At 68.9% G+C, this 57,145-nt stretch carries 46 protein-coding genes; 31 read left to right on the top strand and 15 right to left on the bottom strand.

Annotated features, from left to right (window positions below; genetic code table 11):
• Positions 1 to 48: 48 nt before the first annotated feature.
• Positions 49 to 1,602 (bottom strand): galactarate dehydratase, encoded by a 1,554-nt coding sequence (gene garD / locus ACAH41_RS28765; protein WP_325655534.1) that lies wholly within the window; start codon positions 1,600 to 1,602, stop codon positions 49 to 51.
• A gap of 298 nt (positions 1,603 to 1,900) precedes the next feature.
• Here garD and ACAH41_RS28760 point away from each other — a divergent pair, with 298 nt between their 5' ends.
• The gene (locus ACAH41_RS28760; protein ID WP_325655410.1) at positions 1,901 to 2,650 is read left to right on the top strand and encodes a FadR/GntR family transcriptional regulator; all 750 of its coding nucleotides are present in this window, start codon (positions 1,901 to 1,903) and stop codon (positions 2,648 to 2,650) included.
• A gap of 83 nt (positions 2,651 to 2,733) precedes the next feature.
• Here ACAH41_RS28760 and ACAH41_RS28755 read toward each other — a convergent pair whose 3' ends face one another.
• Positions 2,734 to 3,471 carry a TetR/AcrR family transcriptional regulator gene (locus ACAH41_RS28755; RefSeq protein WP_325655409.1) on the bottom strand — a complete coding sequence of 246 codons (738 nt, stop codon included), beginning with the start codon at positions 3,469 to 3,471 and terminating at the stop codon, positions 2,734 to 2,736.
• A gap of 81 nt (positions 3,472 to 3,552) precedes the next feature.
• Here ACAH41_RS28755 and ACAH41_RS28750 point away from each other — a divergent pair, with 81 nt between their 5' ends.
• The 14 genes from ACAH41_RS28750 (at position 3,553) to ACAH41_RS28685 (ending at position 17,990) form a co-directional block, all read left to right on the top strand.
• Positions 3,553 to 4,179 (top strand): hypothetical protein, encoded by a 627-nt coding sequence (locus tag ACAH41_RS28750; RefSeq protein ID WP_325655408.1) that lies wholly within the window; start codon positions 3,553 to 3,555, stop codon positions 4,177 to 4,179.
• A gap of 26 nt (positions 4,180 to 4,205) precedes the next feature.
• The gene (locus ACAH41_RS28745; protein WP_325655407.1) at positions 4,206 to 4,793 is read left to right on the top strand and encodes an alpha-ketoglutarate-dependent dioxygenase AlkB; all 588 of its coding nucleotides are present in this window, start codon (positions 4,206 to 4,208) and stop codon (positions 4,791 to 4,793) included.
• 336 nt (positions 4,794 to 5,129) lie between these two features.
• Positions 5,130 to 6,041: a 5-dehydro-4-deoxyglucarate dehydratase gene (gene kdgD, locus ACAH41_RS28740; RefSeq protein ID WP_325655406.1), complete on the top strand. Its 912-nt coding sequence runs from the start codon at positions 5,130 to 5,132 to the stop codon at positions 6,039 to 6,041.
• A 115-nt stretch (positions 6,042 to 6,156) separates the two neighbouring features.
• Entirely contained in the window at positions 6,157 to 6,636 is a 480-nt protein-coding gene (locus tag ACAH41_RS28735; RefSeq protein ID WP_325655405.1) for a nuclear transport factor 2 family protein, read from the top strand.
• 32 nt (positions 6,637 to 6,668) lie between these two features.
• The gene (gudD, locus tag ACAH41_RS28730; RefSeq protein WP_325655404.1) at positions 6,669 to 8,000 is read left to right on the top strand and encodes a glucarate dehydratase; all 1,332 of its coding nucleotides are present in this window, start codon (positions 6,669 to 6,671) and stop codon (positions 7,998 to 8,000) included.
• A 52-nt stretch (positions 8,001 to 8,052) separates the two neighbouring features.
• Positions 8,053 to 9,039 (top strand): tripartite tricarboxylate transporter substrate binding protein, encoded by a 987-nt coding sequence (locus tag ACAH41_RS28725; RefSeq protein ID WP_325655403.1) that lies wholly within the window; start codon positions 8,053 to 8,055, stop codon positions 9,037 to 9,039.
• A gap of 5 nt (positions 9,040 to 9,044) precedes the next feature.
• Positions 9,045 to 10,319: an alpha-hydroxy acid oxidase gene (locus tag ACAH41_RS28720; protein ID WP_325655402.1), complete on the top strand. Its 1,275-nt coding sequence runs from the start codon at positions 9,045 to 9,047 to the stop codon at positions 10,317 to 10,319.
• The gene (locus ACAH41_RS28715; protein ID WP_325655401.1) at positions 10,316 to 11,284 is read left to right on the top strand and encodes a tripartite tricarboxylate transporter substrate binding protein; all 969 of its coding nucleotides are present in this window, start codon (positions 10,316 to 10,318) and stop codon (positions 11,282 to 11,284) included. Before ACAH41_RS28720 ends, ACAH41_RS28715 begins: the two co-directional genes overlap by 4 nt.
• 47 nt (positions 11,285 to 11,331) lie before the next feature.
• Positions 11,332 to 12,345, top strand: coding sequence for a tripartite tricarboxylate transporter substrate binding protein (locus tag ACAH41_RS28710; RefSeq protein ID WP_325655400.1), 1,014 nt, complete (start codon positions 11,332 to 11,334; stop codon positions 12,343 to 12,345).
• A gap of 16 nt (positions 12,346 to 12,361) precedes the next feature.
• The gene (locus ACAH41_RS28705) at positions 12,362 to 13,318 is read left to right on the top strand and encodes a 2-hydroxyacid dehydrogenase (protein WP_325655399.1); all 957 of its coding nucleotides are present in this window, start codon (positions 12,362 to 12,364) and stop codon (positions 13,316 to 13,318) included.
• A 55-nt stretch (positions 13,319 to 13,373) separates the two neighbouring features.
• Positions 13,374 to 14,813, top strand: coding sequence for an aldehyde dehydrogenase family protein (locus tag ACAH41_RS28700; RefSeq protein ID WP_325655398.1), 1,440 nt, complete (start codon positions 13,374 to 13,376; stop codon positions 14,811 to 14,813).
• A gap of 363 nt (positions 14,814 to 15,176) precedes the next feature.
• Entirely contained in the window at positions 15,177 to 15,596 is a 420-nt protein-coding gene (locus ACAH41_RS28695) for a hypothetical protein (protein WP_325655397.1), read from the top strand.
• Positions 15,593 to 17,044 carry a PA domain-containing protein gene (locus ACAH41_RS28690; RefSeq protein ID WP_325655396.1) on the top strand — a complete coding sequence of 484 codons (1,452 nt, stop codon included), beginning with the start codon at positions 15,593 to 15,595 and terminating at the stop codon, positions 17,042 to 17,044. The genes ACAH41_RS28695 and ACAH41_RS28690 overlap by 4 nt, the downstream gene beginning before the upstream one ends.
• Positions 17,045 to 17,192: 148 nt before the next feature.
• Positions 17,193 to 17,990, top strand: a complete 798-nt coding sequence (locus tag ACAH41_RS28685; RefSeq protein ID WP_325655395.1) for an NPP1 family protein — start codon at positions 17,193 to 17,195, stop codon at positions 17,988 to 17,990.
• A 3-nt stretch (positions 17,991 to 17,993) separates the two neighbouring features.
• On the opposite strand, the gene ACAH41_RS28680 is transcribed toward ACAH41_RS28685, so the two are convergent.
• A complete protein-coding gene (locus ACAH41_RS28680) occupies positions 17,994 to 18,878 on the bottom strand; it encodes a transcriptional regulator (protein WP_370538746.1) in 885 nt (294 codons plus the stop codon).
• Between the two features lie 423 nt (positions 18,879 to 19,301).
• Between ACAH41_RS28680 and ACAH41_RS28675 the strand changes: the two genes are divergently transcribed.
• Positions 19,302 to 19,985 carry a hypothetical protein gene (locus ACAH41_RS28675; RefSeq protein ID WP_325655393.1) on the top strand — a complete coding sequence of 228 codons (684 nt, stop codon included), beginning with the start codon at positions 19,302 to 19,304 and terminating at the stop codon, positions 19,983 to 19,985.
• Positions 19,986 to 20,044: 59 nt separating this feature from the next.
• On the top strand, positions 20,045 to 20,734 hold the full coding sequence (locus tag ACAH41_RS28670; protein ID WP_325655392.1) for a hypothetical protein: 690 nt from the start codon (positions 20,045 to 20,047) through the stop codon (positions 20,732 to 20,734).
• An 18-nt stretch (positions 20,735 to 20,752) separates the two neighbouring features.
• Here ACAH41_RS28670 and ACAH41_RS28665 read toward each other — a convergent pair whose 3' ends face one another.
• Together ACAH41_RS28665 and ACAH41_RS28660 are read right to left on the bottom strand one after the other, a co-directional pair.
• Positions 20,753 to 21,538 (bottom strand): aldolase, encoded by a 786-nt coding sequence (locus tag ACAH41_RS28665; protein ID WP_325655391.1) that lies wholly within the window; start codon positions 21,536 to 21,538, stop codon positions 20,753 to 20,755.
• Between the two features lie 17 nt (positions 21,539 to 21,555).
• A complete protein-coding gene (locus tag ACAH41_RS28660) occupies positions 21,556 to 22,257 on the bottom strand; it encodes a haloacid dehalogenase type II (protein WP_325655390.1) in 702 nt (233 codons plus the stop codon).
• Positions 22,258 to 22,392: 135 nt separating this feature from the next.
• Between ACAH41_RS28660 and ACAH41_RS28655 the strand changes: the two genes are divergently transcribed.
• A complete protein-coding gene (locus tag ACAH41_RS28655; protein ID WP_325655389.1) occupies positions 22,393 to 23,238 on the top strand; it encodes a LysR family transcriptional regulator in 846 nt (281 codons plus the stop codon).
• A 7-nt stretch (positions 23,239 to 23,245) separates the two neighbouring features.
• Here ACAH41_RS28655 and ACAH41_RS28650 read toward each other — a convergent pair whose 3' ends face one another.
• Positions 23,246 to 26,701, bottom strand: coding sequence for a DUF748 domain-containing protein (locus tag ACAH41_RS28650; RefSeq protein ID WP_325655388.1), 3,456 nt, complete (start codon positions 26,699 to 26,701; stop codon positions 23,246 to 23,248).
• A 60-nt stretch (positions 26,702 to 26,761) separates the two neighbouring features.
• Positions 26,762 to 27,817 (bottom strand): hypothetical protein, encoded by a 1,056-nt coding sequence (locus ACAH41_RS28645; protein WP_325655387.1) that lies wholly within the window; start codon positions 27,815 to 27,817, stop codon positions 26,762 to 26,764.
• A gap of 247 nt (positions 27,818 to 28,064) precedes the next feature.
• Between ACAH41_RS28645 and ACAH41_RS28640 the strand changes: the two genes are divergently transcribed.
• Complete coding sequence (locus ACAH41_RS28640; protein WP_325655386.1) at positions 28,065 to 31,370, top strand: carboxypeptidase regulatory-like domain-containing protein; 3,306 nt, start codon at positions 28,065 to 28,067, stop codon at positions 31,368 to 31,370.
• A 96-nt stretch (positions 31,371 to 31,466) separates the two neighbouring features.
• Here ACAH41_RS28640 and ACAH41_RS28635 read toward each other — a convergent pair whose 3' ends face one another.
• Entirely contained in the window at positions 31,467 to 32,702 is a 1,236-nt protein-coding gene (locus ACAH41_RS28635; protein WP_370538745.1) for an MFS transporter, read from the bottom strand.
• 78 nt (positions 32,703 to 32,780) lie between these two features.
• Between ACAH41_RS28635 and ACAH41_RS28630 the strand changes: the two genes are divergently transcribed.
• The 3 genes from ACAH41_RS28630 (at position 32,781) to ACAH41_RS28620 (ending at position 35,491) form a co-directional block, all read left to right on the top strand.
• Entirely contained in the window at positions 32,781 to 33,773 is a 993-nt protein-coding gene (locus ACAH41_RS28630; protein WP_325655385.1) for an AraC family transcriptional regulator, read from the top strand.
• Positions 33,774 to 33,899: 126 nt separating this feature from the next.
• Positions 33,900 to 35,015, top strand: a complete 1,116-nt coding sequence (locus ACAH41_RS28625) for an SMP-30/gluconolactonase/LRE family protein (protein WP_325655384.1) — start codon at positions 33,900 to 33,902, stop codon at positions 35,013 to 35,015.
• Between the two features lie 101 nt (positions 35,016 to 35,116).
• Complete coding sequence (locus ACAH41_RS28620; RefSeq protein ID WP_325655383.1) at positions 35,117 to 35,491, top strand: GFA family protein; 375 nt, start codon at positions 35,117 to 35,119, stop codon at positions 35,489 to 35,491.
• Positions 35,492 to 35,545: 54 nt separating this feature from the next.
• On the opposite strand, the gene ACAH41_RS28615 is transcribed toward ACAH41_RS28620, so the two are convergent.
• Both ACAH41_RS28615 and ACAH41_RS28610 read right to left on the bottom strand, forming a co-directional pair.
• Positions 35,546 to 37,048, bottom strand: a complete 1,503-nt coding sequence (locus ACAH41_RS28615; RefSeq protein ID WP_325655382.1) for a C13 family peptidase — start codon at positions 37,046 to 37,048, stop codon at positions 35,546 to 35,548.
• A gap of 45 nt (positions 37,049 to 37,093) precedes the next feature.
• Positions 37,094 to 38,254, bottom strand: a complete 1,161-nt coding sequence (locus ACAH41_RS28610) for a hypothetical protein (protein WP_325655381.1) — start codon at positions 38,252 to 38,254, stop codon at positions 37,094 to 37,096.
• Positions 38,255 to 38,342: 88 nt separating this feature from the next.
• Here ACAH41_RS28610 and ACAH41_RS28605 point away from each other — a divergent pair, with 88 nt between their 5' ends.
• Positions 38,343 to 41,027: an excinuclease ABC subunit A gene (locus ACAH41_RS28605; protein ID WP_370538744.1), complete on the top strand. Its 2,685-nt coding sequence runs from the start codon at positions 38,343 to 38,345 to the stop codon at positions 41,025 to 41,027.
• Here ACAH41_RS28605 and ACAH41_RS28600 read toward each other — a convergent pair.
• A complete protein-coding gene (locus ACAH41_RS28600) occupies positions 40,994 to 41,512 on the bottom strand; it encodes a hypothetical protein (RefSeq protein WP_325655379.1) in 519 nt (172 codons plus the stop codon). The two genes, ACAH41_RS28605 and ACAH41_RS28600, sit on opposite strands and share 34 nt — an antisense overlap.
• 244 nt (positions 41,513 to 41,756) lie before the next feature.
• Here ACAH41_RS28600 and ACAH41_RS28595 point away from each other — a divergent pair, with 244 nt between their 5' ends.
• On the top strand, positions 41,757 to 46,076 hold the full coding sequence (locus tag ACAH41_RS28595; RefSeq protein WP_325655378.1) for a response regulator: 4,320 nt from the start codon (positions 41,757 to 41,759) through the stop codon (positions 46,074 to 46,076).
• Positions 46,077 to 46,112: 36 nt separating this feature from the next.
• Here ACAH41_RS28595 and ACAH41_RS28590 read toward each other — a convergent pair whose 3' ends face one another.
• Both ACAH41_RS28590 and ACAH41_RS28585 read right to left on the bottom strand, forming a co-directional pair.
• A complete protein-coding gene (locus ACAH41_RS28590; RefSeq protein ID WP_325655377.1) occupies positions 46,113 to 46,715 on the bottom strand; it encodes an ATP-binding cassette domain-containing protein in 603 nt (200 codons plus the stop codon).
• A 1-nt stretch (position 46,716) separates the two neighbouring features.
• Complete coding sequence (locus tag ACAH41_RS28585) at positions 46,717 to 47,289, bottom strand: GNAT family N-acetyltransferase (protein ID WP_325655376.1); 573 nt, start codon at positions 47,287 to 47,289, stop codon at positions 46,717 to 46,719.
• 196 nt (positions 47,290 to 47,485) lie between these two features.
• Between ACAH41_RS28585 and ACAH41_RS28580 the strand changes: the two genes are divergently transcribed.
• From ACAH41_RS28580 to ACAH41_RS28560, 5 genes are all read left to right on the top strand, one after another.
• The gene (locus ACAH41_RS28580) at positions 47,486 to 47,950 is read left to right on the top strand and encodes a TIGR02594 family protein (protein ID WP_370538743.1); all 465 of its coding nucleotides are present in this window, start codon (positions 47,486 to 47,488) and stop codon (positions 47,948 to 47,950) included.
• 123 nt (positions 47,951 to 48,073) lie between these two features.
• Positions 48,074 to 48,898 carry an SDR family oxidoreductase gene (locus ACAH41_RS28575; protein WP_325655374.1) on the top strand — a complete coding sequence of 275 codons (825 nt, stop codon included), beginning with the start codon at positions 48,074 to 48,076 and terminating at the stop codon, positions 48,896 to 48,898.
• Positions 48,895 to 49,890, top strand: coding sequence for an AraC family transcriptional regulator ligand-binding domain-containing protein (locus ACAH41_RS28570; RefSeq protein WP_325655373.1), 996 nt, complete (start codon positions 48,895 to 48,897; stop codon positions 49,888 to 49,890). Before ACAH41_RS28575 ends, ACAH41_RS28570 begins: the two co-directional genes overlap by 4 nt.
• Before the next feature lie 99 nt (positions 49,891 to 49,989).
• Positions 49,990 to 51,513 carry a CYTH and CHAD domain-containing protein gene (locus ACAH41_RS28565; protein ID WP_325655372.1) on the top strand — a complete coding sequence of 508 codons (1,524 nt, stop codon included), beginning with the start codon at positions 49,990 to 49,992 and terminating at the stop codon, positions 51,511 to 51,513.
• Between the two features lie 72 nt (positions 51,514 to 51,585).
• On the top strand, positions 51,586 to 51,714 hold the full coding sequence (locus tag ACAH41_RS28560; protein WP_259373956.1) for a hypothetical protein: 129 nt from the start codon (positions 51,586 to 51,588) through the stop codon (positions 51,712 to 51,714).
• 24 nt (positions 51,715 to 51,738) lie between these two features.
• Here ACAH41_RS28560 and ACAH41_RS28555 read toward each other — a convergent pair whose 3' ends face one another.
• Positions 51,739 to 52,953, bottom strand: a complete 1,215-nt coding sequence (locus ACAH41_RS28555) for a hypothetical protein (protein WP_325655371.1) — start codon at positions 52,951 to 52,953, stop codon at positions 51,739 to 51,741.
• Positions 52,950 to 54,134, bottom strand: a complete 1,185-nt coding sequence (locus ACAH41_RS28550; protein WP_325655370.1) for a YbdK family carboxylate-amine ligase — start codon at positions 54,132 to 54,134, stop codon at positions 52,950 to 52,952. Before ACAH41_RS28550 ends, ACAH41_RS28555 begins: the two co-directional genes overlap by 4 nt.
• Before the next feature lie 214 nt (positions 54,135 to 54,348).
• Here ACAH41_RS28550 and ACAH41_RS28545 point away from each other — a divergent pair, with 214 nt between their 5' ends.
• Entirely contained in the window at positions 54,349 to 56,409 is a 2,061-nt protein-coding gene (locus ACAH41_RS28545) for a bifunctional diguanylate cyclase/phosphodiesterase (protein WP_325655369.1), read from the top strand.
• 324 nt (positions 56,410 to 56,733) lie between these two features.
• Positions 56,734 to 57,145: transposase (locus tag ACAH41_RS28540; protein WP_325655368.1), on the top strand; the 412-nt coding region annotated here is incomplete at its 3' end.

Raw genomic sequence — 57,145 nt, 5'->3', positions numbered from 1 at the left:
ATGCGACTGACCCGCCTCTTGCGGTGCACCACCCGCTCGCTGCGAGCCTCAGGTCACCGGCGCCGGATTGAACAGCACCAGGGCGTTGTGCAGCTTCCAGTGTTCGGCCCAGGTCTTCTTGCCGCTGGCCACGTCCAGCATCAGCTGGAACAGCGCCCAGCCCGCTTCTTCGATGGTCTGCTCGCCGTCGGCGATGCGGCCGGCGTTGACGTCCATGATGTCGTGCCAGCGGCGGGCCAGGTCGCTGCGCGTGGCCACCTTGATCACCGGGCATTCGGCCAGGCCGTAAGGCGTGCCGCGGCCGGTGGTGAAGATGTGCAGGTTCATGCCGGCGGCCAGTTGCAGCGTGCCGCAGATGAAATCGCTGGCCGGCGTGGCGGCAAAGACCAGTCCGCGCTGGTCGCGGCGCAGCTTCTCGCCCGGTGGCAACACGTGCGAAATGGCCGAGCTGCCACTCTTGATGATGGAGCCCATCGCCTTTTCGGTGATGTTCGAAAGCCCGCCCGCCTTGTTGCCCGGCGTGGTGTTGGCCGAGCGGTCCACGCGGCCGCGGTCCAGGTAGCGGTCGTACCAGCCCAGTTCACGCTTGATGGCCTCGGCCACTTCGGGCGTGGCGGCGCGGCTGGTCAGCTGGTCCACCGCGTCCCGCACCTCGGTGTTCTCGCTGAACATGATGGTGGCGCCGGCGCGCACCAGCAGGTCGGCGGCAAAGCCCACGGTCGGGTTGGCGGTGACGCCGGAGAAGGCGTCGCTGCCGCCGCACTGCACGCCCACCACCAGTTCGCTGGCAGGCACCGTCTCGCGCTGGCGGGCATTCAGCCGCGCCAGGTGCGGCTTGGCGCTTTGCACGATGTCGTCCAGCATGGACATCAGGCCCACGTGCGCCTCGGCCTGCAGGCAGACCACGTCCAGGCCGGCTTCGCTGCCGTCGTCAGCCGGCTGGATCGCGAAGCTGCCGGGCGGCAGCAGGCGCTCGGGCTGCAGCTTCTCGCAGCCCAGGCTGACAACCATGACTTCGCCGCCGAAATTCGGGTTCAGCGAAATGTGCTTCAGGGTGCGGATCGGGATGACCGCGTCCGGCGCGTCAATCGCCACGCCGCAGCCGTAGGTGTGCTCCAGGCCGACCACGCCGTCCACGTTCGGGTACAGCGGCAGCAGTTCGCTGCGGATGCGCGCCACCGCCAGCGCCACCACGCCGGCCACGCACTGCACGGTCGTCGTGATGGCCAGCAGGTTGCGCGTGCCGACCGAGCCGTCGGCATTGCGGTAGCCCTGGAAGCTGTGGCCGACCAGCGGGTCCCGATGCGGCGGCTTGACGGTGGCAATCGGCAGCGTGTCGTCCAGCTCGCGTGCGGCGGGCATCTTCAGCAGCCGCTCATGCACCCAGCTGCCGGCGGGGATGTCCTTCACCGCGTAGCCGATGGGCACGTTGTAGCGCCGCACCACCGCGCCCTCGGCAATGTCCTCCAGCGCCACCTTGTGACCCTGCGGCACCTTCTCGCGCAGCGCCAGTCCGGCGCCAGGCAGGCCCGGCGGCAACTCGGTTCCGGCAGGCAGGCCACCGTCGTTGGCGACGATGGCGACGTTGTCGGCCGGGTGCATGCTCAGCGTCAGCGGCGGCCTGGCCGTGACAGACGCGATGGGGGCGGCAGTGGAAGCAGCCACGGGGGCGGCGGTCGGGGCGGCGGCGTTGGTCAAGGCAAACTCGCTCAGGTCAGGGACTGGAAAAGCCGAATCTGAAGCTGTAGCGCTGCGGGTCTTTGCTGACTTGCGCAGGCGTCACAGCCCGGAGATGATAGTTGTATGTCGTCGTACAACATAACCAGGAATGGCACTTTAGCGCGTTGAAGCCAGCGCCTGACCTGGGATTCCACCGATCCGACGAGGGACAATACCCCGCATGCAGCCTGTTGCACCGAATTCCACGCTTCCCGCCCGCCGGCGGCCCCGCACCCTTGCCCTGGAGCTGGTTGATTCCCTGGGCGACCGCATCCGGGATGGCCGGCTGGCACCCGGTGACAAGCTGCCGACCGAGGCGGCCATCATGGCCGAATTCGAGGTCAGCCGCACCGTCGTGCGCGAGGCCATCTCCAAGCTGCAGGCGGCCGGCATGGTCGAGACGCGGCACGGCATCGGCACCTTCGTGATCGGCTTCTCCGAAGGCACAGGTTTCCGCATCTCGGCGGAGCAGTTCAGCACGCTGAACGACGTGATCGCCGTGCTGGAGCTGCGCATCGGCCTCGAAACCGAAGCCGCCGCGCTGGCCGCCGTGCGCCGCAGCCCCACCAACCTGCAGGCCATGCGACAGGCGCTGGACGCGGTGACCCAGGCGGTGGCCAACGGCGGCGACGCGATCGCGCCTGACTTCCAGTTCCACCTGGAAATCGCCCGCGCCACGCAGAACCATCACTTCGCCGACCTGATGCAGACGCTGGGCAGCATGATCATTCCGCGCGCCCGGCTGCAGCCGACTACCGCACTGAGCGACGCGCTGACCGAAGAGCGCAGCCTCTACCTGCGGCGCGTCAACGGCGAACACGAAAGCATCTTCGACGCCATCGCCAGCCAGGACCCGGACGCCGCCCGCGCCGCGATGCGCACCCACCTGGCCAACAGCCGCGAACGCCGCCGCCGCGCGCAGCAGACCTGAGAAGCTGCCGACGCCCCCGGCAAGCCCGCTCTGGCCGCCAAAGCAAGCCCACTCGTCGTTGCAAATGCTCGCTGTAGCCCGAGCTACAGCTGCGCTTTGTGCCTAGATTGGACTCGCTTTGACGACCCGCTCGGGCGCGCCGGAGCCGTCGACAGCTTCTTCGATTCCTCACCACCAGCGAGCAAGTTGATCAACAGCGCCAGCGTTGCCTCGGTGGCCGCTGCTTCGCCGCCCGGTTTCACGCCCCATTGCGGCAGATGCCCGTCCAGCTGCATGCGTGCCAGGCCATAGACGGTCGCGCGCGACAGCAGGGCCAGCGCCGCCGCGTCGTGCGCCGCGCTTACCTCGCCCACGGCCTGCGCCTCGTGCAGCGTCTGCTCGGTCAGCGCGCGCACCGCCTGCATGCTGGCCTGCAGCCCAGGTGAGCCGGCGAGGTCAATCTGGTCGCGTGCTGAGACGATGCGGAAATGCGCCTCGTGCGCCCTGGCCCACCGCAGGTAGCCGCGGCCCAACGCACGCAGCCGCGCCAACGGTGTCTTGTCCCGCGGGCGAATGGCCTTGCGCACCTCGATCTGCAGCCGCGCGCTGGCCTCCTCGGCCATGGCCGTCATCAACGCCCGCCGGTTCGGGAAATGCCGGAACGGCGCACCGGGCGACACGCCGAGCTGCCGTGCAGCCTCGCGCACGCTGACGCCCTCCGGCCCGCGCTGCTGCGCCAGCACCAGCGCAGCCTCCAGCAAGGCCTGGCGCAGGTTGCCGTGGTGGTAGGCACGCGCTGGGGGCGCAACGTCGGAAGCAGAGGCCTTGGCTGGCTTGACCATGTAAGCACCTTGTGTGGCGCCTGGACTGGCGCATGGGCCGAAATGTAATCTCCGATCACATTGAAACCACAGGCCGCCACCATGGACCCTCGCTTACTGCCCCACCCTGCCCGCGCCAGGCTGCTCGAAGGACGGCGCCTGCTGGCCTGCCTGTCGCTGGCGCTGCTGCTGATGGCGGCAAGTCCGTTGCTGGTGCTGCCGGACCTGGTGCCTGCGCTGCGCCTGGCCATTCACCTGACCGCCCGCAGTTCGTGGCTGCTGTTCCTGCTGGTCTTCACCGCCTCGGCCGCCGCCCGGCGCTGGCCTGGCGCCTTGCCCCGCTGGCAGCTGCGCAACCGCCGCCCCCTGGGCCTGGCCTTCGCCGTTTCGCACGCCATCCACCTCGCAGCCATCCTCGGCTTCGCCAGCCGCGATCCCGCCGGCTTCCACCAGGCCAGCAGCCTGGGCAACCAGATCACCGGCGGCATTGCCTACGCCTTCATCGCGCTGATGGCGCTGAGCTCGTCCGACACGGTCGCCGCCTGGCTCGGTCGCAAGCCCTGGGGCCGGCTGCACACGGCCGGCATCTACTACCTGTGGATCAGCTTCATCGTGACCTTCGGCAAACGCATCCCGATGTCCAGCAGCTACGCAGTACCCGTCGCCATCCTGCTGCTGGCGCTCGCCTTCCGGCTCTGGCCACAACGAAAGCCCCAGCTCACGTCATGAGCCAGACGCGGGCCTAGACTTCGGCGATGCACCAGCCATCGCTGTTCGAACCCACCGAGTTGCTGCCTTCGAGGCTCCCGCCAGGCCTCAGTTACCAGCCCGAATTCCTCACCGAAGCCGAAGAGGCCGGGTTGATCGAATTGATCCGCGGCCTGCCGCTGGCCGCCGCGAAGTACAAGCAATACACCGCCCGCCGCCGCGTCGTCAGCTACGGTGGCAGCTACGACTACGACGCCAACCGCCTGCTGCCCGCCGCCCCGCTTGTCGACGAACTCAAGCCGCTTCGCGACCATGTCGCCGCCTGGGCTGGCGCGGCGCCTGAAGACCTGGTGCATGCGCTGGTTGCCGAATACGCGCCGGGCACGCCACTGGGCTGGCACCGCGACGTGCCAAACTTCGAGCACGTCTTCGGCGTCTCGCTGGGCAGCGAGGCCCTGCTGCGCTTCCGGCCGTACCCACCGGAGACGGCAAAGTGCGAGGACGTGCTCCGCGTGCCCGCAGCCCCTTGCTCGATCTACGCCATGCGCGGCCCGGCACGCTGGGACTGGCAGCACAGCGTGGCGCCGGTGGCGGAACTGCGCTGGTCGATCACGTTTCGCACGCGACGAAGCTGAGACATGTGGCGCCCGGCCATTGCCTGAGTCGACGGTGGCGCACAAACAAATGGGGTCAGAGTCAATTTATCTGGGATGGGGTGGCCATGAACCGACCTTCCGTTAGATAAATTGACTCTGACCCCATTTGTTTGAACTGCGGTGGAGACTGATCGTTGCCACTGGCCCCGGCGCCAAAGCTCAAACAAGCCAGTGCCGCGTCAGTGGAATCACCAAGTTCCAATCGGCTTCGGTGTTGTACGATGACTGACAACATCTCGAAGCCAGGCCTTGGTCCGTTGTTCTGCCTGGCTGTTCTGTTTCCTTTCCCCCAGTCCTTCGCTGCCAGGAGCCCTCATGTCCCCCCAAGAACTCAAAGCCGTCTTGCAATCCGGCCTGCTCTCGTTCCCGCTGACCGATTTCGACAGCGAGTTGAACTTCGCGCCCAAGGCCTATGCCGACCGGCTGGAATGGCTGCAGCCTTACGGCGCCTCTGCCCTGTTCGCGGCCGGCGGCACCGGTGAGATCTTCTCGCTGGATCCGGTCGAGTTCAGCGCGGTGATGAAGGTGGCGCTGGAGACCTGCAAGGGCCGCACGCCCATCATCGCCGGCGCCGGTGGCGGCACCCGCCTGGCCATCCAGTACGCGCAAGAGGCCGAGCGCCTGGGCGCACAAGGCATCCTGCTGATGCCGCCTTACCTGACCGAAACCAGCCAGGAAGGCCTGATCGCCCACGTGCAGGCCGTCTGCAAGAGCGTGAAGTTCGGCGTCATCGTCTACAACCGCGCCAACTGCCGCCTGACGCCCGCCAGCCTGCAAGTGCTGGCCGACACCTGCCCGAACCTGATCGGCTTCAAGGACGGCGTGGGCGACATCGAGAAGTTCGTCTCGGTGCGCCAGACCATGGGCGAGCGCTTCGCCTACCTGGGCGGCCTGCCCACTGCCGAGCTGTTCGCAGGTGCCTACAAGGCCATGGGCTGCCCGGTGTATTCGTCCGCGGTCTTCAACTTCATCCCGAAGACGGCCATGGACTTCTACAACGCCCATGCGGTGAACGACACCGAGACCTGCGACCGCCTGATCCGCGACTTCTTCATTCCCTACATCGCGATCCGCAACAAGGGCGAAGGCTATGCGGTCTCGATCGTGAAGGCCGGCGCCACCATCATCGGCCACAGTGCCGGCCCGGTGCGCCCGCCCATCTCCGACCTGAAGTCGGCCGAGTACGAAGAACTCGCCGCGCTGATGGCCAAGCTCGGCCCCCAGTAAGCACTGGACCGATCCCGGGCGGCCCCCGGCCGCTCATCCCATGTTCCGCTGAAGGGCCGCAGAGCCCTGCTGGCGCATGGTTCATTTCGACAGAAGAACTTTCAGGAGACAAACGATGAAGCTGATCCAACGCTCGCGCCGCGCTGCGCTTTCCGCCCTGCTGACGCTGGCCGCCACCCTGCCCCTTTTCACGCTGCCGGAGGCCGCCATGGCGCAAAGCGATGAAGCCCGCGCCGTGGGCGCTGCCGTCGAGAAACTGCGCACGCTGATGGTCGACCCCGACCGCGCGGCGCTCGAAGCCATCGTCGCCGACAACCTGACCTACGGCCATTCCGGCGGCAAGGTCGACACCAAGGCCAGCTTCATCAAGGACCTGCTGGAGGGCAATTCCGACTTCGTCAGCATCAGCCTGACCGAGCAACAGGTCACCGTGACCGGCGAGGTGGCCACCGTGCGCCATGTGCTGCAGGCCGCCACCAACGACGCAGGCAAAGGCCCAGGCACCGTGAAGTTGCATGTGCTGAGCGTGTGGACCCGCCAGGCAGGCGGCGCGTGGACACTGCTGGCCCGCCAGGCCGTTCGCCTCCCGACCTGAGCCGCACAGCGGCATCAACCGAACTTCCTTCCATGACCTCTGCCACGCCCACCGTCCAGCAAGTGCGTGTCGTGCCCGTCGCGGGCCGCGACAGCATGCTGCTGAACCTCTCCGGCGCCCACGCGCCGTTCTTCACCCGCAACCTGCTGATCCTGACCGACAGCGCCGGCCGCACCGGCGTGGCCGAGGTGCCTGGCGGCGAGCCGATCCGCCAGACGCTGGAAGACGCCCGCGGCCTGCTGGTCGGCGCCAAGGTGGGCGACTGGCAGCGCGTGCTGAACAGCGTGCGCACCCAGTTCGCCGACCGCGACGCCGGTGGCCGCGGCCTGCAGACCTTCGACCTGCGCACCACCATCCACGCAGTCACTGCCGTGGAAACCGCGCTGCTGGACCTGCTGGGCCAGCACCTGGAAGTGCCCGTCTGCGCACTGCTCGGCGAAGGCCAGCAGCGCGCCAGCGTGCCGATGCTGGGCTACCTCTTCTATGTGGGCGACCGGAAGAAGACCGACCTGCCTTACGACACCCAGCCGGACCAGGCCGACGACTGGCTGCGCCTGCGCCATGAAGAGGCGATGACGCCCGAAGCCATCGTCAAGCTGGCCGAAGCCTCGCAGGCCCGCTACGGCTTCCAGGACTTCAAGCTCAAGGGCGGCGTGCTCAGCGGCGACGAGGAAGTCGAAGCCATCCAGGCGCTGAAGGCGCGTTTCCCCAAGGCCCGCATCACGCTGGACCCGAACGGCGGCTGGCTGCTGAAGGACGCGATCCGCCTGATGCGCGACATGCATGGCGTGCTGGCCTATGCCGAAGACCCGTGCGGTGCCGAAGCCGGCTTCTCCGGCCGCGAGGTGATGGCCGAATTCCGCCGCGCCACAGGCCTGCCGACCGCCACCAACATGGTCGCCACCGACTGGCGCCAGATGGTGCACTCGCTGTCGCTGCAGTCGGTCGACATCCCGCTGGCCGACCCGCATTTCTGGACTCTGCAGGGCGCCGTGCGCGTCGGCCAGACCTGCCGCGACTTCGGCCTGACCTGGGGTTCGCACTCGAACAACCACTTCGACGTCTCGCTGGCGATGTTCACCCATGCCGCCGCAGCGGTGCCCGGCCGCGTTACCGCGATCGACACGCACTGGATCTGGCAGGAAGGCCAGGAGCTGACGAAGAACCCGCTGCAGATCGTCGGCGGCGAAGTCGCCGTGCCCACCGCGCCCGGCCTGGGCGTGACGCTGGACATGGCCGCCGTCGAAGCGGCGCACCAGCTCTACCTGCAGCACGGACTGGGCAGCCGCGACGACGCGACCGCGATGCAGTACCTGATCCCTGGCTGGAAGTTCGACAACAAGCGGCCCTGCCTGGTGCGCTGAAGCGCGCGCCTTGAGCCTGGTTCCAAACCATCCCAAACGGAGACATCACCCCATGAACACGACTCGCCGTTCCGTGCTGGCCTCGGCAGCATCATTGGCTGCATTCGGCAGCGCTTTCCCGCTGCGCGCCCTGGCCGCGGACGCCTACCCGTCCAAGCCCATCACCTACACCGTGGCTTTCCCGCCAGGCGGCACCTCGGACATCCTGGCCCGGCTGATCGCCGACAAGCTGGGCCCGGCGCTCAAGGGCACGGTCATCGTCGAGAACAAGGCCGGTGCCGGTGGCAGCGTGGGCTCGGAAATCGTCTCGCATGCGGCGCCGGACGGCTACACGCTGCTGGGCGGCACCATCAGCTCGCACGCGATCAACGTCAGCCTCTACCCCAAGCTCGGCTACGACCCGGTCAAGTCCTTCGTGCCGGTGACCTTGATCGGCACCAACCCGCTGGTGCTGCTGGTCAAGGCCGACAGCCCGTACAAGACCGCCAAGGACCTGGCCACCGCAGCCAAGAGCAAGCCGCTGACGGCGGCCTCGGCCGGCAACGGCACCTCGCAGCACCTGGCGCTGGAGCTGTTCAAGTACAAGCTGGGCCTGAAGGACGTGGTGCACGTGCCGTACAAGGGCAGCGGCCCGGCGCTGCAGGACACGCTGGCCGGCCAGGTCGACATGATGTTCGACACCACGGTGGCCGCAGCGCAGTTCATCGAGTCCGGCAAGCTGCGCGCGCTGGCCGTCACCTCGGCCAAGCGCGTCAGCAGCCTGCCGGACGTGCCGACGATTGCCGAGACGGTGCTGCCCGGCTTCGAGGTCGTCTCGTGGCAGGCCATCTTCGCGCCGGCCGGCACGCCCAAGCCGCTGGTCGACCGGCTCAACGGCGAGATCGGCAAGATCCTCGCGACCGCCGACATGCAGGAGCGCCTGACCAAGCTGGGCATGCTCTCGCAGCCCATGACGTCCGACCAGGTCCTGGCTTTCCAGAAGTCCGAAGTCACCAAGTGGGCCGAGGTCATCAAGGCGGCCAACATCAAGGTCGACTGAGCGCCATGCCGGCTGCCGCCACCGTGCCTGCCACCGCAGCTTCTGCCCACGCGGACACGCCGCGTTCGCAGCGCGCGGCACGGCAGCAGCAGCGGCTGGCCCGGCGCTTCCTGTCGCTGGACGACTTCGAGCCGGCCGCGCAGCGCCTGCTGCCGCGCCCGCTGTTCGGCTACGTCGCCGGTGCCACCGAGACCAATGCCTCGCTGCACGGCAACCGCGAGGCCTTTGCGCAGTGGCAGTTCGTGCCGCGAGTGCTGGTCGACGTCTCGGCGCGCGAGCAGTCGGTCGAGCTGTTCGGCCGGCGCTACGCGGCGCCGTTCGGCATCGCGCCGATGGGCATCAGCGCGCTGACGGCCTACCGCGGCGACATCGTGCAGGCCCGCGCCGCCGCGCAAGCCGGCGTGCCCATGGTGCTCAGCAGCTCGGCGCTGATCCGCATGGAAGACGTGCTGGCAGCCGCGCCCGGCACCTGGTTCCAGGCCTACCTGGCGCGGGACCTCAACGCCGGCCTGGCGCTGGTCGACCGGGTGGCCAAGGCCGGCGCCGAAGTGCTGGTCATCACGGTGGATTCGGCCGTGGTGCCCAACCGCGAGAACAACGCGCGCAACGGCTTCAAGACCCCGCTGCGGCCGGACCTGCGCCTCGTGTGGGACGGCCTCACCCATCCGCGCTGGGCGCTGGGCACCTTCCTGCGCACGCTGGTCCGGCACGGCATGCCGCATTTCGAGAACGTCGAAGCCGGCCGCGGCGCGCCGCTGGTGGCCAAGGACGTGACGCGCGACTTTTCCGGCCGCGAGCACCTGGACTGGAACGCATTGAAGCTGATGCGCCAGCGCTGGCGCGGTGCGCTGGTGCTCAAGGGCATCAGCCACCCGGACGATGCCCGCCGCGCCCGCGAACTCGGCGCCGATGGCGTGATCGTCTCCAACCACGGTGGCCGCCAGCTGGACGGCACCGTCTCGCCGCTGCATGTGCTGCCCGCGGTGGCCGAAGCTGCGGGGACCATGACGGTGATGGCCGACAGCGGCTTCCGACGCGGCACCGACGTGCTGAAGGCGCTCGCGCTGGGCGCCAAGAGCGTCTTCATCGGCCGGCCGATGAACCACGCGGCCGCAATTGGCGGAGAGGCCGGCGTGGCGCATGCGATTGCGCTGCTGAAAGCCGAGATCCGCGCCGACATGGGCCTGCTGGGCGTCAACCACCTGGCCGAGGTCGGCCCCGAACTTTTGAGCCGGCGCCAAGACCGGTGGTTGTCGACAATACCGGAGACTCTAGGATGAAACGACTTCTCACCGCGCTGGCCTGTGTGGCCGCGCTCACCGCCTCGGCCGCGGCCACCGCCGAGGCCTTCCCGGCCCGGCCGGTCACGCTGGTCGTGCCCTTTCCGCCCGGTGGCGGCACCGACACCACCGCCCGCCTGATCGCGCAGAAGCTCAGCACCAAATGGGGCCAGCAGATGGTGGTCGAGAACAAGGGCGGCGCGGCGGGCCAGATCGGTGCCGACGCGGTCGCCAAGGCCAAGCCCGATGGCTACACGCTGCTGATGGGCAACCTCGGCACCCAGGCCATCAACCCCTCGCTCTACGCCAAACTGCCCTACAACGCCGACACCGCCTTTGCCCCCATCGCGCTGGTGGCCGACCTGCCGCTGGTGATGCTGGTGAACCCCGGCGTGCCTGCGAAGACGGCGAAGGAATTCGTCGCGCTGGCGCGCAGCAAGCCCGGCCAGCTGACCTACAGCAGCTCGGGCGCCGGCGGCGCGCCGCACCTGGCCGGCGAGATCTTCAAGGCCACCACCGAAACCTTCATCGTGCACGTGCCCTACCGCGGCGGCGGCCCTGCGACCAGCGACCTGATCGCCGGCCACGTGCAGCTCTCGTTTGTCACCGCGCTGGAAGCCAGCAGCTTCATCAAGACCGGCAAGCTGCGCGCGCTGGGCGTGAGCAGCTCCAGGCGGCTGAGCAACCTGCCCGACGTGCCCACGCTGGCCGAAGCCGGCGTGCCAGGCGTCAACGTCAGCAGCTGGGTCGGCATGCTGGCCCCGGCCGGCACGCCCAAGGACATCGTCGACAAGGTCGCGAGCGACCTGCGCGAAGTGCTGGCGTCCGATGAAGTCAAAACCCGCATCACCGAGATGGGTGGCCTGCCCGCCGGCAACACACCTGCCCAGTTCACCAAGCTGATCGACGACGACCGCAAGCGCTACGCCGTGGTGATCCGTGATCGCAAGATCACCGTCGATTGATTTCCGTCCGCACAAGACGACCGCACCAGACGACCGCAAGGATTCACATGACCCGTTCCGTTCGCATCGAAAACCGCCCCTCCCGCCGCCAGCTGCTGGCCACCGCCGGCCTGGGCGCCCTGACGCTGGGCGCGCTGCTGGCCTCGCAACCGGCAGCCGCGGCCGACGCCGCCTGGCCCACCAAGCCGATCCGCCTGATCGTGCCCTACCCGCCCGGCGGTTCGTCGGACATCATCGCGCGCGCCATCAGCGTGCAGCTCGGCACGGCGCTCAAGCAGACCGTCATCGTCGACAACCGGCCCGGCGCCAGCGGCAACATGGGTGCCGACTTTGTCGCCAAGGCCAACGATGGCCACACGCTGCTGCTGTGCGACGTGGGCGCGCTGGCCATCGCGCCGTCGGTCTACACCAAGCTGGGCTTCGACCCGAGCAAGGACCTGCGCGGCGTGACCATGCTGGCCTACTCCCCGCACATGCTGGTGGTGCACCCTTCGGTGCAGGCCAACAACCTGCAGGAACTGGTCGCGCTGTCCAAGACCAAGGAGCTGAACTTCGCCGTGACGGCGCTGGGCAGCGCGCCGCACCTGGCCGCCGTGGCCGTGCAGCAGGCCACCGGCGCCAAGTGGACCTACATCCCGTACAAGGGCGGCTCGCAGTCGGTGGCCGACACCATTGCCGGCCAGACCGACCTGACGATGAACGGCATGCTGGCCACGCTGCCGCACGTGCAGTCCGGCAAGCTGAAGGTGCTGGCCCTGTCCAAGGGCACGCGCATGCCGCTGGTGGCCAACGTGCCCACGCTGGCCGAACAAGGCATGAAGGGCTTCGAGTCCGGCACTTGGCAGGGCGTGCTGATGCCGGTGGGCACGCCGCCGGCGGTGATCGCCAAGGTCAACACGGTGCTGACCGGGATCATCCGTTCGCCCGAAGTGCGCGAGCGCCTGGTCTCGCAAGGCGCCGAGGTGCGCACGATGTCGCCGGCCGAGTTCAGCAGCTTCTTCGAGACCGAGCGCAAGCGCTGGGCCGAGGTGGTCGTCAAGGGCAACGTCAAGCTTGATTGATGGATTGAGGCACCTGATGACCACACCCCGCCTGCTGCTGATCGGCAACCTGGTGCCCGTGCTGAATCGTGCGCTGGCCGAAACCTTCGCCATCCACCGCCTGGTCGAGGAGGCCGACCCGGCCGCCTTCCTGGCGGCCCACGGCGGTGAGTTCGAGATCGCCGTCACCTCGGCCGCGGTCGGCATGAACGAGACCCAGCTCGCCGCGTTGACCAACCTGAAGCTGATCTCCAGCTTCGGCGTGGGCCTGGACAAGGTGCCGGTGGCCTCGGCGCAGGCGCGCGGCATCAGCGTGGGCTACACACCCGACGTGCTGAACGACTGCGTGGCCGACACGGCGCTGGCGCTGCTGCTGGACGTGGCGCGCCGTGTCTCGGAAGCCGACCGCTTCGTGCGCGCCGGTGGCTGGGCCAAGGGCGGGCTCAACAGCTTCGGCCTGTCGCGCAAGGTCAGCGGCGCGCGGCTGGGCGTGCTCGGCATGGGCCGCATCGGCCAGGCCATCGCCCGCCGCGGCGCGGGCTTCGACATGCAGGTGCGCTACCACACGCGCCGCCCGGTCGAAGGCCTGCCGTGGGCCCACGAGCCTTCGCTGCCGGCGCTGGCACGCTGGTGCGACTACCTGGTGGTCATCACCGCCGGCGGCCCGTCCACCCGGCACCTGGTCAACGCCGAGGTGCTGGACGCGCTGGGCCCGCGCGGCTTTGTCATCAACGTGGCGCGCGGCTCGGTCATCGACGAAGACGCGCTGGTCGCCGCGCTGCAGGACAAGCGCATTGCCGGCGCCGGGCTGGACGTGTTCGCCAACGAGCCGCAAGTGCCTGAAGCACTGCTGAAGCTGGACAACGTGGTGCTGCTGCCGCACATCGCCAGCGCGACCGAAGAAACCCGCCAGGCCATGGCGCAGCGCGTGCTCGACAACATCGCCGCCTTCCAGGCCGGCCAGCCGCTGGTCAGCGAAGCGCCGCGCGCTTGACCGTTTTTCTGCCTCCGATTCCATCCATCCAAAACACTCCACGAGGTCTCATCCCATGAAACTCAACCTGATTGCCGGCGCCTGGACCGAAGGCGTGCGCGCCTACCAGAACATCAACCCGTCGGACACCCGCGACACGATTGGCGACTACACCGTGGCCAGCCGTGCGCAGGCCGAAGAAGCCGTGGCTGCTGCCGCTGCAGCCTTCCCGGCCTGGAGCCTCAGCACGCCGCAGCAGCGCTTCGACGCGCTGGACTTCATCGGCAGCGAGATCATTGCCCGCAAGGCCGAGCTGGGCGACCTGCTGGCGCGCGAAGAAGGCAAGACCTTGCCCGAAGCCATTGGCGAAGTCGCCCGTGCCGGCGCGATCTTCAAGTTCTTTGCCGGCGAGGCGCTGCGCCCCGGTGGCGAAATGATGCCTTCGGTGCGGCCTGGCGTCGGCGTGGAAATCACCCGCGAGCCGCTGGGCGTGATCGGCCTGATCACGCCGTGGAACTTCCCCATTGCCATCCCGGCCTGGAAGATCGCGCCGGCGCTGGCCTATGGCAACTGCGTGGTCTTCAAGCCGGCCGAAGTGGTGCCGGGTTCGGCCTGGGCGCTGTCGGACATCATCAGCCGCTCTGGCATCCCGGCAGGCGTGTTCAACCTGGTGATGGGCCGCGGCAGCGAAGTCGGTGCCGTGCTGCTGGAAGACCCGCGCATTGCCGGCATCAGCTTCACCGGCTCGGTGCCCACCGGCCAGAAGGTGGCCCAGGCCTGCGTGAGCCGCGGCGCCAAGTTCCAGCTGGAAATGGGCGGCAAGAACCCGTTCGTGGTGCTGGACGATGCGGACCTGAACGTGGCCGTGGGCGCCGCGATCAACTCCGGCTTCTTCTCCACCGGCCAGCGCTGCACCGCCTCGTCGCGCCTGATCGTCACCGAAGGCATCCATGACCGCTTCGTCGAAGCCATGGTCGCCAAGCTGAAGACGCTGAAGGTGGGCGACGCCCGCACCGCCGGCACCGACATCGGCCCGGTGGTGGATGACCGCCAGCTCGCGCAGGACCTGGAATACGTGGGCATCGCCCAGTCCGAAGGCGCCAAGCTGGCCTGGGGCGGCGCGGCCATGCCGACCAACGCCGAAGGCGCGCCGGGCTACTACATGCAGCCGGCGCTGTTCACCGAAACCGCCGCGGCCATGCGCATCAACACCGAGGAAGTCTTCGGCCCGGTCGTCAGCGTGATCCGCGCCAAGGGCTACGACGAAGCCTTGCACCTGGCCAACGACACCCCGTTCGGCCTGGCCAGCGGCATCGCCACCACCAGCCTGAAGCACGCCACGCACTTCAAGCGCCACGCGCAGGCCGGCATGGTGATGGTCAACCTGCCAACCGCGGGTGTGGACTATCACGTGCCCTTCGGCGGCCGCAAGAGCAGCAGCTACGGCCCGCGCGAGCAAGGCCGCTACGCCGCGGAGTTCTACACCGTGGTCAAGACGGCCTACACGCAGGCCTGAGGCCCCGCATCGGGTTTGGGATGCATGGCTGTCAACACAGGCCATGTTTTCAAAGGGTGGCACTGGCCACCCTTTTTTTGGCCTGGATGCGACCCGGGTATGGAATCGGTTCCATATCAAAACCGCAACAGCCCCTTCAAACCCCCTAACTCGAATATGGAAGTGGTTCCATACCGCACAAGATTGGGCATCTCCCCGCCCGGTTTTCGCCCATCTTTCGCCATTTCTGCACCTACGCGGTTCATTTCCAACCGGACAACGCTATCCCCCAAACTTGAAGACTGGTTTTTGAAGATTAACGATTGATGACAGGGGGATCCGAAAATAAACTGACTTTTCGTTTCTTCCCTGGAGTCCCGTTTCATGTCCTCCTTATTCACCATGTCGATCCGGACGCTGATCAGCGCGTCCGTGATCAGCGTCTGCCTGGGCACATCCGCCCATGCCGACAGCGACACCCCCGCGGCGCCCGCGTCAGCGTCGTCCACCGACGGCCTGCGCGTGAGCATCGATCCGGTCACCAAGCGCATCCGCCCGCTGACGCCGTCCGAGGCCGATGCGCTGGGCGCAGCTGCCGCCAAGGCGCCGCGCGCTGAAACCGTGCTGCAAGGCATCGTGTCCCGCACCACCGGTGCGCGCGGCATCGTCATGGGCCCGGAACACATGTCGTATTCGCGCGCGGCCATCGGCGCCAACGGCAAGCTGGCGACCGACTGCGTCGACGGCGACGAAGCCGCCGATGTGCACGAACACCCGGTCCACACCGAAGGGAGCCTGAAATGAGCGGCATCCGCATGCACAGCCGCAGCCTGGTGGCCCTGGTTGCATCCCTGGCCGCCTTCACGGCCTGGGGCGCCACGATCGAGATCCTGAACACCGACTCCCCCGGTGTCGGCTTCAATGACAAGACCGCCGCTGCCCCGGTGGGCGGCAACGAAGGCAGCACGCTCGGCGAACAGCGCATGAACGTGTACAAGAAGGTCGCATCGGTCTGGGGCCAGCAGTTGCCCGAAGGCCCGGTGATCCAGATCTCGGCCAACTGGCCGGCGCTTGATTGCAACTCGTCGCAGGCCGTGCTGGGTCAGGCTGGCGCGGTCACGTCGTGGCACGACTTCCCGAACGCACCCAAGACCGGCACCTGGTACCCGGCCGCCTTGGCCAACACCCTGGCCCAGGTCGACCTGGACGACGGCGCCAAGCCGGAGATCAGCTCCAGCTTCAACGTCAACCTGGGCAAGGCCAATTGCCTGGAAGGCACGCCCTGGTACCTCGGCCTGGACGGCAACGCACCGGCCGGCAGCATCGACTTCGCCGTCGTGCTGACCCATGAGGTGGGCCACGGCCTGGGCTTCGCCACGCCGACCAACGGCAGCACCGGCCTGCAGCCCCGCGACACCGACGGCAAGCGCTACCCCACCGTCTGGGAAAGCATGATGTTCGACAACACGGCCGGCAAGACCTGGCTGGAGATGACCGCTGCGGAGCGCCGCACGTCGGCGATCAACCCGCGCGGGCTGGTCTGGACCGGCCCGAAAGTCGTCGCGGACATGCCTTCGGTGCTGAAGAAAGGCACGCCGATGCTGACGGTCAAGTCCAAGAAGTTCCCGGACGTGGCCGGCGTCTACCTGGTTGGCCCGGCCGAGTTCGGTCCGCCGCTGTCCGGCACCGCGCTCAAGGGCGGCATGGCACGTGTCATCGACCAGGCCGACGGCGCGACCGGGCTGGCTTGCGACCCGCTCAGCTCGGCCAATGCTTCGCTGGTGGCCGGCAAGGTGGCGCTGCTGGACCGTGGCACCTGCAACTTCTCCGTCAAGGTGAAGAACGCGCAGGACGCGGGGGCGATCGGCGTGATCGTGGTCAACAACGTGGCCGGCGGCCCGCCCGGCAGCCTGCCTGGCAGCGACGACACCGTGGTCATTCCGTCGGTCATGATCACCCAGGCAGACGGCGCGACCTTGAAGACCGTGCTGACCGGCAGCCTGCTGTCCACCGACAAGATCACCGCGGTGATGGGCATCGACAAGACCCGCTATGCCGGTGCCGACGCGGCCGGCCGGGTCATGCTGTTCACGCCCAACCCGTTCCAGGGCGGCTCCTCGGTTTCCCATTGGGACACCTCGGCCTCCCGCAACCTGCTGATGGAACCGGCGATCAACGACGACCTGCCCACCTTCAAGGTCTCGGCGCCGAAGGACCTGACGCTGGAACTGCTGAAGGACATCGGCTGGTAAGCCGACAAGGCTGACGCTGCAAAGGCCCGGTGGGTTCGCCCCACCGGGCCTTTTTGCTGGCGGCCCGGCCGCACCAGGCACACGTCACGCGGCTTTCAAACCGCGCCCGCACACTGGCGGTCTCACATCCATCGTTGGGAGACATGCAATGTCAATGAACCGCACCTGGGCCCTGCTGTGCGCCGCGCCGCTGTTCGTGCTGGCGCAAGCCGCGCACGCCGATGACTTCGCCAGGCTGGACGAAACCCTGCCCACCACCGAGAGCATCCTCGCCACCTATCCGGTGTTCGACTTCGACACCGACGGCTGCCTGCCCAGTGCCGGCATCAGCCGCAGCGGCGTGCAGAATGGCGGCCTCAAGCCCACCGGCAGCATCACCGGCAACTGCCGCTCCAGCAACTTCCTGGACAGCTCGAACACGCTGCACCGCCACGCCTGCCTCACCACCGGCGGCAATACCTACTGCGGCCACTTCTACGCGCTGTACTTCGAGAAGGACCAGACCACCGCGCTGGGCGGCGGCCACCGCCACGACTGGGAACATGCGGCCGTGTGGACCACCAACGGCATCGTCACGCATGGCGGCTACAGCGCCCACGGCGACCTGTACAACAAGCCGGTCGCCGAGATCGCGATGCAGGGCAACCATGTGAAGATCATCTATCACAAGGACGGCGGGCTGACCCACGCGATGCGCTTCGCCAGCGCCACCGAGCCGGCCGAGAACCCCTACGGCCAGTTCGTCACGCCCACCATCACCAGCTGGTATGAGCTGCACGGCGACGGCATCGACAACGCCACGATGCGCAGCAAGCTCAACAGCTTCGACTACGGCTCGGCCACCATCCCGCTGAAGGACAGCAACTTCCTCGGCAACCTCAACACCTACAAGCCCAGCGGCTACCCGACCTTCACGCAAGCCAGCGTGGACGCGGCCAGGCCCTGACGCTCAGCGGGCTGCCTGCAGCACGGCGGCGCGGTCACCCAGGCCGGCGGCCAGCAGGTCGCTCGCGTCGAGCTGGCCGAGCGCGGAAGTGGTCGCTGCGGCCGCCCCCTGCGAACGCAGCGCCGCCACGCGCTGCTGCACCCGCGAGGCTTCGGCCTGGATGTCGGCGTCGTCTTCCGGCAGCCGGGCCCGCAGCGCGTCGACCTCGCGCTGCGCATCGTCCACCAGGCCAGCCTGGGCCATGGCGCCCAGCAGGCGCAACTGCAAGGCGTGCGTGATGCGGCGTTCGGCGTCTGCCGCCCGCTGGGCTTGCCTGGCCTCCCAGCCCAGCGCACCGCAAAAGCCCAGGCCCATCAGCAGCAGCGCCAGGCCTGCAGACACCCGCCGCACCTGCTGGCCCTGCTGCAGCACATCGCGCCAGCGGGCCGCGCGCGGCGGGTTGTAGGGCCGCGCCGGGGCCGGCATGTCCAGGGGAACTTCTGGCGCCACAGCGACGGCTGTCTCCGTGTGAGGCACCTCGGCGGGTTCTTCGGCCACCGAGGGCCTGGCTTCTGCGACGGCCCCCTGGCGCTGCACCTCGGCCATCAGCCGGTAGCCCAGCTTGGGCACGGTGGAGATGCAGTTCACGCCATCCGGCCCCAGCGCCTGGCGCAGCTTGCCCACGGCGTTGGTGACGGCCTTGTCGACCACCGGCGTGCCGGGCCACAGCTCGGCCAGCAGGTCGTCCCGGGTGACGACCTCGCCCGCGCGGCGCAGCAGCATGCTGAGGATGCGCAGCGGCTTGGGCTCCAGGGCGACCGGCGCGCCGGCCACGCGCAAGCACCAGCGCACTTCATCGAACTCGACCTCGCCAAAGGTCCACACGGACCCGGCGGACGCTTGGGACAACCCAGCTTCTTGCATGAACACGATTCCTTGGAACGCACCGCGCTCCCGGGTTGGGAGCAAGCGCACCGTGCTGGCCGAACCCGCTGGATCGGCGGATCGGGCTGGCGCGGCGCATGGCCGGCGATGTGACAACACAGCGCAAAAACAATGCCTGACTGACGTCATACAACCGTCAAACGGCAAAGCTAGAAAAAATCAACAAGTCTGGGCGATGACAGCTGGGGGCAATTTTTTCTACAGGTACCAAGCCCTTTCCGTTGCCCTTTCATGGCGCGGCCGAGGCCCCGTTTCGGGGCACGCCACGCACACTGCGGCCCACTTCGGCAGGGTCGGCTGTTGTGTGACCTTCCCTGCAGAAGCCGGCGCGCAAGGGTCACAAGCCCGCACGACGGACCTCACACTCCCTTCTTCACAAGGTGTTCCATGAGACTCAAACAATGGGTTGCCCTGTCGCTGCTGGCCATCGCCACAAGCCATGTTGCAGCCGAAGCAATCGTCAAACAATCAGGCCCTGCCCGGACCCCGACCGCCGCGCCGCCCGGGACCACCAAGATCTACAGCACGCTGAACACGGACCTGACCAACGTCTATGACTACGGCTGGGGCCCGGCCATCCTGGGCCCGCTGTGGCACATGCAGGGCGTGCCGGGCACGCGCGGGCCGCAGCAGCATTTCGCAGTGCCGTTCAAGGCCAAGTCCAACATCAGCGTGACGCAGGTCATCGTGCCGCTCTCGCAGGACAGCGTCAAAGACGCAAGCACCCTGCTGATCTCGATCAACGCCGACGCCAAGGGCCTGCCCGGCGAAGCGATCTACACCTGGCAGGACATGCCGATCCAGAACACGCTGAACGCGGACAACACCGCGCGCCAGTGCTGCACCTATGTCGCCCCGAGCGCTGCCGCCGGCGAAGTGCCGCTGGTGGAAGGCAAGAAGTACTGGATCGTCGTCGCGACCACGCCGAAGAGCCGCGTCACCGCGATGTGGTACTTCAACTCCCGCGGCCTGACCGGCACCGATGCCTACCTGGACGGCGGCGGCGTGTGGCAGAGCCAGACCGAAGTGCTGCTGCCTGCCGTGGGCGTCTACGGCGTGCCGACCGAGTGAGCGACTGTTCGCTCTCGTTGCCACCCTCCAGCTACCGACATCCTGACAAAGGTTTTTCCATGCGAATCCCGCAAACCCTGACAGCGCTGCTGCCGCTGCTCGCGCTCGCTGCCGCGACCATGGCCACCACCACAGCCGGCGCCGAACCCATCATCCGCCGAGTCGGTCCCGCACAGTCGGTCGCGCCGACGGCGGATGCGAAGTCCAAGGCCAAGGCCGACACCCAGGTCCTGTACTCGACGATCACGTCGAACGTGGCGATGTACAAGGCTGACGCCGGGCTGAGCATCGCCGGTGACAGCGCGACCGATCCGCTGCAGAACGCCGCAGTGCCGTTCACGCCCGCCCTGGACGCCAACCTGACCAAGATGGTATTGCCGGTGGCCCTGAGCGCCGGCAACCGCAGCACGCTGAACGTCGTGGTGTATGCCGACGCGAATGGCGTGCCAGGCGCACCGCTGTTCACCTGGACCGACGTGACGCCTTTCGACTGGAAGACCGAGAAGGGCGCGATCTACCCCTGCTGCAGCTATGTGCAGGTCACCACGGCCGAGGCCATCGCGCTGACCGCCGGCATGCAGTACTGGGTCGGCACGGTGACGACGGCGGGCAGCGATGTCAGCGCGATCTGGCTGAACAACGCCAACGGCACGACCGGCGGCTACGCCACCTACGGCACCAGCGGCAGCTGGACCAAGACCGCCTCGGCCACGCTGCCGGCGCTGTCGGTCTACGGCGTCGCCCGCTGAAGCTGCAGGGCGCTGAACTCAGCGCTCGAACGGATTGCCCGCCGCACGCAGCTGGCGCATGCCGCTGGCCAGGTGTGCGCGGGCACTGTCGGCATCGCCCAGCCGCATCTGCGCGGCAGTGCGCTGGGCGATCTCGCCTGGAATGACCTGCAGCGGCTCGCCGGTGCGCATGGCCAGCAGCTGCACCTGGGCCGCACGCTCCAGGTAATACAGGTCGTCCCAGGCTTCGGCCACGCTGGCGCCGCAGACCAGCACGCCGTGGTTCTTCAGGAACACGATGTCGGCCGTGCCGATGGCGCTGGCGATGCGGTCGCCCTCGGTGTTGTCCAGCGCCAGGCCGTTGTAGTGCGGGTCCACGGCGGTGCGGCCCAGGAACTTCAACGCGGTCTGGCCTGCCCAGCGCAGCGGCTCGCCCTGCAACATGCCCAGCGCCGTCGCATGCGGCATGTGGGTGTGGAACGCGGCGCGGATGCGTGGCTGCCGGCGATGCAACCTGGCGTGGATGTAGAACGCAGTCGCCTCGGGCTGCCCGTCGCCGGCCAGCACCTGGCCGTCCACATGGCAGACCAGCAGGCGCGAGGCCGTGACCTCGGCAAATGCCAGGCCGTAGGGGTTCACCAGGAACAGCGTGTCACTGCCCGGCAGCAGCGCCGAAAAGTGGTTGCAGATGCCTTCTTCCAACCCGTGCCGCGCGGCCAGCTGGAAACAGGCGGCCAGCTCGATGCGGGCTTGGTGAATGGCGTCCGCGGCCAGTTCGAACCGGACATTGGACGGGGCGACGGATGCGGCAAAGGTGTGGGCCATGGCGTGATGATGATCCTTCACCAACCCGCTGCGGCGAGCAGCTCCGGCACACCGGCCAGCGTGGGCAAGGTCGCGTCCGGCGTGTAGTCCGGCAGCAGCCGGCGGCCGGTGCCGCGGTCGATCCAAACGCAGCGAAAGCCGATGTCGCGTGCCGCCGCGTGGTCCAGATGCGGGCTGGCGCAGATGTGCAGCACCTCATCCTTCGTCACGCCCAGCGCCCCGTGCGCATGGTCGAACAGCCGGCGGTTGGGCTTGTAGGCGCCGGCCTGCTGCGCGGTGATGACGCGGTCGATGTGGCCACCCAGTTGCGCCACGTTGCCGGCAATGATGTCGTCGTCGGTGTTCGAGACGATGCACAGCCGCCAGCCCGCCGCCTTCAAGCGCGCAAGCGTCGGCACGACTTCGGGAAACGGTGGCATCGCCGAGATGCGCCGGGCCAGCGAGGCCATGTCCCCCTCGCCCACCGGGAGGCCCAGCTCGCGCAGGGCCATCTGCAAGCCCTGGCCGGCCAACTCGCGGAACGAACGGTGCGGCGGCGTCTGCTCCAGCGCGTGTTCGTGATGGTCGTACACCGAGATCAGTTTTTCGGGCGACACATGGTCCGCCTGCTTGGCGGCCAGCAGCTCGCGCACGGCGGCCTGCAAGCCCTCGTCCCATTGGATGAGGGTGCCGTAGCAGTCGAAGGTGAGCCAGCGGGGACGGGAACCGGAGAGGGACATGGCGATGGGCTTTCTGCAGCGCAAGACAAGGAACGGGGGCATCGTAGGCAGTCATCCAATAATTTGGAAATTCGATTTGATGCGGCACATCAGTTGAATGTCTAATGAGATCTTCAACGTCGAAGGAGCGCCAAGGTGCTGGATCTGGAGTTGCTGCAGACCCTCGTCTGCGTGGTGGACGAGCGCAGCTTCACGCGCGCTGGCGAGCGGGTGCACCGCACCCAGTCCACCGTCAGCCAGCAGATCCGCAAACTGGAGGAGCGCGTGGGCCGGCCGCTGCTGCTGCGCGACCGCACCGGCACGCAGATCACGCCTACCGCGCAGGGCGAACTGTTGACCAACTACGCCCGCCGCCTGCTGGCACTGGCGCAGGAGGCCGAGGACGTGCTCGCCAGCGAAGGCGCAGTGCTGCCGGTGCGCGTGGGTGTGCCGGAAGACTTCGATGCGCGCCGCATGTCCGCCCTGCTGTCCGGCTTCAGCGCGCAGCAGCCCGGCCTGCGTCTTGAAACCCTCAGCGGCATGAGCACGGACCTGAAGCACAAGCTCGCGCAGGGCGAGCTGGACCTGGCGCTGGTCAAGCGCTCACCGGGCGAAGGCGAGTGCCTGGCGGCCTGGCCTGAAACCCTGGTCTGGGTGCAGGGCCAGGGCTTCGCGCTGCCGCCCGGCGAGCCCCTCCCGCTGGCGCTGTTCCCGCAAGGCTGCGTCTACCGACAGCGCGCGCTGCGCGGCCTGGACAAGGCGCGCCGCCGCTGGCGCCAGGCCTTTGGCAGCCACAGCCTCACCGGCATCCAGGCCGCAGTCGCCTCGGGCCTGGCGATCAGCGTTTTGCCCACCACCGCGCTGCTGCCCGAGCACCGGCTGTGCGAAGGCCTGCCGGAGCTGGCGCCTACCGAGCTGGCGCTGGTGGCCGCTTCAGGTGCGGTGCTGACGGCGCCGCAGCGGGCGCTGGTCGATCACCTGCAGCAGGCACTGAGCGTGTAGCGCAGGCTCAACGGGCAGCGGCGGATGGCGCGGCCTCAACCGCAGGGCTCGCCTTGGCGCTCAGTCCCAGCTCGACCTGCGGCGCCTGCTCAGCATCCAGCCGTTTGGCGGCTTCCATCCGCAGGCGGTCCTGCCCAATGTTGCGCGAGACCAGCCGGCTGCTGACAGCCTCCGCGCGCGCCGTGGCCAGTGCCACGAGCTGGGCTTCGGCCACGGGGCTCTGCGCCAGCAATTGCTGCTGCAGCGCGGCATGCAGCGGGAATTCTGGCGGCTTGGCCTCTGCTGTCCTGGCGGGCTCGGCTGGCTTGCCAGCGGCAGCCTTGATCTGCTGTCGCAAGGCCTCCAGGGCGGGCGCACCCAGGCGCTGGGTGTAGATGGCTTCCAGTGCCTGGCGAACCTCGGGCTGGCTGAGGTTCACGGCGCCTGGCAGCTCGCCGGGCGCCATCTCCTGCTTGCGCTGGGCCGCCACGGCCTGGCGCAGCCAGAGGTCTTGCAGCGCCGCGGTGTCGGCCTGCGGGTCGTAGCCGGCGCTGATCTTCACGGCCAGGCCGGGGCGCTTGGCCAGCGCCTGGGCGAGCCGGTCCAGCTTCTCGCGTTCGGGCGGTGGCAGCTCGGCATGGCCGGGGTCGAAGGCGATGCGGGGTGCGGCTTCGTCGTTGCCGCCAAACAGCGCGCCAATCGCGCGGAACGGCGACGTGACGACCTTGGTCAGCACGTTGACGACGGCCTTCCAGACGATGCCGCCGTAGCTGAACTGCGGGTCGTCCAGGCTGCCGGAAATGGGCAGGCCTAGGTCGATGCGGCCATCGCTGTCCTGCAGCAGCGCCAGCGCCAGGTCCAGCGGCAGGTTCACGGCGGTCGGGCTGTCAACCTTCTCGCCCAGCGTGAGCTTGTCCATCACGACCTGGTTCTGGCCCTTGAGCTGGCGCTTGTCGATCTTGTAGGCCAGGTCCAGCGAAAGCTTGCCCGAGGCGATGCGCCGGCCGGCGAAGGTTGCGGCGTAAGGCGTCAGCGAGGTTATCTCGACGTTCTTGAACACCACGCCAATGTCCATCGCATTCGTCGGGTTGCCCAGCTCGACCTGGCCGCTTGCACGCGCCAGGCCGTATTCGTCGACCTGCCCGCCCAGCTCGATCTGCGCCGAGCGGCCGGGCCGGGTGGACAGCCCCGCCAACTGGCCTTGCAGGCCGTGGATGCGCGCGGCAAACGGCAGCGCCAGCGACAGGTCGGCAAAGTCCAGCTCGCTGTTGCGCACCCGCACGCGGCTGACGTCGACCAGGAAGGCAGGCTCGGCGGCCGGGCTCGCCACCTTGGCGGGGGCAACAGCACTGGCCGAAGCCGCGGCCGGCGCAGCGGCGGCCACGGCCTGCGGCCGCAAGACCTTGGTCAGGTTGATCGAATGGTCCTTGAAGATCACCAGCTTGGTGTTCAGGCCGTCCAGGTCCACGTCACCGGCTTCCAGCGACTGCGGCGTGACGGCCAGGCGCGGCACCGCCAGCTGGCGCCACGCCAGGAAACGCTCGCCGCTGACGGTCTCGTCGATGCGCAGCTCGCGCAGCGCCAGCCTGCCTTCATAGCGCGGCTGCCCCTGCGCCAGGCGCAGCCGGCCTTCGGCATCAAGCAGCCCGCCCAGCAGCGTGAGCGCGGCCTGCTGCGCCAGGTAAGGCTTGGCAGGCGCCAGCGCCAGCCCGCGCAGCGACACGCGCAGGTCCGCCGCCTGGCTGGCGGGCTGCACCTGCCCGTTGACGCCGAGGCGCCCGCCGTTGCCCTGCACCGCCAGCGCGAGTTGCACCGGCAGCCTGGCCTTGGGGTCGTCGCTCAATTGGTCGACCTGGGCCTGGATGGCCTCCAGCACCAGCGGCTGGGTGCCGGGCACGGCTTCGTCGCGCAGCGTGGCCTGCCAATCAGTCGCGGCCACCTGGCCAACGCGGTAATGCCAGGCCGGCGCACTGGCGGCTTGCGCTGGTGCTTGTACTGGTGCGGCCACGGCAGCTTTGGCCGCCGCGGGCTTGAAGGCCGTGAGCAGGGAAAGTTCGCCCTGCGCATCGCGCACGGCCACCAGCTGCCCGCCGGCAAAGGCCAGGCGCCCAATGGCCAGCCTGCGCTCGGCCAGGGCAAGCTGGCCATCGCCCAGCGTCGCGCTGGCCAGCTTGAACCAGGGCTCGGCCGCACCGGAACGCAGCGTCAGTTCGCGCGCCGTGAGCTGCAGGCCTTGCAGGTTCAACTGGCCGTCACCGGCACTGCTGGCCTCGGCCTGGAAGCCGAGTTGCAGTTCGCCCAGCTCGGCCGTGAGCGGCGTGGCCAGGCTGCGGTCTTCCACGCGCAGGCCCAGGCCTTCAATGCTGGCCTTGGCGAGTTGCACGGTCCAGGGTTCAGCGGGCGCAGAGGCCGCCGCTGGGGCAGATGCCGCCGCGGCGGGCGGCGCAGCGGCGAACCAGTCCTGCAAATCCAGCCGGCCATCCGCAGCGCGCAGCAGGTGCACGGCACCGCCTTGCAGTGCCAGGTTTTCGACGCCAATGTGGCGGCTCGCCAGATCCAGCGTGCCGCCGCTCAGCGTCAAGGCGTTCAAGGCCACGCCAGGCTCGGCTTGATTGACGCCACGCAGCGCCACCTCGGACAGCTTGGCATTGACCTGCGCCAGCTTCAGCGACAACTGGCGTTGCGCATACCCCGCCTCGTAGCGCAACGCGAGCGAGGCCGTGCCTTCTGGCGGCGCCATCTTCAGCCGATTCTGCAGGTAGGGCCAGAGCCGGCCCAGCAGCAGGCCTTGAATGGAAAACTCGCCGCTGGAGACCAGCGGGTTCAGGCCGAAGCGGCCTTGCCAGTGCAGGTCGGCGCCCAGGCCCACGTGCGCGGTGACTTCGTGTTCGCCTTGCGCATTGGGCAGCGTGGAAACGTCGTCGAGTTCCAGTGCCAGCGGCGCGAGCTGGGTGCTGAAACCGCCGGCCACCTGCTGGTCCGAAAAGTCGACGCGGCCACCGCTGAGTGCGAGGCGTTGCACCAGCAGGCGGGGCGGCTCGGCCGCCGGATCGGATGGTGGCGCAGGCGGTGCCTGGCCGGCCAGCGCATCCACGAACTGCTGCCAGTTGAGCTGACCATCGGCCAGCAGCGTCACCGCCACCGTCGGCTGCTCGATCAGCAGCTCGTTGAAGGTCCAGGCGCGGCGGAACAGGCTGCTGGCCTGGAAGTTCACGTAGAGCCGGCCCAGGCTCAGCAGCGGCTGGCCCTGCGGCGTCTTCAGCGACAGGCCTTGCAGCTCCAGCGACAAGGCCAGCGGATTGAAGTGCGCCTGCTCGACGGCCAGCGTGTAGCCGCCTCGCTCGGCCAGCCATTTCGGCGCCGCCCATTTCAGCAGTGGCCCAACTGCCAACCAGCCCAGCAGCAGGTAAAGCGCCAACAGCCCGCCACCAACCTGCACCCAACGCCGGCCCAACCAGGGCCGCACACGCATCCACCATCTCATGGCGGGCACGATAGCACCGCCATCCGCGCGGCCAGCGCCCGGATGGCGGGCTGTTGTGCGTCAGGGCAAACGCAGGAAGCCGAGGTAGGTGCTGCTGCCGGACTTCAAGCAGGTTCCGGCGACGACGCCCTGGTCATTGATGCTGCTGGGCGAGGTGTAGAGCATCTTCGGCACCTTGAAGGTCGTGACCACACCGTCCGCGGCGCGCACAAAACCGCTGGCACCACGCGTGGTGGTGTAGTCACCCACGGTCTGGCCCGCATTGTTGATGCCCGCCACGTTCATGAGGCTGCGGGTGCCGCCCACCTTGAACAGCGTGATCTGGCCGCCAGCGCTGCGCACGTAGCCTTGCGAAGACTTGGTGGCGCAGTTGAACGGGCACACCACGGTCCTGAACACGCCAGCCGCGGTGCCGGCGTTGTTCAGGCCCGCCACTTCGGTTTGCGGGATGCCGGCCGGATCGCTCACCGTGCCAGCCTCGAAGCTGGTCAAGGCGCCGCTGGCCGTCTGCACGAAGCCAACGTACTTCAGCAAGGTGTTGAGGTACAGCACCTCGAAATTGCCGGCGCTGTCGCCGCCATCGTTGAGCGCGCTGGCCACCGAGCCGCTCATGCCGGCAGGCATGCTGATGCTGGTGAAGCCGCCGTTGGCGGTGGCCACGAAGCCGCGGTTGGCGAAGTCGTCGTTCTGCTCGTTGCGGTAGAAGCCCGAGGTGCTGCCAACGTTGTTGATGGCGTAGGCCACACTGAAGGAACCCGGCGTGACCACGGGCGTGATGACGCCGGCAGGACTGCGCGTGAAGGCCTTCAAGCCGCCCCCATCGGTGTAATGGCCGGCCACGGTGCCATCGTCGCTGATGGACATCGACGTGGTGCTCAGTCCATTGACGTCGAAGCCCGTGATCTCGCCGGACGCACTGCGCACAAAGCCGCGCGACAGGCCGTCGCTCAAGGTGTACGAGCCGGCGACCACGCCGCTGCTGTTGATCTTGGCCACCGAGAAGCTGACGGCTCCCGGCACCTGGAACGTGACGAAGCTCTCGGCTGCGGCAGGCAGTGCGGTGCCGAGCAGTGCGGCGCTCAGCAGCGCGCCCCGGAAAGTGAACGAATTTGACATGACAAAGTCTCTCTGATTTGGTTCTCAACAACGCGGTGTCTCGGCCACGTTGGCCATCGCTGGCGAGCGCACGGTAGCAGCGGCGCTGCACCCGCGCCGAACTCAAATTAGGGGAGATGCCAGGCGCGTACCGGCCATGCCAGACGCCGGATTGGCTGTGTTTCCCCTGCCTTCTCGGCCGCTTGCCGGATGCCCTCGTGGGTAACGTGTTCCTCCTACGACGGCATGTGCCGTTCAGAGGGAAAACATGATCTCGAACTGGATCCAACGGGTTGTGATGTCGGTCGGCGCCTGCGTCGCACTGACCCTGACCGCCTGCGGCGACGACACTGCGTCGACCTCGCCGCCACCTGCAGCGGCCAAGGCCGGTACCGTCAGCGGCGTGCTGGTCGATGCCAGCAGCGGCCTGGTGCTGCCGGGCGTCACGGTGCAAAGCGCAGACCGCAGCGCCACCACGGCAGACGACGGGCACTACCAGCTCACGCAGGTGCCGGAATCGGCCACCGCCTCGGTCCGCTTCACCCGCAACGGCTATGCACCCAGCGTGGCCGTGGTCGCCGTGGCCGACCAGGCGACGGTGTCGCTCGATGCGCGCCTGACGCCGATCGACACCAGCGCCGCGGTGGACGCTTCGCAAGCCGCCACGGTGGCTTCGACAGCCTCGCCGGCCCAGGTCAGCCTGCAAGCAGCCAGCCTCACCGCTGCCGATGGCACCACCTTCACCGGCACCGCCACGGTCTCGGTCACGGCCATCGACGGCGGCGCGAACGCCGCCAACCTGCCGGGCACTTTCGTGGCCGCCGCCGTGGGCAGCGACCCCGCGCGCACGCTCGAAAGCCTGGGCGCCGTGAGCGTGAACCTGAGCGACGCTGCCGGCCAGCCGCTGCAGCTCGCCGCGGGCAAGCCGGCGGAACTGCGCATACCCGCCGTGGTAGGCAACACGCCCCCGGCCAATGCCGCACTGTTCTACTTCAACGAGGCCACCGGCCTGTGGGTCGAAGAAGGTGCTGCCGTGCTGGTGGGCGATGCGCCGAACCAGTATTACCAGGGCACCGTGTCGCACTTCACCTACTGGATGGTGGCGCGTGCCGTGACCACCGTGGCCGTGACCGGCTGCGTGCAGGACGGCACCGGCGCACGCCTGGCCAGCGCCAACGTGGTGGCCGGCGGCATCGACTACGTCGGCCGCACCACCGCCGTGACCGCAGCGGATGGCAGCTTCAGCCTCAGCGTGCGCAACGGCGGTCTGGCGCTGCTCACCGCCGACAGCAGCGCGGGCAGCTCCGACGGCCTGCGGGTCGGCCCCTCGGCCTCGGCCATCAACCTCGAAAGCTGCCTGGTCGTGTCCACCGCGGTCGCGCTGCCGACGCTGGTGCAGTCGCCCGCGGCCCAGTCTGCCCAGCAGGCCGGCTTTGCGGTGTTCGACGTGGTGGCAGCCGGCCAGGGCCCGCTGCGCTACCAGTGGCTCAAGAACGGCACGGCGATTGCTGGCGCCACCGGGCCGCACCTGCTGGTGACCAACCTGCAGGCCAGCGACAACGGCGCGGCCTTCCGCGTGGCCGTGACCAATGCCGCAGGCACCGTGACCAGCGAGCCCGCCAGCCTGACGGTGACGCCGGTGGACTCCGGCACCGGCACCCCGCCGGTGACATCGCAGCCGCCGGTGGAAACGCCCAGCCTGAGCATCTCGGCCCAGCCGGCCAGCACCAGCGTGGCCATTGGCCAGACTGCCAGCTTCAGCATCACCGCAACCGGTGCCTCGGACCTGAGCTATCAATGGCGCCGCAACGGCGTGGCCATCGATGGCGCCACCGCCGCGAGCTACCAGACCGGTGCCGTGGCCTACGCCAACAACGGCGAGGTCTACTCGGTGCTGGTGTCCGGCGGCGGCACTTCGCTCGCCAGCGCATCGGCCAGCTTGAGCGTGGTGCTGCAGGTGGCGACCACAGGTGGCCACATCCTGGCCTCGATCGACAACTACGCCGCCTCGACGGTGCTGCATTTCGCCGACGGCAACCGCAGCCGCACGCCGGCAGCCATCGTCTCGGTCAGCACCGATTCGCTGACGGCAGCCGCCGTGGCCATCGAACCTTCCACCGGCGCCTACCCGCTTACCAACTACCAGCACAGCATCGAGTACAGCCTGAAGGACGGCAAGGTCAGCGCGCTGCGCAAGCGCTTCGACTTCTATGCCAAGAACGACCACTACTACGTGGTCGATCACCTGGGCGCAAGCGACGGCAGCGTCAGCTCGCGCCAGCTGTCCACGCTGGCCACGCAAGAGGTCTGCTCGCTGCAGTACATCACCCCGCAGGGGCAGGATGCAGCGGTGCCGTCCAAGGGCTGGCTGTTCATGCCCACGCCGGCAGCCGACGGCAAGTGCCGCCCGGCCTCTTCGACAGAGAGCGCCAAGGCCGTGCGCATGGACATGAGCGCCACCGATGCGCCCGTCGCCATCGGCAAGCCGATGGCCCGCGTCTCGGATGCCTCCGGCGCCTTCCTCGGCCTGGTCGTGCTCGAAGGCAACCAGATCAGGCTGCTGGACGCCGACCTGAAGGCCAAGGCGGACCTGTACACCATTGCCGGTGACGGCAGCTTCCGCTACCGCGACACCATGCCGGCCCAGCCGGACCTGTGGCTGTTCAGCGATATCGGCCAGGTGTGGGCGGTCAACCTGAAGAAGCCGTCCGTGCGGGTGCCGGTGACCACGCTGTCGTCGGGCGAATTCATCACGCGCAATGTCAGCGACGGCACCACGACCTACATCGGCATCACCGATGGCGTCACCACGCGCATCGTGAGCTTCAACGCCGACCTGAGCACCAGCACGCTGGCGACGATGAACGGCCGCCTGACGCAGATGCGCCTGACGCCGACCACGGTCGCCGCGGTGGTGCTGTCCACACCCGCCACCGACGACTACCTGTCCACCGCCGCGGGCCAGCTCGTCACCGTGGCCAAGGCCAGCGGCGCCATCAGCGTGCTGCGCGCCTTGTCCGGCGGCGAGACCCAGGGCTACATGGTTGCCTCCGCCGAAACACTGTACATGCCGCTCTACAGCAACGACTTCGCGACGGCGAACACGCTGGTCGTCGGCTCGGATGGCAGCAGCCCCGAAGTGCTGCCCTTCACCGACACCTACGACGAGATCGCCCCCGCGCTGGGCACGCCGGCCGAAGTCTTCGGCTCGAACGTGGGCGCGGTGATGCTGGTGCAAGGCCGCAACCAGGGCAGCAACTCGGCGCCGCGCATCCTGATCGCCCAGGGCGCCACGCGCACCGTGATCGCGTATGAAGACCCGCTGCCAGGCGACGCCGCCTGGGCGATCGAGCCCAACGCGTTCGACCGATCCTTGCAACTCGGCCAAGCCGGCGTGTTCGTGCGCAGCAGCAACACCAGCACCGACCTGTACGCCTACCGCAGCGGCACCGCTGGCCTGACCAAGGTTGGCAGCACGGCCGGCGCGCTGAAGATCCGCCCTGCAACGCGCAGCACCGCCAGCGCGGCCACGCAGCGCAAAACCCAGGCCCGCACGCGGCTGAGCGCACAGTGAACTGAAGCGGGGGCTGGCGACCGCCCCTGCATCAACCTGAAGGCCCACATCCCAAACGCCCCGCCGTCATCGGCGGGGCGTTTTCCATTGAAGGCTTCAAGCTGTTGCCGGCACCACCCGCGGCCCCCAGCGCCAGGTGAGCAAGGTGCCCAGCGTGACGGCGACCACCGCGAAGGCCGGCGCGCCCAAAGCACCCACATGGTCCACCAGCAGCCCGCCGCCGATGGCGCCCGTCGCGATCGCGATCTGGAAGGCGGCCACGATCAGGCCGCCTGCCGCCTCGGCCTGGTCCGGCGCGGCGCGCACGATCCAGGTCTGGAAGCCGACCGGGAAGGCGCCGAAGGCAAAGCCCCACAGGCTGACGGCGACGGCGGTGACGACAGGCGAGCTGCCGGCCACCAGCAGGCTCGCGGCCAGCAGCGTGATCAGCGCACCGCCTGCCGCGATCGCATGCCGCTCGCTGCGCCCGGCCAGCCAGCCGCCCGCGAAGTTGCCGAAGAAGCCGCCGATGCCGTAGCCCAGCAGCACGGCCGAGATCGCCTCCACCGGCAGCCGCGTCACCTGCTCCATCACGGCGCGGATGTAGGTGAAGCCGGCGAAGTGGCCCGAGATCACCAGCAGCACCGCCAGCAATGCGAAGCGCACGGCCGGCCGCGTGAACAGCTCACCCATGGCGCGCAGGCTGGACTCGCCATGCGGCGGCAGGGCCGGCAAGGTGATCAGCTGCACTGCAAACGCCAGCACGCCAACCGCCCCGGCGGCGACGAAGGCACTGCGCCAGCCCCACAGCTCGCCCATCCACGCGCCCACCGGCGCCGCGCAGACCGTGGCGATGGAAACGCCGGTCAGCACCAGTGACATTGCGCGCGGGAACAGCGGCGCGGGCACCAGCCGCATCGTCAGCGCAGCGGCCATCGACCAGAAGCCACCCAGCGCCACGCCCAGTACCACCCGGCCGGCCAGCAGCACGCCCAGCGACTGCGCGGTGGCCGCCAGCACGTTGGACAGCAGCAGCAAGGCCGTGAGTGCCAGCAGCACCCACCGGCGGTCCAGGCGGCGCGTCAGCAGCGGCACGGCCGGTGCGGCCACGGCACCGACCAGGGCAGTGGCCGTGACCGCCTGCCCGGCAGCGCCGACCGAGACGTGCAGGTCGGCCGCCATCGCGGTGAGCAGGCTGGCCGGCAAGAACTCGGCCGTGACCAGGCCGAACACGCCAAGCGACAGTGAAGCCACTGCCGGCCAGCGTGCGGCGTCGTGTTCGGGGGCGTGAAGGGGAGCGGCGGGCAGCTCGCTGGCGTCAGCCAGGCACGCGGAGCAGGAATTGGATGACACGGAATGCGAAGCCTTGTTGGTGCTGAGGGCGTCAGCTTAGGCCTAGCATCCAGTGCTTTCCATGCCGGAACAGCCCAAATGCTTGACCGTTTCTCCAGCCCTGGCACCGCGGCCCCGGCCCTGACCGGCCCCGACCCCCTGACGCAGATCCTGCTCGGCTTGCGGCTCGAAGGCGTGGAATACGGCCGCTGCCTGATGCACGCCCCATGGGCCGTTTCGTTCCCGCCGCAGCCCACGGCACGCTTCCACTTCGTCGCCAGCGGCAGCTGCTGGCTGCGCGCCGCAGGCCAGGAATGGGTGCAGCTGAACGCTGGCGACGCGGTGCTGCTGCCCCGCGGCAGCGCCCATGTGCTGGCCAGTGCGCCTGAAGTGCAGCCCGTGGACATCGCCTCGCTGGGACGCGACACGGTGGCAGACGAGCTCTACCTCTTGCGCGACGCCGCCGCCGAGGCCGGACCGCCGACCCATGTGATGTTCTGCGGCAGCATGCAGTTCAACCTCGACCCTCTGCACCCGCTGCTGGCGATGATGCCGGACGTGATCCGCGCCGGCGACCTGGCGCAACGCGATCCCACCGTGCCGGTGTTGCTGGAGGCCATGGAGCGCGAAGTGGCGCTGAACCGCATCGGTGCCTGCGGCATCCTGGCGCGCATGGCCGACGTGCTGGCCGCCAGCATCATCCGCGCCTGGGTCGAATGCGCCTGCAGCAACCCCTCCGGCTGGATTGCCGCGTTGCGCTGCCCCGGGGTCGGCAAGGTCCTGGCCGCCATCCACACCGCGCCGGAGCTTGACTGGAGCGTGCCGGCGCTGGCCAACCTGATGGGCACTTCGCGCTCGCGTTTCGCCCAGGCCTTCAAGGACTCGGTTGGCGAAAGCCCGGCCCGCTACGTCACCAAGATCAAGATGTTCCAGGCCCGCCGCTGGATCGCGCAGGACGGCATGCGCGTGACCGTGGCCGCCGACCGGCTCGGCTACGACTCGGAAGCCTCCTTCAGCCGCGCCTTCAAGCGCGTCCTCGGCCACGCGCCGAGCCTGGCAAAGGCATTGGCCGAGTCGCTTGGCGGACGCTGAACAAGTCATACGATGACCACCGATTCCGCCCGCCCCGCATCCGTGGAATCACGGTCATCTACCGGGTAGCCCAACGCGCACGCGACTTGTACGATGTCATAACACCAACGACATCGGAGACCTCTCATGCAAGACGACACCCGTGCAACCCTGCCCCGCCGCAGCCTGCTGCAGGCCGCCGCCGGCAGCGCATTTGCCGCAGCCACCGGCGGCGCGCTGGCCCAGTCCTTCGACTTCAAGCCCAACCAGCGCTACCCGGATCCGGCCGTGATGGTGCTGGACCCGAGTTTCGCCAAGTACCGGCTCTACAGCAGCACAGTGGAGCAGATCGGTACCGGCCTGCGCTGGGCCGAAGGGCCGGCGTATTTCCCGGAAAAAGGCTGGCTGCTGGTCAGCGACATCCCGAACAACCGGATCATGAAGTACGACGAGAAGGACGGCAGCTTCACCGTCTTCCGCAACCCGTCGAACTTCGCCAACGGCAACGTGTGTGACCGCCAGGGCCGGCTCGTCACCTGCGAGCATTCGGTGACCCGCCGCGTCACCCGCACCGAACGCGACGGCAAGGTCACCGTGCTGGCCGACAGCTTCGAAGGCAAGCGCCTGAACGCGCCCAACGACATCGTCGTCAAGTCCGACGACAGCATCTGGTTCACCGACCCGCTGTTCGGCATCAACGGCGAATGGGAAGGCAGCAAGGCCAAGCCCGAGCAGGCGACGACCAACGTCTACCGCCTGGGCACCGACGGCAAGCTGAGCGCCGTGCTGACCGACCTGGTCAACCCCAACGGCCTGGCGTTTTCGCCGGACGAGAAGAAGCTCTACGTCGTCGAATGGAAGGGCACGCCGAACCGCAGCATCTGGCGCTACGACGTGAATCCAGACGGCACGCTGAGCAACAAGTTCAAGTTCATCGACGCGGCCGACCAGGGCGCGCTCGACGGCTTCAAGGTCGACCGCGACGGCAACCTCTGGTGCGGCTGGGGCAGCAACGGCGCGCTGGCCGCCGAACCGGTCGACAACCCACTGCTGCCGGGCCGCAAGGTCTACCCGCTGAAGGGCCGCTCGGAGGACCTGGACGGCGTGATGGTCTTCAACCCCGAAGGCAAGGCCATCGGCTTCATCCGCCTGCCCGAACGCTGCCCCAACCTGGTCTTCGGCGGCCCCAAGCGCAACCGCCTCTACATGACCAGCAGCCACTCGGTCTATGCGCTGTACGTGGAGGCACACGGCGCGGTCTGAGCGCTGGCGGCGCGCCAGGGCGTTGCTCAGGCGGGCCGCGGAACGAATGCGCGCCAGGCTCGTCTGATCTTCGGTGGCATGCAACCGGAAAGGAACCCGCCATGAACCCGCTGTCAGGACAATGCCTTTGTGGGCAGGTGAAGATCGCCGTTCACGGCGAGCCGCTGCGCGTGGGCATCTGCCACTGCACCGACTGCCGCCAGGAAAGCGGCTCGGCCTTCACCTTCTACGGCATCTGGCCGGCCCATCGGTTCGAACGCACGGGCGAAACCGCCGAATTCAAGGGCCGGCACTTCTGCCCACGCTGCGGCGCGCGGCTGTTCTCGGTGGACGACGAAGAAGCCGAGATCAAGCTCGGCATCCTGTCGCAAGCGCCCACCCCGCTGGTGCCCAGCTACGAGCTGTGGATCAAGCGCCGCGAGCCTTGGCTGCGGCCGGTTGAAGGGGCCGAGCAGCACGAGGAAGACCGGAGGTGACGGGCGAACGCCGGCAGGCCACTGCGCCAGCGTGCTGGCAAGAAGCCGCGTCGCTCAGCGTCCACCCGCCTGCTGCTTCTCCAGCTCCGCCAACTTCTCCCGCATCCTCGCCCCCATCGCGATCTGCGGATTCGAATAGCCGTCGTCCTTGCCGGCTTCCTTCTCGCGCTGCGCAATGACCTCGCGGGCCTTTGCGTGCGCCGCTTCGAACGGCATGCCGGCGCGGATGTTTTCGTCGTACATCGCGCGGCCGAAGAAGGTCAGCGGGGAGCGTCGGCCGCAGCCATAGGAGGTGTGGTCGGCGTCTGCTGCCGTCATCACCAGCGTGTTGTCGTCGGCCAGCGGCGCGATCCAGCTGCCGGAGAAACAGGCGGAGATGGAGATGACGGCGTGCTTGATGCCGGCTTCGTTCAGCCAGGACTTCAGGTCCTGCGGCGTCACCGAATCGACGTCCAGCGGCCAGAAGGCGGTGGCGAGTTCGCCGTCGCGGCCGCCGTGCGACGTGAGGTGAATGAACAGCACATCTTCGTCCACATCCATCTGCTCGCCCGCGCGCTGGATGGCCCGCGCCAGGTTGATCGGCGTGGCCCAGGGCCAGTCCGGTGTGTCCTCGCGTTGGTTGATCAGTTCCAGCGGCGCCGCGCCATAACGCTTCTGCATCACCTCGGCCACCATGTGGCTCTCGCGGCGGAACACCTCTTCGTCCGCATTCGGCGCGAAGGTGATGGCGTAGACATCGACCTTGCCGGGGTGCTGCGGCGGCACTGCGTCCAGCGCGTTCGCCAACACATCGTCCTGCGCCTCAAAGACCTCCTGGGTCAGGCTGAACGGGGGTTCCTTGTCGGCCTCGGTCTGTGCGGGCGGGCGTTGCGGGTACCAGAAGTGCACCGGCTGGTAGAACTGCAGCAGCAGTTGCGAGCCGACCAGCAACAGCACCGCCGCAAGCCGTGAACCGGCACCGGCGGTGCCACCCCGCCACAACAGCCGGCCCTGCGCCGCAAAAACCCAACCCATCCAGATCCAGCTGACCCACTGCACCAGCGCCACGGCCTGCTCGTCCTGGCTGTCGATGCCACGGATCAGCGGCACCAGGACCAGCAGGCTGCCCAGCGCCAGCGGCAGCGTCAACGCACAGAGCAAGGCCAGCCGCGCGCCGGCCTGCTGCAGCACCTCACCAGGCCCGGCTGCAGGGTTGCGCACCGCCAGCCAGGCGGCCAGCGCAGACACCACCAAGCCCATCCACGGATTCATCAGCAGCGCCGGCCAGTAGAAGCGTGCCGGCCCGTCGATGAACAGCCGCGCCAGCCCCAGCTCCGCCCCCAGCCCGATCAGCCACAGCAGCAGCAGGATGGCAGCGCTCAGCGGCAAAGCCTCGCCGCTCGGCCGCAGCAGCAGGGCCGCGCGCAGGCCTTGCGCCCACCATGCCCCGAGCGCGCCGCGGGGCAGCAGCGGCAGCTTCGGCATGCCGGTCACTGGCAGTTGGGCGCTCGCCTCTTCGGGCACTTCCCGCGCTTCAGGCACTTCCGAGCCCTGCCCGGCCGATGCTTCATTCACCATCATCAATTCCCTCGAACGTTCTTGGCGACACACGCCTGCCTTGTTTCAGCTGCGGGCCAGGGCCGACGGCGACCAGGCGTCTGCATCCTGGTGACCAAAAAGTGCGCCAACGTAGCGTCCCAGGGACAGTTCGAAGTGGCGGGCCGCGGCCGCCTCGCCCGCATCTGCGCGCCGGGCGTCCGCCACGAAGGCCTGGAACAGGCTCCACTGGCCGGACAACTGCGACACCACCAGGCGCGCCAGGTCGTAAGACAGCAGGTTGCCGTCATCGGTCCGGCGGAACGACTCTCCGGTCCAGAACTGCTGGATGGTCTCTTCGTTCCAGAAGCGCACATGCATGGCGTGCAAGGCATGCGGCGTGTGCAGGCCCGGCCTGGCGCCGGCCACCCGGTGCTCGGTGTTGACCGCCAGGCCTTCGTCCAGCCACACAGGCAGGCGCAAATGAGCGAGCGCGCTGTGGGTCAGCTCATGCGCGATCACCGGCTCGATGTCGCGCAATTCGGCGCGGCACAACGCGAAGTGCGGGCAACCGGCGTCAATGAACATGCCGCCACTGAACGCGGCCTCACCTTCACCAGGGTCGTGCGCGGCCACGTAGTGGTAATAGTCGTCTTCATGATCCAGCACCAGCACGATGCTCTTCATGCCGGCCGGAAAGCGGGCCAGCGGGCCCAGCACGCGCTCGATGCGCCCTCGCGTCCTGGCCACATACGCGGCCACGGCTTCAGCACTGGCAGGCTCCAGCGAGGACAGCACCCACGCGGCCTCGCCCTCTCGCAGCGAGACATGCGCCCCAAGGGCATCCCGCATGTGCAGCAGCCAGGCGCGGTGGGCCGCCAGCCGCAGGCCGGGCTGCGCTGCAGGCGACAACGGCGCCAGCCAGGCCTCGAATGCTTGCCAATCCATCAATGGGTAGCCATGCACCAGCTGCAGGCCATGGGCCATCACCCAGTTCTCGGCGCCAGGCGCCTCGATCAGCTCCGGCGGCGCGTCCAGCACGCCACCACGCACCGGCAGCGCCTCGCGGGCTGCCTGCTCGTGCGCCCGGGCATGCGCATGGCCCATCAGGGCCCCCACCAATGGCACCATCCACACCATCGCGATGTGCATGCCCTTGTGGTCCATGGCATCGCCCAGGCCGGTGATCCGGCGGGTGATCCAGAGGTTCAAGCCCACGAGAGGCAACAAGACAATGAGCAGGGACATGACGATCCGAAGCGCGCGCAGTGAAATCGAAGCCGCGAATCTACCTGCAACACCGCGTCCTCCGGCGCCAGCGCCACAAAACGCCAGCATGACGGACCGCGACAGCCCACCGCTTGAACCCGTGACCAAAGCCTTGACCGCAGACCTGCCCACCCGCGCCCCATCCGCCTTCGTCCGCGTGCGCGGCGCCCGCGAACACAACCTGAAGAACGTCGACGTGGACATTCCGCGCGACGCGTTGGTGGTGTTCAGCGGCGTGTCGGGCTCGGGCAAGTCTTCGCTGGCGTTTGGCACCTTGTATGCCGAGGCGCAGCGGCGTTATTTCGAATCGGTCGCGCCGTATGCGCGGCGCTTGATCGACCAGGTCGGCGTGCCGGCGGTCGATTCGATTGACGGGCTGCCGCCGGCCGTGGCGCTGCAGCAGCAGCGCGGCACGCCGAGCACGCGCTCGTCCGTCGGCAGCGTGACCACCTTGGCCAGCCTGCTGCGCATGCTGTATTCGCGCGCCGGAAGCTACCCGGCCGGGCAGCCCATGCTGTATGCCGAAGACTTTTCGCCGAACACGCCACAGGGCGCCTGCCCCACCTGCCACGGCCTGGGCCATGTCTACGACGTAACCGAAAAAAGCATGGTGCCGGACGATTCGCTGAGCATTCGCGAACGCGCGATTGCCGCGTGGCCGCCGGCCTGGCACGGGCAGAACCTGCGCGACATCCTGGTCACGCTCGGCCATGACGTGGACAGGCCGTGGCGCGATCTGCCGCGCAAGCTCAAGGACTGGATCCTCTACACCGAGGAGCAGCCCACGGTGCCGGTGTACGCCGGCTTCACGCCGGCCGAAACCAGGGCCGCGCTGAAACGCAAGCTGGAGCCCAGCTACCAGGGCACCTTCATGGGCGTGCGCAAGTACGTGCTGCACACTTTCGCCACCACGCAGAGCGCGCTGATGAAGCGCCGCGTGGCGCGTTTCCTGGTGGGCGGGCTGTGCCCCGCCTGCGCCGGCAAGCGGCTCAAGCCCGAGGCGCTTTCGGTGAGATTTGCCGGGCGGGACATTGGCGAGCTGATGCAGCTGCCGCTGGCGCAGCTGGCCGAGGTGCTGGCACCGGCGGCCGCGCATGCCGACGGCGCGCTGGCCGCACAGGGCAAGGTGCTGAGCCGCAGCGCAGCCAAGGCCGACAACGCACGCCGCGTGGCCGCTGGCGGCGCTGCACACACCGCCACGCCGGACGTGCGCCGCACCGCGGGGGACTCCGAGGAAAAGCGGCTGGCCGCGCAGCGCATTGCGCAGGACGTGCTGAGCCGCGTGCACACGCTGACCGAGCTGGGTCTGGGCTACCTGTCGCCTGACCGCAGCACACCCACGTTGTCCTCGGGCGAACTGCAGCGGCTGCGGCTGGCCACGCAGATCCGCTCCAACCTGTTTGGCGTGGTCTATGTGCTGGACGAGCCGACCGCCGGCCTGCACCCTGCGGACGGCGAAGCGCTGTTGACCGCCTTGAGGCAGCTCAAGGCCGCCGGCAATTCGCTGTTCGTCGTCGAGCACGACGTGGGCTTGATGCGGCAGGCCGACTGGCTGGTGGACGTGGGGCCGGATGCCGGCGAGCTGGGCGGCCAGGTGCTGTACAGCGGACCACCCGAGGGGCTGCAAGCGGTGGCGGCTTCGCGCACTGCGCCCTACCTTTTCGGCCACCGGGCTGCGCCCACCAAACCTGGCCGTGAAGCGCGCGGCTGGCTGAAGCTGGCCGGCGTGGGGCGCAACAACCTGCAGGCGGTGGACGTGGCCTTTCCGCTGGGCGCGATGACGGCCGTCACCGGCATCTCGGGTTCAGGCAAGTCCAGCCTGGTCAGCCAGGCATTGGTGGAGTTGGTCAGCCGGCATCTGGGGCAGGAAGAGGAACCTGTATCTGACGATTCGGCCGATCTGCTGGACGAGCCGCCAGTGGCCGTGACCACCGGCCGCATCGCCGAAGGTGCCGAGGCCATCCGCCGGCTGGTGCAGGTGGACCAGAAGCCCATCGGCCGCACGCCGCGCTCCAACCTCGCGACCTACACCGGCCTGTTCGACCAGGTGCGCAAGCTGTTTGCGGCGACGCCCGAGGCGAAGAAGCGCCAGTTCGATGCCGGCCACTTTTCGTTCAACGTCGCCAAGGGCCGCTGCGAGACCTGCGAGGGCGAAGGGTTCGTCAGTGTCGAGCTGCTGTTCCTGCCCAGCGTCTATGCGCCCTGCCCGGCCTGCCACGGCGCGCGCTACAACGAGGCCACGCTGCAGGTGCGCTACCGCGAGCGCCACATTGCCGAGGTGCTGGCGATGACGGTGGACCAGGCGCTGGCCTTCTTCGCCGACCAGCCCGCGCTGGCGCGCCCGCTCACGCTGCTGCGCGACATCGGGCTTGGCTACCTGCGCCTGGGCCAGCCGGCCACTGAACTCTCCGGCGGCGAGGCCCAGCGCATCAAGCTGGCCACCGAGCTGCAGCGCAGCCAGCGCGGCGACACGCTGTACGTGCTGGACGAGCCGACCACCGGGCTGCACCCGTCGGACGTGGACAAGCTGATGGCCCAGTTGCAGGGGCTGGTGGACGCGGGCAACACCGTCGTGCTGGTCGAGCACGAGATGCGTGTGGTCGCCGCCAGCGACTGGGTGATCGACGTGGGGCCAGGTGCCGGCAGCGCGGGCGGCCGCATCGTCGCGGCCGGTTCACCGCGGACCGTGGCGCGGGCCGAAGGCTCGGCGACGGCGCCTTACCTGCTGCGTGAACTGCCTGGCTTGGCGTAGTCGCTTTCGATCCAGGCCACCGCGCTGGCGGCCTTGAGCTTGAAGTTGGCCGGCACCTTCACGCTGGCCAGCGGCTCGCCGTAAGCGTTTTGCGCGGCCAGGATGGCGTGCGGCTCGTATTCGTCGGCCACCAGGTCCAGCGTCACGGTGATGCGCTCGCCGTTGACCTCGACCACGACGTTCTGGTGGTTGATCGCATGCAGGTGCTGCTCGTGGCGGCGAATCACCTCGGAAGCGGTCTTGACGAGCACGTTGAACGCATTGGTGTCCAGCGGCTTGGGGTTGCGCTTGTCGCGGCCCATGGTCCACGGGCCGATCAGCGCCGGCTCGGGCTCGCCGTCCTTGATCATGGCCACGGCCCAGCCGTCGCCCTCCTCACTTTTGAGGACCTTCGCGGTCCAGCCGTTGTCGCGCCACAGGCCGGGTTGGTGGATGGTGTCGGGCGTGGTGCCCTCGTTGGCCTCATCGGCGTCTTGCAAGCTCATGGGGGGATTTTAAGGAGTTGGCAATGGCCTCGAATTCGGGTACACCGACAGTGTCCATCGGCAGCACCTGGATGCTGCGTGGCCCGATGCAGCGACTTCGGCAGCAGGGATCACGCAACCTGAAAGCGCCTGTCGAACCGCACCGTGCCAACAGCGCTCGCTCGGCCAACCTCGAATCGACCGGACGCACATGCGGACAGCACAAGAACGGGACCCGCTGGCTTTTCTCGGCAACGGCGGCGAGATGGGCAAGTTGGTCCGCAGCATGGACTGGTCGGCCACGCCGCTGGGCCCGCCCGAGACCTGGCCGCAAAGCCTGCGCACGACCGTCGGCCTGTGCCTGGCCTCCAACTTCCCGATCTCGCTGGCCTGGGGGCCGCAGCACGTCCAGATCTACAACGATGGCTACTGGCCGATCTGCGGCGGCAAGCATCCGCACTCGATGGGCCGGGACTTCAGCGAATGCTGGGCTTCTGCCTGGCCCGCGATTGGCGAGGCCTTCGAGCGGGCGCTGCAGGGCGAGACCTCGTTCCTCGAAAACCAGCGCATGTTCCTGGACCGCAACGGCTACCTGGAGGAGACCTTCTTCACCTTCTCGTTCAGCCCGATCCGCGACGAATCCGGCCAGGTCGGCGGGCTGTTCCACCCGGTCACCGAAACCACCGCGCGCATGCTGGGCGAGCGCCGCGCCCGCGCACTGCGCGACCTGGCCGCCCGCACCAGCGACGGCCACAGCCTGGCACAGGTTTTCTCATGCGCCATCCAGGTCCTGGCCGAGCACAGCTTCGACCTGCCGTTTGCACTGCTGTACGAGCTGGACGAGGCCGGCGACAGTGCGCGCCTGCATGGCACGACCGGTGTGGCGGCCGGCACCTCGGCGGCACCCGCGGTGCTGGCGCTGGGTGACCCGGACGCCCCCTGGCCGCTGGCCCAACTGCTGCGCGAGGGCCAGTTGCTGCAGGTCGACGACGTGCCGGCCCGGCTGCGCGGCGCGCCCGCCGGCCCCTATGACGAGCCACCGCAGAGCGCGTTGCTGCTGCCCATCTCGCCGCCTGGCGCCGGCCGGCCGATGGCGGTGCTGGTGGCGGCGCTGAGCCCCCGGCTGCCGCACAACGAGGTCTACCGCGGGCTGTGCGAGCAAGTCGCCGCCACCATCACCACCGCGCTGGCGAATGCCCTGGCCTACGAGGAGGCGCGGCGGCGCGCCGAGGCGCTGGCCGAGATCGACCGCGCCAAGACGGCCTTCTTCAGCAACGTCAGCCACGAGTTCCGCACCCCGCTGACGCTGATGCTGGGCCCGCTCGAAGACGTGCTGGCCCGGCCCGGCGGGCCGAAGGCCGTGGACCATGGCACGCTGGCTGTCGTGCACCGCAATGCCATGCGCCTGCTGCGCCTGGTCAACAGCCTGCTGGACTTCTCGCGCATCGAGGCCGGCCGGCTGCAGGCCAGCTTCGAGCCCACCGACCTGGCCGCGCTGACGACCGACCTGGCCAGCGTGTTCCGCGCCACCATCGAGCGCGCCGGGCTGGCGCTGCAGGTGGACTGCCCGCCGCTGCCAGCTGCCGTGCAGGTGGACCGCGAGATGTGGGAAAAGATCGTCCTGAACCTGCTGTCCAACGCCTTCAAGTTCACGCACGCCGGGCAGGTCAGCGTTGGCCTCGTGGCGCAGGACGGCATGGCGGTGCTGACGGTGGCGGACAGCGGCATCGGCATTGCGCCGGACGAGCTGCCGCGGGTCTTCGAGCGCTTCCACCGGGTGCGCGGCGCGCAGGGCCGCAGCTTCGAGGGCACCGGCATCGGCCTGGCGCTGGTGCGCGAACTGGTGCGCCAGCACGGCGGCGAGGTCACCGTGGAAAGCCAACCGGGCCGCGGCTCGGCCTTCACGGTGCGCGTGCCGCTGGACAGCGCCCACCCGTCCGTCGATGGCATTGGCGCCGCACAGCCGCTGGCCTCGACCGCGCTGGACGCTGCGCCTTTCGTCCAAGAAGCCATGCGCTGGCTGCCGGACGCGCCTGCGGCCCCCACCATTTCGCAACCGTTGCTCGCTTCGCTCGAACTGCAAGCCCGCGTGCTGCTGGCCGACGACAACGCCGACATGCGCGACTACCTGTGCCGCCTGCTGGCCGGGCACTACACCGTGCAGGCCGTGGGCGATGGCCGGGCCGCGCTGGCCGCCGCGCTGGCCCAGCCGCCGGACCTGGTGCTGTCCGACGTGATGATGCCCGGGCTGGACGGCTTCGAACTGCTGGCCGCGCTGCGCGCCGAACCGCGCACCGCGGCGATCCCGCTGATCCTGCTGTCGGCCCGGGCCGGCGAGGAAGCACGGGTCGAAGGCATGCAGGCCGGGGCCGACGACTACCTGACCAAGCCCTTTTCGGCCCGGGAGCTGCTGGCCCGCGTCAAGGCCCACCTGGCGCTGGCCCGCATGCGGCGCGAGGCCGACAAGATGCACCAGGCCGCGCTGGAGCGCGAAGCGGCGCTGGCGCAGGCCCGCGTGCTGCAGGCCAGCGAACAACGCCTGCACCTGGCGCTGGAAGCCGGCCAGATGGGCCTGTGGGAATGGAACATCGACACCCAGCTGTCGATCTGGAACCCGCAGATGTACCAGCTGCTGGGCCTGCCACCGGGCGAAGAACCTGTTCCCACCGACTGCTTCTTCCAGCTCGTCCACCCTGATGACAAGGACCGCTTGGAACTGCGGCTGAAGCCCCTGTTCAAGCGCCAGCCCGAGGTGCCCACCAGCCATTGGCGCGACGAGTTCCGCATCGTCCGCCATGACGGCCACACACGCTGGCTGGCCGGCCAAGGGCAGCTTTTCCGGCATGCGGATGGCCGCCCGGCACGCATGATCGGCATCAACCACGACATCACCGAGCACCGGGCGCTGATCGCCGAACTGCAGGACCACCGGCACCGGTTGCAGCAGATGGTCGACACGCGCACCCAGGCGCTGGCGCAGGCCGTTGGCGAGCTGGCCACCGCGCGCGACCGCGCGGAGGCCGCGAACCGCTCGAAGAGCGAGTTCCTGGCCAACATGAGCCACGAGATCCGCACGCCGCTGAACGCCATCGTCGGGCTGACCCACCTGGTGCAGCGCGAGGCCCGGGAACCCGCCCAGCGCGACCGGCTGGGCAAGATCGCCCACTCGGCCCAGCACCTGCTGCAGGTCATCAACGACATCCTCGACCTCTCCAAGATCGAGGCCAACCGCCTGCAGCTGGAAGACATCGAGTTTTCGCTGGACGCGGTGCTGAGCCGCAGCTTCGAGATGGTGGCCGACCATGCGCAGGCCAAGGGGCTGGAGCTGATCGTCGACACCGATCACCTGCCCGACCGGCTGGTCGGCGACCCGACGCGCTTTTCGCAGGCGCTGCTGAACCTGGTCGGCAATGCAGTGAAGTTCACCGCGCAGGGCTTTGTGCGCCTGGGCGGCGAAGTGCTGGCCCGCACAGGCGACCGCGCGCTGATGAAGTTCAGCGTGCGGGACACCGGCATTGGCATTGCGCCGGAGCGCATCGGCGCGCTGTTCCTCGCCTTCGAGCAGGCCGACAGCTCGACCACCCGCCGCCACGGCGGTACCGGCCTGGGCCTGGCCCTGACGCAGCGGCTGGCCCAGCTGATGGGCGGCGATGCCGGTGTCAGCAGCACCCCCGGCAAGGGCAGCGAATTCTGGTTCAGCGTCTGGCTGCGCGTGGCTGCGCCGTCAACCCGCCACGCGCCACAACTGGCCGGGCGCCGCGCCCTGCTGGTCGACGACCTGCCCGAGGCCCTGGCGGCACTCACCGGACAGCTGCGCCGGCTCGGCTTGCTGGTCACCACCGCGGCCTCCGGCGAAGAAGCGCTGGCCTGCGCCGACGAAGCCGCGCGCCGCGGCGAGCCTTTCGAGCTGCTGCTGATCGACTGGCGCATGGCCCCGCTGGACGGCGTGCAGACCCTGGCGCTGCTGCGCAAACGGCTCGGGGCGGGCCTGCCGCCGGCGGTGCTGGTCACGGCCGATGCCGATGCGGCCCTGCAGCGCGAGGTGCGCGAAGCCAGGTTCAGCAGCGTGCTGGTCAAACCCGTCACCGCCTCCGCGCTGCACGACGGCTTGCTCCGGGTGCTGGGCCAGGCCCGGCCCACCCCGCCTCGCCAGCCCGCAGCCCCCGGCGGGCCCGAGGCCAGCCTGCGCCAGCTGCATGCCGGCAAGCGGGTGCTGCTGGCCGAGGACGGCCTGGTCAACCAGGAGGTGGCCAAGGCACTGCTTGAATCGGTCAGCCTCGAAGTGGACGTGGCGGCCGATGGCGTGCGCACCGTGCAGATGGCGCTGGACCGGGCCGTCGACCAGCCCTACGCGCTGATCCTGATGGACGTGCAGATGCCGCTGATGGACGGCCTGGACGCGACCCGGGAACTGCGCAGCCGCGGCTACCGGGCCCCCATCATCGCGATGACCGCCAACGCCTTCACCGAAGACCGCGACGCCTGCCTGGCCGCCGGCATGGACGACCACCTGAGCAAACCGGTCCAGCCGGAGGCGCTGTATGCGAACTTGCTGCACTGGCTGTCGCGGCCAGCGGCAGGCTGATGCTCACTGGCGTACCTTCGGGCGGCCAGGCGTGGTTCATTCGCCCAGGTCGACCAGTGCCGCCAGCGGCAGGTCGGCCAGGCCGGCGGGCAGCGCGTAATCGGCGAGCACCCACGCGCGTTGCGGGTCGACAGTGGCTTCGTTCAGCAAGGCACTGAGGCGCCGGCCGGAGCGGGCGTCCAGTGCGGCAAACGGCGTGTCCAGCAGCGTCAGCCCAGCACCACTGGCGGCAGCGGCCACCAGGCCCACCTTGCGGCGGCTGCCGGTGGACAGCATGTACATCGGCTTGTCCAGGTGCTCGGCCAGGCCGAAGTCGACGACCAGCGCGTCGGCCAGCGCCGCCTGCCAGCTTGCTGCGAAGACCTCTCGCCGTGCGGCCAACCATGCGCTCGCCTGCACGGGGTCGTGCACCTCCTCAGCCGGTCGCTCGAAGCTGAGGCCTTGGACCTGGCGATGCAGCCGGCCGCTGCCCGGCTGAAGTTCGCCGGCCAGCAGGCGCAGCAGCGTCGTCTTGCCGCGCCCATCGCCGCCGCGCACCAGGTTCAGGCCGGGTCGGATGGCGAAGTCCAGCGCCGCCAGCAAGGGCCGGCCGGCAATCGAAAAACCAAGCTGCTCGGCCTGGACCAGGACTGGGTTCATGTCAAAGCTGTGTTCGGGCGACAAGGGATGCGATTGTGTCGGGAGCGCCTGGCACCAGCGACAACACAAACGCGTTCGCAAACCGCCCGTTCAGCTTGAGCCGGTTGCGCGCCAGGCATTCCCGCAGCGCGCCCGCACGTTCCGCCACCGCCAGGCTGGGCGTGTTGTGCTCGGCGACGACGATCTCCACGCGGCCCAGTTGCAGCTCGTCGAACGCGAAGCGCGACAGGGCCTGGACGGCGGCGCTGGCGGCACCGCGGCGCTGCCACGATTCGCGCACCCAGTAGCCCAGGTTGCAGAAGCCGTTGATGGTGTTGAACTGGTTCAGTCCGCAGCCACCGACCAGCGTGCCGGATGCCGCGTCGAAGATGCCGAACTCGTGGCCCGAGCCGTCTGCCCGCACCTGCTCGCAATGCGCAAACCAGGCCAGCGCGTCGGCGTCCGCATAGGCCGCATGCGCCCAGGGCATCCACTGGCCGACGGTGGCGGTGGACTCGCGGACAGCTGCGGTGAACGAAGGCGCGTCGGCTGCCACGAAGGGCCGGAAAAGGAATGGGGAATTCGGAAGGTTCACGGTGCGACCTGGGTGCAAGAAACGGCGTAGCGGCGGCTTCGCCCGCTTCTGCATTCTCCACAAGCGACGGCGACCTGCTGTCCCGGGGCGCGCGCCACATCGACGGCCGCGGCTTCGACAGGAAGAGAATCGGCCCACCAACCTGCAGATTCTGTTGCGGCGCCAGTGCCCCCTGGCGTCGGGCAAGCCCGAACCGATGCCGCTCACGGCTTCCTCCTTGCCAGAACCCGCCTGGCTGACGGCCGCGCGCGCCGAACTGGGCGTGTGTGCCGCGCCGCCGGGCGAATGCAACACGCGCATCACGGCATACCACGCCGGCACCAACGTCGAAGGCTACGACGACAAGGTCTCGTGGTGCTCTTCGTTCGTGCACTGGTCGCTGGCCCGGGCCGGGCTGCGCGGCACCGGCTCGGCGCTGGCGCGCTCGTGGCTGGACTGGGGCGTGGCGCTCGCGCAGCCGATGCCTGGCTGCATCGCGGTGCTGTGGCGCGAAGACCCGGCCAGCTGGAAGGGCCATGTGGGCTTCTACCTGGCGCACGACGACCGCGAAGTGCGGCTGCTGGGTGGCAACCAGCTCGGCGCGGTGCGTGAACACACCTACCCCATCGACACGGTGCTGGCCTATCGTTGGCCAGAAGGTTGCCCGCCGCCAGACGCCTGAGCGCCGGGCATGAACGCGACGCACGATGGCACGATCGGATGGCAAGCTGTCGTCGTTTGCCAGTGCGTGGCGCGATCCGAATTCCTACGATCACCTCATCGAAACCCACGCCATGAGGACATCATGACCAAGCCATCCAACACCGCGCTGATCACCGGCGCCTCCAGCGGCATCGGCCTGGAACTCGCGAAGATCCATGCCAGCAAGGGTGGCGACCTGGTGCTGGTGGCGCGCTCCCGCGACAAGCTGGACGCGCTGAAACTGGCGCTGGAGGCCGCGCACGGCATTTCGGCGACCGTGATCGCCGAAGACCTGGCGGAGCCCGGTGCCGCGCAACGCATCTTCGAGCAGACGCAGGCCCATGGCCTGGTGATCGACGTGCTGATCAACAACGCCGGCTTTGGCGGCCACGGCCTGTTCCACGAACAGCGCCTGGCCGATGCGCAGGCGATGATGCAGGTCAACATGGCCGCGCTGACCGAGCTGACACATGCATTCCTCAAAGGCATGGTGCAGCGCCAGCGCGGCCGTGTTCTCAACGTGTCGTCGACCGCCTCGTTCATGCCCGGCCCGTTGCAGGCGGTGTACTACGCCACCAAGGCCTACGTGACCTCGTTCACCCAGGCGATTGCCGAAGAGGTGGCAGCCCATGGCGTGACGGCCACCGCACTGTGCCCCGGCGCCGTGGCCACCGGGTTCGTGGCAGCCGGCAACCTGGAGGGCGTGGACCTGTGGCAACAGGCGAAGTCCGCGCAATCGGTGGCGCAGTGTGGCTACGACGCGATGCAACGCGGCGAGCTGGTCGCCTTCAACGAGGGCCAGTTGCGGTTCATGCTGAACTGGATCGTGCCGCTGCTGCCGCGCAAGATGGTGCTCAAGATGTCGCGCCGGGCGATGGAGAAGGGAAAAGACATGCCGGCCAAGCGGCTGTCGGGCGGAGCGCGATGAAACGCGCCAGCCGGTTCGTCGTCGCCAGCAGCTGGCAGTTGATGCTGGGCGACATGCGCATCGATACCGCGGCCGTGCTGGCACACGCAGGGCTGCCGGCCGACCTGTTCCATCGCGGCGATGCGGCCCTGTCTCCGGCCGAGTACTTTCGCTTCTGGCACGGCATCGAGCGGGCCGCGGGCGAGCGCGAGGTGGGCTTGCTGCTGGCCGAGCACTTCAAGGCAGAAGCCTTTGACGCGCCCATCTTCGCCAGCCTCTGCAGCCCGAACTTCAACGTGGCCGCCAGGCGCCTGAGCCACTACAAGCCGTTGATCGGCCCGCTGCTGCTGGACGTGGATCAGGGCCGGAACCTCACGCGCCTGAGCCTGGCCTGCTATGGCGCCGAAGGCCAGTTGCCGCGTGCGCTCAGCCTGACCGAGCTGGTGTTCTTCTGCCAGCTGATCCGCTTCGGCACGCGCGAGCGCATCGTGCCGAGGGTCGTCCAGTTGGCTGAGCTGCCCCGGGATGTCGCGCCTTATGCCGCCTACTTTGGGTGCGCACTGCGCCGGGCCGATCAAACCGAAATCCATTTTTCGGCGGCCGACGCGGCCAAGCCCTTCCTGACCTTCAACGCCGCGATGTGGGACTTCTTCGAAGGCAAGCTGAACCAGAAACTCGCCGACCTGGACGCCAGCGCCAGCACCGCGCAGCGGGTTCGCGCAGTGCTGCTGGAGGCGCTGCCCAGTGGCGAGGCCAGCATCGAGGCGGTGGCCGACCGGCTGGCGGTGAGCAAGCGGACCCTGCAGCGCAAGCTGACCGCCGAGGCCGAGGGCTTCCAGGACATCCTGGCGGCCACCCGCACCGAGCTGGCCGACCACTACCTGAAGCAATCGAAGCTGTCGCTGGGAGAAATCTCGTTTCTGCTGGGTTTCCAGGAGCCCAACTCCTTCATCCGCGCCTACCGGGGCTGGAAAGGTGTGTCGCCGAGCGCCTTTCGAACGCAGGTCCATTGATGTGCCCGCACGGCGCCCGCCTGCGATGGCTCACATGGCGCCTGGCAAACGCGGCCATACTTGGCCGCTGGCCGGCACCCCACTTGCCCGCCAGCCCGCATGCATGAGATCGAACTGAAGTTCCAGGTGCCCGAAGCCCGGCGGCGCGGGCTGCAACAGGCATTCCGGCGCGGCCGCGTCACCGAGCAGCGGCTGCTCGCCGTCTATTTCGACACCGAAGACCGGCTGCTGGCGCGCCACGGCATGGCACTGCGGCTGCGCAGCGAGCCCGGCGGCTGGGTGCAGACGCTGAAGGCCGGCAACAGCCACGGCCCGCTGCGGCTGGAAGACAACGTGGCGCTGGGCGCCAGCGAGGCCATGCCGGCGCCGGACCCCGAGCGCCATGCCGGAACGCCTGCGCACCGGCGCTTGCTGAAGGCATTCGCGCCTGCAAAGCAGGCCACATTGGTCGAAGTCTTCCGCACCGACGTGACCCGCGAAGTGCGCTTGCTGAAAGGCCCTGGCGGCCTGCTTGCCGAAGCGGCGCTGGACCGGGGCGAGGTGCAGGCGGGCGCGGCCCGCCATGCCCTGTGGGAGATCGAATTCGAGTGGAAGGCCGGGCCGCTGGCCGGGCTGTTCGCGCTGGCGGCCGACTGGGTCGCCCAGCACGGCCTGTGGCTGGACAGCGTGTCCAAGGCCGAGCGCGGGCATTGGCTGTCGCTGGGGAAAACCGGCGCGCCGGCGGTGAAGGCGCGGTCGCCCGAGGTTGACGCGGGACTCGGCGCCGCAGCCTTCGCGCGCGCCGCCGTGGCGGCCTGCCTGGCCCAGGTGCTGCCCAACCTCAGCGCATTGGCGAGCGGCGACGGGAACGGCTCGGGCGGCCCGGGCGGCCCGGACCATGTGCACCAGCTGCGTGTGGGCCTGCGCCGGCTGCGCACCGTGCTGCGCGAAATGGCGCCGCTGGACGCCGGGCTGGACCCCGGCTGGGAAGCACCGCTGGCCCGTGTCTTCGGTGCGCTGGGCCGGCTGCGCGACCGGCAATTGCTGGAGACGCAGACCCGCGGGGCCTTGATCGCCGCAGGTGCGCCGCCGCTGGGCCGCCTACAGCCACCAAGCCAGGACCCACCGCTGTCCTCGCTGCTGCAGGCCAGCGATTTCCAGCTGGTGCTGCTGGCCGCGCAGGCGCTGGCAATGCAGGCCACTCCGGTCACCCACGCGGCTTACGACGGGCCGCCGCTGCCCGCGCTGGCCGAGCGGCTGGACCACCTGCAACGCCAGCTGCGCCGCGACGCCAAGCATTTCGAGACACTGCCGCCCGAACACCAGCACCGCGCCCGCAAGCGGCTCAAGCGCCTGCGCTACCTGGCCGAATTCACCGCGCCGCTGTTCCGCCGCTCGGAGGTCAGCCGGTACTTCAAGGCGCTTGCACCCGCCCAGGACTGCCTGGGCAGGCTGACCGACCAGATGGCAGCGCAAGCCGCCTACCGCGAGGCGGCGGCGGCGCAACCGCAGGCCTGGTTCGCCGTCGGCTGGCTCAGCGCCGGCCATGCGGACGCCGTGCGCGCGGCACGCCAGGCCCTGGCCCAGGCCGGCAAGGCCAAGCCCTTCTGGCACGGCCGGCTGCGGCGCCGTCAAGGGTGCTGAAATCAGCGCCCGCACCAGAAACCGGCCAGACCCAGGGCATGATGAGCGAACTTAGACCTTTGAGGAAAGCCCATGAAATCCCAGCGCAGCAACAAGGAAACCAAGAAGCCGAAGAAAGACGCGCCGGCGCCCAAGCCTTCCGGCACCGTGGCCCCGCCTCCGGCCGTGCCCATCATTCCGAAGGAACGCAAGAAGCCTTGATGGCCTGAGGCGGACGGTGTCCGCCTAGAACGTCCTTGGCGAGCCGGGCGGCGCGTACACCGGCGCCAGCCCCTCGCCAGGCAGGCCGGACCAGCTGCGCGCCGAGGCCATGCTGCCGCGGCTCAGGCGCGCCAGCCGCGCGGCGATCCACGGCGGCCCGTCGGGCGGCAGCGCCAGCATGCAGCGCAGCTCGCCGTACAGCGGCGCGCCATCACGCGCGGTGGCCAGCGGGAAAGCCTGGTAGCGCGGCTGCACGATCCAGTGCGGCGCGTCCACCGTGGCAGCCAGCGCATCCAGCTCGGCCGCATCCACCTGCAGCCGCACGCCGGTGCCGCCCCAGGAGCGCGCCGACTTCAGCACCAGCGCCTGCGCCGGCCGGCCCAAAGCTCGCCACTGCGCCAGCGGCGCACAGCGCTCGTCGGCCGGCAGCGGCAGCTGCGGCAGCAAGCCCTTGTGGATGCGGTCAAACCAGGCAGGGTGGCCGCGCCAGCGCACCGCGCGGGCCTGGGCCAGCAGGCGGGCAGTGGCCTCGCCCTGCGGGTCCTCGTGCAGGATCAACCGGTTCAGCACCTGCGGCACATCCATCCATTCACCGTCCACCTGGCGCTGCAGCACACCTTGTTCGCAGCGCAGCTGATGCGGTTCGGCCAGGGCCAGGCCCAGCAGCGTGGCGGTGGGCAGCAGGTCAAACGCCGTGGCCTGGGCCAGCGGCGCATGCTCCAGCAACACGCCGCCGGGCAGCGGCGCCAGCCAGTCGCGCATGGCCTGGTGCCAGCTCGCCTGCCCGGCCGGCAGTTCGTGCGGCTGCAGGCCTTGCAACAGCGCGGGGTACAACGCCTGCCAGGCCAGGTGCAGCGCCTGCGCGGCGACGGTCACCGAGTGGAAGGCCTGGAACTCGACCCAGTGCAGCGCCCAGCCACCGGGCGCTTCAGGCGCCTGCACAACGGCCAGGTCGGCCGCCAGCACGTCGGGCCGGGTGATGCCCGGCCATTGCGCGTCATCGGCCCAGGCGCCGGTCTCCACCCGCGCCTGCAGCCAGCCGCACAGCCCGCGCAGCCGCTGGCCGAGCTCGGCATGCAGGCGTTCGGACATCACCAGCGGCGCTTCGCCCATGTTGTGCAGGGGCAGTGGTGCACGCGCATCGGCCAGGCCGCTGGCCAGCCAGGCAGCCTGCAGGCGCTCGCGCTGGCCGGCGGGTGGCGAATCGAAGGCCGCGTCCAGGCGCTGCATGGGCGTCATGCGGCGCCTCCGGGTTCGGCCAGCAGCCAGGGCGACAGCGGCTGCGCGGTCTCGTGCACCAGCCTGTCCACCAAGACTGGCAGCTCGCCGCCGGCTTCGGCAAGCCAGCGGCGCTGCTGGTCGGCCGGCGTGCCCTGGCGCAGCGCCTGGGCCATGGCCAGCGGCAGGCGCTGGCCAAAGCCCAGCGCCGCGGCTGCGGGCGCCAGCCGGGCCAGCCAGCGCGCCATGACCTGCGCAAAGCGCAGCGGCTCCTCGCTGTGCCAGTCCACCAACTGGGCCTGCTGGCCGTGGCGACGGGCGCGCCATTTGTTGTCCTCGATCAGCGTGCGCTGCAACGGCTGCGCGCACTGCCCCGCCGCCAGCTCGGCCTCCAGCGTGGCCACCTCGGCCTGCAGCAGCGCCACGATCAGCCAGACCCGGTCCAGCCCATGCACGGCGTCACACACGCGCACTTCCAGCGTGGCGTAGCGGTGGTGAATGCGCAGGTCTTCCCACAGGCCGTGGCCCTGCTCCACGCTGCCCACCGCCTGCAGCCGGTGCACATGGGCCCAGTAGTCCAACTCGCTGGCCCAGACCTCCGGCACGCCCATGCGCGGGTAGCGGCCCAGCAGGCTGTGGCGCCAGGTCTGCAGCCCCGTGTCCCGCCCCTCGCAAAGCGGCGCGCTGGCCGACAGCGCCAGCAGCTCCGGCAGCACATGGCGCAGCCGGTTCATCACCGGCATGCGCCACTCGGGCTGGCTGACCGCCAGGTGCACATGCAGCGCAAACGACATCGCGCTGCGGGCAATGTCGCCATATTCCTGCAGCAGGTGCACGTAGTGCGGATGACCCAGCGGGTCCTCGTGCAGCGCCTGGGCCTGCCAGTGCGAAAACGGGTGCAGCGCCGCCGCCAGCACGCGCGTGCCCTGGGCCCGGGCACGCGACGCTGCCGTCTGCCGCAACACCGCCAGTGCGGCCACGATCTCGTCCGGCGAGCCACAGACGGGCGTCTGCATCTCCAGCACGCAGCGGTGGATCTCGCCGCAGGAGCCGCCCAGCGGCTCCGGGAAATCGCGCTGGCCGCGCGCCACGTCGTGCGCCGCCAGCCCGCCGTCGGGCCCGACCACCTGCAGCTCTTCCTCGACACCCAGCGTGATCGTTCCGGCCGGCATGACCCGCCCGGGCTCGTGGTCAAGCGCCATGCGCCACCACCCATTTGTGAAACATTCGACGACTTCCGGTGTTCGTGAAAGGCCGGCTTGGCCGCCGCGAATTGTGCTGCAGTGCAGCTTGCCCGCGATAAAAGAAGCCATGCGTCCTGCGCATTGCAGCGGCGCGCTCAAGCCCTGTCTGCGGCAGCCGATAGCGTGGCAGCGCCAGCGGCCAACCAGGTCGCCGCGGCGCGCTGCAATGCCCATGAAATCCCTGCTGTCCTCCCGAGTCCTTCGTGTGCTGATCTGGTCCGTGGCCTTTGTCGCCGCGATCGGCAGCGCAGCCATGCTGATGCGCCGCACCGCTGAGCGCCTGCTGGCCGACGAAGCCGAACACGCGGCGCTGCAATATGCCGGCTTCATCGCCGGGGCCGTGCCCAGGCTGAACCTGCTGTTCGACCAGGGCAGCCTGGAACCGGAAACCCTCACCGAGCTGCGCCGGCTGCGTCGCATGGGCGACGTGTTCCGCTTCCAGTTGTTCGACCGCGATGGCCGGGCGCTGCTGAGCTCGGAAGACCTGGCAGCGCCGGAACCCCGCGTGGGCCAGGACGGCCAGGCGCTGGGCAAGGAACACCACCCGAACAAGCACGTCAGCGACATCGTGCTGGGCGGGCGCAATTTCATCGAGCTTCATGGCGCTGACGACGATGATGATGACGACGACGACGAAGCCCCGGGGGCAGGCGCGGCCGCCCGCCCGCCGGTCTACAGCGAAGCCTATGTGCCGGTGATGGCCGGCGACCGGGTGCTGGGCGTGGTCGAGGTCTATGTGGACCAGGCCGGGCACGCGGCACGCATCCGCGCCGCGTTTGCCAAGGTCTCGGCCATCGTCGTGGCGCTGCTGCTGGCCATAGGCGGCGCCATGGGCGCGCAGGCCTGGCAGCGCCTGGCCGAACGCCGCCGCGTCCAGCAGCGCATGCGTTACCTGGCCGAACACGACCCACTCTCCGGCGCACTGAACCGGGCCAGCTTCCATCAGGCGCTGGAGCAGGCCGGCTGGCGCCATGGCAAGGGCGGCGCGGGCTTTGCGGTGCTGTGCATTGACCTGGACCACTTCAAGGAAATCAACGACGCACGTGGCCATGCCGCGGGCGACGAGGTGCTGCGCCAGGCCGCCGCGCGGCTGGCAGCGCTGGTCCGCCATGGCGACCTGGTGGCCCGGCTGGGCGGCGACGAATTCGCGGTCCTGCAAAGCGCCGTCAACAGCCCGGAAGACGTGGGCCGGCTGGCCCAGCGCGTGGTCGATGCCATCGCCCTGCCCTTCGAACTCAGCGGCCACACGGTGCTCTGCGGTGCCAGCGTCGGCGCAGCGCGCTTTGGCGTGGACGCCCATGCGGTGGACGAACTGCTGCACAAGGCCGACGTGGCCATGTACCGCGCCAAGACCGGCGGCCGCAGCCGCTTCAGCTTCTACGACGCGGCGCTGGACCGCGAACTGGCCGAACGTCGCTCGCTGGCGCAGGACCTGCGCTCGGCACTGGCAGACGGCCACCTGGCCATGCACTACCAGCCGCTGTGGGCCAATGACGGCACAACCCTGCTCGGCTACGAAGCGCTGATGCGCTGGCGCCATCCGCAGCGCGGCATGGTGCCGCCGGCCGAATTCATTCCGCTGGCCGAGCAGACCGGCCAGATCGAGGCGCTGGGTGCCTGGGCCCTGCAACGCGCCTGCCTGGAAGCCGCCAGCTGGCCGGCACCGCTGCACGTTGCGGTGAACCTCTCACCCGCGCAATTCCGGCCCACGCACGACCTGGTGCGCGTCGTCGAGCAGGCGCTGGAAGTGGCCGGCCTGTCCGCCCACCGGCTGGAACTGGAGATCACCGAATCCCTGCTGATGAGCGGCACCGACGAAGTGCTGCGCACGCTGGGCGGCCTGTCGGCCATGGGCGTGCGCATCGCGATGGACGACTTCGGCACTGGCTACTCCAGCCTCGCCTACCTCTGGCGTTTCCCGTTCGACAAGATCAAGATCGACCGCGCCTTCACCAGCAGCCTGGTCCACGACGCCAAGGTCGCCCTCATCGTCCGCTCCATCGTCTCCCTCGCCCACGCGATGGGCATGCGCGTCAACGCCGAAGGCGTCGAAACCGAGCCGCAGATGGCGATGCTGCAAAGCCTGGGGTGTGACGAGCTGCAGGGCTACCTGCTGGGCCGGCCGGGGCCGGCGGAGGCGCTGGATCATCGCAAGCTTGAGGCGGTGAACACGGCGGCGAAATCACCAGCCGCGAATGGGTCCGCAACCCTGCTCAGCGGAGCCGAACAGTGACGCCTGGCGGGTAAGCGACGCGACAGCAACCGGGTTGTCGATCCGAGGTGAGCGCACCTTAGACAGATCGTGCTCTGGCGGAAAGCACGTACAAGAAAGACCAGGACCCAGGTCATCATCCCCGCTGGCATATCCCAGCGAAAACGCTACCTCCGTCAGCCGTTGCGGCATTGTTGCTGTTCTTTCGCGTTGACGGCGGCGAAGCCGCTCATGCGCCGCACGTTCGCGCCGCTCCCATTTGTCCCACTTTAGGGCAATGCTGAACAAGGTCGAATCTGGCGCGGGGTTTGCATGTGCCGTGGCAGCACAGACGAGCACGTGAAGATGAAGCAGCAGACCCTTGCGATGGCAGCCGATCAAGGCCAAGGATTCGAGCAGTACCGCAAGCCGACGAGGCGCGATACCTTCCTTGCGACCATGGAAGAAATCGTGCCGTGGATTGCGCTGTGCGAGGTCATTGAGCCTCACTACCCCAAGGCTGGCAACGGCCGCCCGCCGGTCGGGCTGGAGCGCATGCTGAGGATGTACTTCGTGCAGCACTGGTTCAACCTGGCAGATGAAGCCTGCGAAGAGGCGCTGCTGGACAGCACGTCCTTGCGGCGCTTCGTGGGCATCGACCTCGGGCGTGAACGCGTGCCCGACGGCACCACGCTGCTGAAGTTCCGCCGCCTGCTGGAGACGCACAAGCTGGGCGAAGCGCTGTTTGCCAAGGTGGGAGAAGTCCTGCAAACGCGAG

This window comes from Ideonella sp. (genome assembly GCF_041287625.1).
Lineage (GTDB): Bacteria > Pseudomonadota > Gammaproteobacteria > Burkholderiales > Burkholderiaceae_C > Ideonella.
The sequence above is the reverse complement of the archived record's forward strand: the minus strand, read 5'-3'. Positions and strand labels throughout refer to the sequence as shown.

Bases quoted from the DNA above. Each gene is read 5' to 3' on its own strand.
- garD (WP_325655534.1), bottom strand. From the start codon at position 1,602: ATGCACCCGGCCGACAACGTCGCCATCGTCGCCAACGACGGTGGCCTG.
- ACAH41_RS28760 (WP_325655410.1), top strand. From the start codon at position 1,901: ATGCAGCCTGTTGCACCGAATTCCACGCTTCCCGCCCGCCGGCGGCCC.
- ACAH41_RS28755 (WP_325655409.1), bottom strand. From the start codon at position 3,471: ATGGTCAAGCCAGCCAAGGCCTCTGCTTCCGACGTTGCGCCCCCAGCG.
- ACAH41_RS28750 (WP_325655408.1), top strand. From the start codon at position 3,553: ATGGACCCTCGCTTACTGCCCCACCCTGCCCGCGCCAGGCTGCTCGAA.
- ACAH41_RS28745 (WP_325655407.1), top strand. From the start codon at position 4,206: ATGCACCAGCCATCGCTGTTCGAACCCACCGAGTTGCTGCCTTCGAGG.
- kdgD (WP_325655406.1), top strand. From the start codon at position 5,130: ATGTCCCCCCAAGAACTCAAAGCCGTCTTGCAATCCGGCCTGCTCTCG.
- ACAH41_RS28735 (WP_325655405.1), top strand. From the start codon at position 6,157: ATGAAGCTGATCCAACGCTCGCGCCGCGCTGCGCTTTCCGCCCTGCTG.
- gudD (WP_325655404.1), top strand. From the start codon at position 6,669: ATGACCTCTGCCACGCCCACCGTCCAGCAAGTGCGTGTCGTGCCCGTC.
- ACAH41_RS28725 (WP_325655403.1), top strand. From the start codon at position 8,053: ATGAACACGACTCGCCGTTCCGTGCTGGCCTCGGCAGCATCATTGGCT.
- ACAH41_RS28720 (WP_325655402.1), top strand. From the start codon at position 9,045: ATGCCGGCTGCCGCCACCGTGCCTGCCACCGCAGCTTCTGCCCACGCG.
- ACAH41_RS28715 (WP_325655401.1), top strand. From the start codon at position 10,316: ATGAAACGACTTCTCACCGCGCTGGCCTGTGTGGCCGCGCTCACCGCC.
- ACAH41_RS28710 (WP_325655400.1), top strand. From the start codon at position 11,332: ATGACCCGTTCCGTTCGCATCGAAAACCGCCCCTCCCGCCGCCAGCTG.
- ACAH41_RS28705 (WP_325655399.1), top strand. From the start codon at position 12,362: ATGACCACACCCCGCCTGCTGCTGATCGGCAACCTGGTGCCCGTGCTG.
- ACAH41_RS28700 (WP_325655398.1), top strand. From the start codon at position 13,374: ATGAAACTCAACCTGATTGCCGGCGCCTGGACCGAAGGCGTGCGCGCC.
- ACAH41_RS28695 (WP_325655397.1), top strand. From the start codon at position 15,177: ATGTCCTCCTTATTCACCATGTCGATCCGGACGCTGATCAGCGCGTCC.
- ACAH41_RS28690 (WP_325655396.1), top strand. From the start codon at position 15,593: ATGAGCGGCATCCGCATGCACAGCCGCAGCCTGGTGGCCCTGGTTGCA.
- ACAH41_RS28685 (WP_325655395.1), top strand. From the start codon at position 17,193: ATGTCAATGAACCGCACCTGGGCCCTGCTGTGCGCCGCGCCGCTGTTC.
- ACAH41_RS28675 (WP_325655393.1), top strand. From the start codon at position 19,302: ATGAGACTCAAACAATGGGTTGCCCTGTCGCTGCTGGCCATCGCCACA.
- ACAH41_RS28670 (WP_325655392.1), top strand. From the start codon at position 20,045: ATGCGAATCCCGCAAACCCTGACAGCGCTGCTGCCGCTGCTCGCGCTC.
- ACAH41_RS28665 (WP_325655391.1), bottom strand. From the start codon at position 21,538: ATGGCCCACACCTTTGCCGCATCCGTCGCCCCGTCCAATGTCCGGTTC.
- ACAH41_RS28660 (WP_325655390.1), bottom strand. From the start codon at position 22,257: ATGTCCCTCTCCGGTTCCCGTCCCCGCTGGCTCACCTTCGACTGCTAC.
- ACAH41_RS28650 (WP_325655388.1), bottom strand. From the start codon at position 26,701: ATGAGATGGTGGATGCGTGTGCGGCCCTGGTTGGGCCGGCGTTGGGTG.
- ACAH41_RS28645 (WP_325655387.1), bottom strand. From the start codon at position 27,817: ATGTCAAATTCGTTCACTTTCCGGGGCGCGCTGCTGAGCGCCGCACTG.
- ACAH41_RS28640 (WP_325655386.1), top strand. From the start codon at position 28,065: ATGATCTCGAACTGGATCCAACGGGTTGTGATGTCGGTCGGCGCCTGC.
- ACAH41_RS28630 (WP_325655385.1), top strand. From the start codon at position 32,781: ATGCTTGACCGTTTCTCCAGCCCTGGCACCGCGGCCCCGGCCCTGACC.
- ACAH41_RS28625 (WP_325655384.1), top strand. From the start codon at position 33,900: ATGCAAGACGACACCCGTGCAACCCTGCCCCGCCGCAGCCTGCTGCAG.
- ACAH41_RS28620 (WP_325655383.1), top strand. From the start codon at position 35,117: ATGAACCCGCTGTCAGGACAATGCCTTTGTGGGCAGGTGAAGATCGCC.
- ACAH41_RS28615 (WP_325655382.1), bottom strand. From the start codon at position 37,048: ATGGTGAATGAAGCATCGGCCGGGCAGGGCTCGGAAGTGCCTGAAGCG.
- ACAH41_RS28610 (WP_325655381.1), bottom strand. From the start codon at position 38,254: ATGTCCCTGCTCATTGTCTTGTTGCCTCTCGTGGGCTTGAACCTCTGG.
- ACAH41_RS28605 (WP_370538744.1), top strand. From the start codon at position 38,343: ATGACGGACCGCGACAGCCCACCGCTTGAACCCGTGACCAAAGCCTTG.
- ACAH41_RS28600 (WP_325655379.1), bottom strand. From the start codon at position 41,512: ATGAGCTTGCAAGACGCCGATGAGGCCAACGAGGGCACCACGCCCGAC.
- ACAH41_RS28595 (WP_325655378.1), top strand. From the start codon at position 41,757: ATGGGCAAGTTGGTCCGCAGCATGGACTGGTCGGCCACGCCGCTGGGC.
- ACAH41_RS28590 (WP_325655377.1), bottom strand. From the start codon at position 46,715: ATGAACCCAGTCCTGGTCCAGGCCGAGCAGCTTGGTTTTTCGATTGCC.
- ACAH41_RS28580 (WP_370538743.1), top strand. From the start codon at position 47,486: ATGCCGCTCACGGCTTCCTCCTTGCCAGAACCCGCCTGGCTGACGGCC.
- ACAH41_RS28575 (WP_325655374.1), top strand. From the start codon at position 48,074: ATGACCAAGCCATCCAACACCGCGCTGATCACCGGCGCCTCCAGCGGC.
- ACAH41_RS28570 (WP_325655373.1), top strand. From the start codon at position 48,895: ATGAAACGCGCCAGCCGGTTCGTCGTCGCCAGCAGCTGGCAGTTGATG.
- ACAH41_RS28565 (WP_325655372.1), top strand. From the start codon at position 49,990: ATGCATGAGATCGAACTGAAGTTCCAGGTGCCCGAAGCCCGGCGGCGC.
- ACAH41_RS28560 (WP_259373956.1), top strand. From the start codon at position 51,586: ATGAAATCCCAGCGCAGCAACAAGGAAACCAAGAAGCCGAAGAAAGAC.
- ACAH41_RS28555 (WP_325655371.1), bottom strand. From the start codon at position 52,953: ATGACGCCCATGCAGCGCCTGGACGCGGCCTTCGATTCGCCACCCGCC.
- ACAH41_RS28550 (WP_325655370.1), bottom strand. From the start codon at position 54,134: ATGGCGCTTGACCACGAGCCCGGGCGGGTCATGCCGGCCGGAACGATC.
- ACAH41_RS28545 (WP_325655369.1), top strand. From the start codon at position 54,349: ATGAAATCCCTGCTGTCCTCCCGAGTCCTTCGTGTGCTGATCTGGTCC.